The organism is Psychrobacillus sp. FSL H8-0510 (genome assembly GCF_038008345.1).
In the GTDB taxonomy this organism is placed as follows: Bacteria; Bacillota; Bacilli; order Bacillales_A; family Planococcaceae; genus Psychrobacillus; species Psychrobacillus psychrotolerans.
On sequence record NZ_JBBOYZ010000001.1, the window covers coordinates 1,095,756 to 1,153,426 of the forward strand.

Genomic DNA, 57,671 nt, shown 5'->3' on the forward strand with positions numbered 1-57,671 from the left:
CTTCACTAAGTTATTTAAAGAAATATCCTATTGATATTATTAAAATAGATCAATCTTTTATCAAAGATATGGAATTAGACGATAAAAATGCAGCTATTGCTAGAACTATTATCCAACTTGCGCACAACTTAGGGATGGAAGTAATTGCTGAGGGAGTGGAAAAGGATCGACAAGTAGAAATTCTCAAAGCGGCAAATTGCCAAAAAGCTCAGGGCTATTTGTTCAGTAAACCTGTCTCAATTGAACATATCAATGAATCTTATATGCAACGCACAAAGCCGTAAATTCGTTTAGAGAATTTACGGCTTTTTTTTATTATCTATGATAATATAATGAGTGAATGTTCATTCAATTTAAAAGGGGTGTTTATATTGTTAAAAGAGAAGACGATAATAGTTACTGGTGGTTCAAACGGGATGGGAAAATACATGGCGATGAAATTTGTTTCAGAAGGAGCAAATGTAGTCATAACTGGCCGAGATTTAGAAAAGTTGAAGAGCGCTAAAAAGGAAATAGAAGCATATGGTAGTAATATAGCGTACTTCCAAATGGATGTTCGTGAGCCTGAGCATGTAGAAGCAATGATTCAATTTGCAGATCAAACATTTGGCCATATTGATGGTTTAGTTAATAATGCAGCGGGTAATTTTATAGTAGAAGCTGAAAAACTTTCCCCTAATGGTTGGAAAGCAGTAATCGATATCGTACTTAATGGTTCTTTCTATTGTTCAAGTGCTATTGGAAACTATTGGATTAGCAAGGGGAGTAAAGGTTCTATTTTAAATATGCTTGCTACATATGCATGGGGGGCAGGAGCAGGAGTTGTCCATTCAGCTGCTGCAAAAGCTGGGGTAATGTCGTTAACAAGAACTTTAGCGGTTGAATGGGGAAGTAAATATGGTATCCGTGTAAATGGTATAGCCCCAGGACCTATCGAACGTACTGGTGGAGCCGGAAAACTATGGGAATCTGAAGAAGCTGCGAAACGAACACTTCAATCAGTACCACTGGGCCGACTTGGAAAACCAGAGGAGATTGCAGAACTCGCAACATTTATATTATCCGACAAGGCTTCATATATGAATGGAGAGATTGTTACGTTAGATGGCGGGCAATGGTTGAATCCTAATCCTTTCTAACATAAAAGTAAGCGATTACATGGTTTTTTTATTCCTTTAATATGCTATGATAGTTACATAGGGTGTTTTCTTATGATGAAAGCAAACAAAGGAGTAGGATGCAATGATAACTGTGAGCAGCAAAGACTTTTTACAAATTCCTATTTTGGAATTCATTATTTCTGCAGAGAAGGTTGCACATGTACAATTAGGAAATAACGCAGAACATGCTTTACTTGTACTTACTAAAACTGGATATTCTTCGATTCCAGTATTAGATGTAAAATATAGACTTCAGGGGTTAATAAGCTCTCAACAAATTACGGATGAAATTTTAGGATTAGAACATATTGAATATGAACGTTTACCAGATTTAAAAGTTGACGATATTATGAAAAAAGACATCGCGGTTATTCATGTAGATGAAAAATTTCAAAAAGGGTTGGATTTATTAGTAGATAACCCGTATATTTGTGTCGTAGATGATGAGAAGACCTTTTTGGGGATTTTAACAAGAAGAGTTATTTTAAAGCAAATGAAAAAGTATCTTTATCAAGCACAATAAAATTTTAAACAGTTAGAAGGGAAGGCCAATCCTAGTTGGCCTTCTTTTTTTAGGAAAGTATACATTTGAACATAGAGTTTATGACCATATGAGAATAAATACTAAGGATTTTTGTTCAGGTGGAGCGATGATCAATAACCGTCGCTACAATATCTCATTTGTCTCACTCATCCCGCCGAAGTGGTGCCCTTGGATTTATAGTACTGTACCGGGAGCTTCTATCCGTTTTTTTTTTCTTATAAGCGTATAAAGCTTAAAATAATCCTATCCGAAAAGAGGTAAGCAAATGGTAACAGATTTTTTAATAATTCGTACATTAGCTGAGGAACAAAATATGAGAAAAGCAGCGGAAAGACTGTTTTTGTCTCAACCGGCATTGTCTCTTAGGCTGCAAACAATTGAAAAAGAGTGGAATACTAAGCTTTTTTTGAGATCACAAAAAGGTCTAACGGTTACGCCAGAGGGGGAACTTGTCATTGAGTTTGCTAACCAGATGCTTCAACAAAGAGAAGAAGTATTTGAAGCAATTCAATCCTTATCATCGAAAGTACATGGGACACTGAAAATTGCATGTGCTTCGATCGTTGGACAAAATTGGCTGCCAAAAGTATTAAAAGACTTTGTACAAACTTATCCAGAAGCGAAAATCTCATTATTGACCGGATGGAGCTCAGAAATTGTGAAATCCATTTATGATGGCGAGGCGCAGATTGGCATAGTGCGTGGCCAATCTGACTGGAAGGGAAATAAGATTCATTTATTTAGAGATACTTTATATTTGGTGGACAAGGAGATGACGTCGATAGAGGAAGTGTTGACGACGGATAAGCCCTTTATTCAATTTAAAAGTGATTCTAACTACTACCAGGAAATTCAACAATGGTGGCAAAAACATTTTACGGTTAATCCGAAAAGGCAAATTATTGTCGATCAAATTGAAACTTGTAAGCAAATGGCGCTAAATGGAATAGGTTATGCAATTCTACCGTCGATCACTTTAACGGGTCATGAAGATGTGAACAAAATACCATTAACGAATAATGAAGAGCAATTTGAATTGACAAGAGATACATGGTTAATCGGCTATGATGCGGCTTTCAATTTACCCCAGGTTAATGCTTTTGTCGAAATTGTAAAAAAACATGCAAATAACTTTCAATAATGGAACCTAACGATACCATTAACGTACTAATACATATATAGACAAGGGGGGAAAAAGATGTATATTAAAAAGTTTGTGGTGGTTATTTCAGCATTAATATTTTATTTAATATTTACGCCATCATTAGAAGCTTTAGCTGCACCTGAACCTGAACTAAATGTAAAAGTAACAACTGGGTTTAATGGAAAAGCAAAATATGGGGAAGGATTGCCTATAACTCTAACCGTAGAAAACAAGGGAGATGCATTTTCAGGTGACATCGTCCTAGATTTAGCGGAATCCTATCGTTTAGGAAATGCCCAGTCTATTCCTTTTGAAATTGGCGCAGGGGAAACAAAAACTATCCAAATTGCAGTAAGTGGGCTATCGGAAGACTATATGTATTCTGGAAATAGTGTTCAGTTGATTCACTTTTTTGAAGGAGGATGGGAAAAAGGGAAATCTATTGCCTACAAAGGAAATAAGACGGTGAAACCAAATTTTTCAGACCCTGCAACTACTTTCTATTTAACATTGACGGAAAGTGCAGATCGCTTAAAGGTTCTCACTCAACTGAAACAACCAAATCAGGTGAACAACGAAATTATCCATGTAGCCCAGCAGAGTAACTTTACGTTACCTGATGAAGGGGTTGCTTGGGAAATGGCAGATTATATTATTATCGATGAGTTTGTAATTGCTGATTTAACGGAACAACAACAGCAAGCATTTATCGATTATGTATCGTCAGGCGGAATAATAGTAATTGGAGCCTCTGATAATGTAATAGGTGAGCTTGGAAATCTAGCTGACTATTTACCATTAAACTTACATACGACAACACAAAGTATTACTCCTCAGAATCTAAGTGCATTAACAGGGGGCTTGTTGACTAATGATTTAAAGTTATATGATGCGACTTTAAACAATGGGTCTACCCCACTAGTCCAACTCGATGGGATGATACTAGCTGGCAAGAAACAATTGGGAAGCGGAACAATCATCCAAACCACTTTTTCACTAGGGGATGCACCATTGGCTGATGATCCCGTTTATAATGACTTAATGTCTACTATATTGCAGTCAGTTCAAGTGAAAAATACACAAAGTATGTATGGTTATAATATGAAAGACGAGCTTGTATACAATCTAGGGGAAACGAATTCGTTATTTAGTTCCTTTAAGGTATCTACACCACTAATGATTGGAATTGTCGTATTTTATATGATCATAATAGTTCCACTGTTATATATTATTTTGAAAAGAAAAGATAAGCGCGAGTATGCTTGGGGTATCATTCCTCTCACTGCAATAATTGCATCCCTGGCTATTTTTGGATACGGCGCCAAGGATCGAATAGCAAGGCCGCAAGTTCAGCAATCATCGTTTCTTCAAGTAAATGAAGATAAGAGCCTACAAGGATATTATGCTGAATCTATATTGAGTAACAAAGGTGGAGATTTCACTTTTGAAGCGCCAAATACTACTACGATGGTTGCAAAAAGAGGTACTAACTCATTAACAGGTCAAACTGCAAATGTGCATGAAAATGCTATTATGGAAAAACATGCAGCCAAGAGTGAACTGATCTTCCGTGATGTTGGTTATTGGTCTGTATCTTCCTTATTTGGGGAGACCCAATTGCAAGACGTAGGTAACTTTAATGTAGATTTAACAGTAGATTCTAGTAAAATACATGGTACAGTTCAAAGTAATTTTCCTTTTGGCTTAAAGGATGTTTCTATTTGGTCGGGTAGTAAGCTATATAAGTTAGGTGACATGGCTGCTGGAGAAAAAATAGAGATAAATAAGGATTTGGGTACCGTTATGTTAATGCCCATTTCTAACCCATACGCTAGTGCAAGCTATGGAACATATAATGCAAATCAAATGGATCTAATAACACAACGTAAGCAAGCACTTTATTCATCAAGTCTTATGTTAAATAATTCAAATTCAACACCTGCTATAACTGGTTTTGCAGAAGATAATATTCTTCCAGTTGAGTTGAAGGATAAAATAGTGGAGCTTTCTGCCTTGCATTTAGTTATTCAACCTTTCACAGCTACTACTATTTTCTCTGGTGAATTTACACTCCCAGCTAATACGTTCTCAGTAGTTGTAAATACCGAGCAATTCGGTAAATACATGGAACCAGTCCAAGGCAATAACTTCGAGTGGTATTTAGATGATGGAGAATATAATGTGCACTGGAAAGTTCCAGACACACTTCCTTTAGATAAGGTGAATTGGACGCAGTTACAGATAGCGAATACAGATCGAAATTCTCATACTATTGAAATTTGGAACTTAGAAACAAAATCTTTTGAAGAGATTACAGAAAGTCGATTTACTTTAAATGAAAATATTAATACGTATATCGATCAATCAGGAGTAATCCAATACAAATTAATTAAAAAATCAGTACAAGGCGATCCATATACACGACTTCCAGAAGTGCGTATGAAGGGGGAAGTGAAGCAATGATAGAAATTAAAGGATTAACTAAAAAATACGGCTCATTTTTTGCACTTAATGATCTAAATTTAACGCTACAAGAAGGCACTGTATTTGGTTTCGTAGGTGCAAACGGAGCAGGAAAATCGACCACTTTTTCTATACTGGCTACATTACTGCAACCAACCTCTGGTGACGCCATTGTAAATGGCAAAAGTGTAAGGACAGATGCAAGTGAAGTACGTAAACAAATTGGTTATATGCCTGACTTTTTTGGAGTGTATGATCAGTTGAAAGCAAATGAATATTTAGATTTTTATGGCGCTAGTTATGGGATTTCTGAAGCGGAAAGAAAAGTATTAATTCCACAGTTGCTCGAACTAGTGAACTTGACTCATAAGCGTTATGAATATGTGGACTTACTTTCACGAGGGATGAAACAACGCTTATGCCTTGCACGAGCATTGATACATGATCCAAAGGTTCTTATATTGGATGAACCAGCTTCTGGACTTGATCCAAGAGCGCGGGTAGAGATGAGAGATATTTTAAAGCAGCTAAAAGGAATGGGGAAAACGATTCTTATATCCTCCCATATATTACCGGAGTTAGCGGAAATGTGTGATGAAATAGGTGTAATAGATGGGGGAAGACTGATCGCGCATGGCTCCGTTGCAGATATCCAAGCTCAGCTTGCAGGAGAAAGACATATTACGGTGAAAGTAAAAGGATTATTAGAAAATGTTGCTACTTTTTTTGAAGAGGATCCTTTTGTCTCTTCTGTGGAATTACACACGGATAAAAATTCAGTGACCTTCAATTATCGAGGGACTGATGACGATCAAATCGATTTACTTAAAAAGGCAATGGACCATTCGATTAGAATTATTTCCTTCGCCGAGACAGAAACGGATCTTGAGGATGTCTTTATGGAAATAACGAAAGGAGCGAAATAAATGAAGCAGGTGTTTTCTAACCCGGTATTGGTAAAGGAAATAAAGTTGCGCTTTCGTTCCCCAAAAAGTTTTGTAGGAATTCTATTTTATTTAATTGCTATGTGTATTTTTGTCTTTGGATTTATCTTACTAACAACTCAATTTACAGGAACTGGATATTTCCGTCCAGAAGAAAGCTTTTTTATGTTTGCAATGCTTACTTATATACAATTAGGTTTAATACTTTTCATCACTCCAGGCTTAACGGCAGGTGCTATTAGCTCAGAGCGGGAGAAACAAACATTGAATATATTATTAACGACCGCACAAACTTCTTTCCAAATTATTTCGGGCAAATTAACGTCATCTATTGCCTTTTTATTACTATTATTAATAGCCGGATTACCTATTTATAGTATGGTTTTCTTATTCGGTGGGGTATCACCAGGTCAATTAGGAATTATATTCTTGTTTTTCTTTTTAACGATGCTTGCTATTGGAAGTATTGGAATTATGTACTCGACCATCATTCGTAAGACGATTGTTTCTATGATTGCAACATATGGGACAATGATTTTCTTAAGTGCGGTGACGGGTTTTATTTACTTAGTAATTACAGGAATGAACAGCATGGTAGCTGGTTCGATAGCATCTTCCCCGTTCGGGCATTTCTTTGCGAGTATAAATCCGGTGGTCCTCGTCTTAACACTTATATCACCAGGGTCAGATACATTTATAACAGATTCAACGAAGGTCGATTTCCCTATTTGGGCAGGCTACGCCATCTTCTATATTTGTATTACAGTAATATCAATTTTCATATCGGTGAAAAAATTACGAGTAAATATGAAACGGACAAAATAAGGAGGACAAATGGATGACTACTCCGAAAAAACTGATCAGATACGTCCAAAGGGCAAGAAATAGTCTAGCTATGGAGCATTATGTCAGAATGCTCCAAGCGGCCCTCTTTTATGGTTTTAGTGCCACTGCGCTTATCCTATTGGTATCTCGTTTATTTGTCTTTCCATATTATTTAAGAACTTCCATCATTGTTGGAAGTTCTGTTTTTATAGGCACATATCTTTATGCTTTTTGGAAAAGACCCTCAAGTGGAGAAGCAGTACAAAAGTTGGACGCATATTTTGTTGATAATTTACTTGTAAGTGCTTTAAGTTTTCTAGAGGGGAAATCTCTTCTTGCTAAAGGATTAATAGACAAAGCAGAAACAAACAGTGAGAGTGCTTTCCTTCTTTTTAAGAAGCGCGACAAAAAATACTTTAAGCCCAAATGGATTATAGGGCTTGTTTTGGCTTTTGCAGCAGTTCTCAGTTTGTATGTATTCCCAGCTGCAACGCAATTAGAAGCTAAGGATTTGGAACAAGAGAAAGAGATTGTAAAGGAACTAAAGAAAGAAGTAAGTAAGCTTGAGAAAAAGGAATTGTCAAAGCCAGTAAAAAAAGAATTGAATGATCTTAAAGAAAAACTTAAAGATTTAGATATAGCAGAAGAAACTTTGCGTGAAGTGGTGAAAAAGCAAAAAGAATTAGCACTAAAAGAACAGAAGCTAGAAGAAAAGAAAAAGGTAGCCGAACAAGAAGGGACGTCTGAATCCTCTTTAAGTACCGAGGAGCAAAAAGAACTCGCTTCGTTAGAGGATATTAATAATGCACTAGCTAAAAGTGCATCAAATTCTCGAACTATACTAAGTAAGATGGGGAAATCTTTACCATACAGTGCTGGGATAGCTCAAAATAATAGTTCACAATCTTCAAGCAATAAAAATGGGCAGCAGGGACAAAATCCACCTAATTCTGGCGCAGGACAAAGTCAAAGTCAAAGTCAAAGTCAAGGCCAAGGCCAGGGCCAGGGACAGGGACAGGGACAAGGCCAGGGACAGGGACAAGGCCAGGGACAGGGACAGGGACAGGGACAAGGACAAGGACAAGGACAAGGACAAGGACAGGGACAGGGACAAGGACAAGGACAAGGACAAGGCCAAGGACAGGGTCAAGGCCAAGGAACAGGGTCAGGCGCAGGTTTAGGTTCAGGAAGTAGAGATTTACTGTCTATACCTACAAGGATTGGTGGAAACGGGAAAACTTCAGTCGATTCAGGTGGACTTGGAGACGGAAATTCTGCTAGTGAACAACCAGCGGATACTGCTATAACTCGCGGCTCATCAAGACCATATAAAGAGGTAGTTAATGATTATTCGGAGTCTTATATAAAAAGTTCCGAGCGCATGCAATTACCAGCTGACTTACAAAGAATCGTCCAAGATTACTTTTCATCAGTTGAAAAAAGAGAATAACGGAGGGGAAACATGACTTATACAACAGAAGACTATATGGATATGAGTAAGCGTTTAGATGATGTTCGAACGGAAATAGGTCAATTTATAGTTGGTCAAAAGGAGGCTGTTGAATTCTCCCTTTATTGTGTGTTGGCTGATGGGCATGCCCTCCTCGAGGGATTACCCGGATTGGGTAAAACAATGCTCATACGGACAGTTTCGGAAGTGTTAGATTTATCCTTTTCACGTATTCAATTCACGCCTGATTTAATGCCATCTGATATAACTGGTACTAGTATGATTGAAAGATTAGAAAATGGTAAACAACAATTTACCTTTCAAAAGGGACCAATCTTTAGCCAAATGGTGTTAGCTGATGAGATAAATCGCGCCACACCTAAAACACAAAGTGCACTGTTAGAGGCTATGGGAGAAAAAACAGTTACCGTGCTCGGTGACACTAAACAAATGGACCGACCTTTCTTCGTCCTTGCAACGCAAAATCCAATTGAAATGGAAGGTACCTACCCTTTACCAGAAGCTCAAATGGACCGGTTTTTATGTAAAATATTAGTAGCATATCCTTCTAAAGCCGAGTTAATGGAAATAACAAAACGCACGACAGGTGGATTAACGATTCAACTGAATAAAGTAATGAACGCAGAAGAAATAGTGCGTGCACAGCAAATGGTAAAGGAAGTCCTTATAGCAGATGATATGTTGGAATATGCAGTAGATATTATTGCCGCAACGCATCCTGAGGAAGCAAGCATCCCTGAAATAGCCCAATATGTTCAATATGGAAGTGGTCCTCGTGGATTACAAAGTCTCATAAAGTTAGCCAAAGCGAGAGCATTGGTTGCTGGGAGATATCATGTATCGATAGCGGATATTAAAACAGTGGCTAAACCGGTATTGAGACATCGTTTATTACTCAATTATGAAGGGGAAGCGGAAGGTAAAACGGCAGATGCACTAATCGATCTTATCTTACAAACAGTAAAACAAGGACAAGTTGTATGAGTAGTGAACAATTAGTACCAAAGGATTGGGCAGGTAAGCTAAGTAGATTATCCATCTCAACTAAATCGAAACTCAGAGGCCAACATAAAGGCTCCCACCGATCTCAGCGTTTTGGTGCATCTCTAGATTTTTCGGATTTTCGCGAATACTCGCCAGGTGATGATGTACGGCAAATAGATTGGAATGTTTATGCACGTACAGACAAGTATTTTATTAAACGTTTTTTAGACGAACAAGAAATGCGAGTGCATATCTTACTTGATACGACTAAGTCTATGGGAGATTCACTGAAATGGAACTTTGCTAAGCAATTAGCTGCTTCTTTAGGAATTCTTGTATTACAGAGAGATGATCGATTATCTTTTTCAGCTGTTAATGAAGACAAAAAGCCGCCCTTTAGAAGAAAGGGTGCAACCTACCGAAAAGCGTTCGTTCAAACTATTTCTGACATAGACGAACCAGCAATGACTTCCACTTTTACAGATAATGCACTTCCTTTTTTACCGAAAGATAGTACTGTATTGTTTGTGATTACAGATTGCTTAGAAAGTATTGAGTCATGGGAACGATTTCTACAGAAATTGCCAAAATTCGCTGGTGATATTCGAATATTACAAGTAGTTACTGATGAGGAGCTCGCTCCATCATACGGTGGGGATGTTCAATTAGAAGATATTGAAACGTTGGAACAAGTAAATGTCTCTATTTCCTCCAGAGTACTTGAATCATTTCATCGAGAAAGAAAAGAGCATCAACAACGATTAGAACTACTTTGTCATAAGTTTGGTATTAAAATACTGCAGGTAAATGCACATGAAGGAATATCACATACAATGTTTCAACAATTATTAAGAGCAAATTGGGTGCAATGAGGTGAATAGGTTTGGGTATTAATCAGTTAATATATTCTTGGACAGCCATTTTCCCAATTGCTGTGCTTTTATATTATTTTTTTCGAAAAAAATATGTAAAAAAATCTGTTTCCTCTACACTGTTTTGGCAGGAGACAATGAAAGAAACAAAGGCATCCCCATATTTACAACATTTGCAGCGGAATGCTTTGTTTTATTTACAAATGCTCGCCATGCTTTTGCTTGTTCTAGCATTACTTCAACCTTATTGGAAAACAAAATCGATTGCTGGGGAACAGATTGTGTTTGTCGTAGATACTTCTGCAACGATGAAAGTAAATGTAAATAACGCTACTTCTCTTTTTGAACAGCATAGAAGTAAAATGCTTGAGTTAGTCGAGGAATTATCGGGTAAGCCCTTAACATTAATCACAACGGGAAATGAGCCAGTTGTCCTATTGAGGCAAGAAAAGAATACAGAGCAAATGATTAAAGAGATAAATAAACTAGAGATAAGCTATGAAGCAGAAAATATGTCAAAGTCTCTTGATTTTACCCAATCCTTTTTTCAGGATAAAGCAACCTCTGTGTATATTTTTACAGATGATTTAGAAAGGCAATCTCTTCCGTTGCAACATGAAAATGTAAGCTGGAATGTGGAAGCTTTAACAACTGAGGTTACCAATGCATCTATTAAAAGATTTGGTGCAACAGAAACAGCAAATGGAATTTCTACACTAGTTCAAATTGAAAATCAGTCAGAAAAAGAGAGTACAACAGAGCTGACGATATCCAATGAAGAGAAAATATTAGTAACGGAAGTTGTCAATTTACCGCCAAAAGAAACGATTACATTATCTTTTGATGAACTAGTCAATTCAAGTTATTTAAAAGCAAATATAGACATCCAAGATTCTTACCTTTTAGATAATGAAAATATTATATTCATGCAGGATCAATTGTCTAATGTTTTCATAGATAGCACCATACATTCGCTAGTTCGAACTGCTTTTCAGTCATTAGACATTAAAGTGAGTAGTGTTCCTCCAGAGCAAGTTGGTTTGTTGAAGGATGAAGGTATGATGGTCACCAATCAGTTTGGCGTAAATATAGAGGATGAAAGGCCAATCTTATATATAGGCAGGAACGATGCTATACCAAAGGAAGTAAATGGAAACGTTCAGACAACTGAATCTCCATTATTTGCTTTTGCTGATTTAAGGGACATATATGTGAGTTCAGTGTATCCGCCTATAGAGGGCTATACTACTATTGCTTCTGTAGGGGATGATCCATTCATCCAAACCTCACCATCTGGAAATATTATTATCCTTGCAGATATTCAAATGACAGATTGGCCACTGAGTCCTACGTTTCCACTATTTATGTGGAGTGTTAAGGAGCAACTTTCATCAGGAAGTGATTATTTAGGAACATTCACTCCTAACGAGAGAAAGCCTTTATCTCTTGGTGCTTTGGACGAGTGGGAAATTTATACGATGAATGATGAATATGAGTATGCTATTGAAAATGGTGGGAAGTTTGTAGCACCAAATAAACCAGGCTTATATGTTCTACGTTCGAAAGATGCTGAGAAGAATCTTTCTGTCATATTGCCTCAAGAGGAAAAAGTAATTGAAAAAGGTACTTCATATAAAGTGAATGGACAACAGATGAATGCTGAGGAAGACTATCAAGCCAATTCCTTTGTTCCATTTATATTAATATTACTAATTTTACTATTTGTAATAGAGTGGGAGGTGCAAAGAAGACGTGGATTTACGAGTTGACCAACCACTTTGGCTTTTACTATTAATTCCTATTGGTTTTTATTTTCTTTGGACTTGGCGAAAAGATAAGAAAATCTTTAAGCGAGAGGGGAAAGTAGTCTTTAGTATACGGATACTGGCTATTCTGTGCTTAATATTAGGAATTACTAATCCCTATCTTTTGTTACCTATCAAAGAAGAGCAGGTTCTGTTTTTGGTAGATCGCTCTGCTTCTCTACAAGGAACTGACAAACAAATAACGGAGTGGGTAGATGAAAGTTTAAAATCTAAAAAAATGAGCCATTTAGTAGGTGTTTATACATTTGCAGAGAATTTTCAAACGGAAGTAGCGCTAACAACGGGAGAAGTGAATTTACCAGTTTTCACTCCTATGTCAGATCCAAGTAATACAGATTTAGCGAAAGCCCTGCAGCTTTCAACAGGTATTATTGAGCCAAACAAAGCTACAAGAATTGTCCTCTTTACAGATGGGATAGAAACAATTGGATCTGTTAGTGATGAAATTGTGAAAATCGCAGGAGGGAATGTCACGATAGATGTTGTTCAAATGGCTCGTCTGTCATCTGAAGATGTCGCTATAACTTCCTTTGAGACGCCGCCTGTGGCTTTTGAAGGAGAACAGCAACAATTAAATGTTACCCTTGATGCCACAAGTGAAGCAGTGGCCGAGTTACTTCTATATCAAAATGATCAGCTACTCACGCGCGAACAAATAAATGTAGAAACTGGCACTAATACGTATACATTTAGAAATGCATCTAAGGGCGAAGGATTACTTAAATATGAAGTACAAGTTGTGCTGGCTGAGGATGGACTAATAGAGAATAACAAGTTGACAAGTGTCACAAATGTAGAGAGTTCTCCACGACTTCTAATAGTTACGCATGACGGTAATTCTTCTAATATTGCCACAGTCATTGATCAACAAGCGATTACAACGGATGTTATAGATGCAGGTGTCCTGCCTTTTGATTTATCAAATTATTTATCATATGATGCGATTATATTTGATAATGTACCTGGTCATGTCGTCGGTGAACAGAAGATGATGGTTATTGAACAGGCTGTGAAAAACTTTGGTGTGGGTTTTATGATGGTCGGAGGGAAAAACAGCTTTGGCTTAGGAGGCTATTTTAAGAGTCCTATTGAGCGATTATTACCAGTGGAGATGGAGATAAAAGGAAAGCAACAACTGCCTTCATTGGGGTTAATCATCGTTATGGATAGGTCAGGTAGTATGAGTGGAACAAAATTAGAATATGCGAAGGAAGCAGCAGCGCGTTCTGTAGAAATGCTTCGAGAAGGAGATACACTCGGATTTATCGCTTTTGATGATCGACCATGGGAAATTATTGAGACTGCTCCATTGAATGACCAAGAAACAGCTGTAGAAAGCATACTATCTGTAGGGACAGGCGGAGGAACAGAAATTTATACGAGCTTAGCGCTAGCATACGAAAATTTATCACCTCTTAAACTTCAGCGAAAACATATTATCTTGTTGACAGATGGTCAGTCAGCTACCAACAATGACTATCAAACGTTGATAGAAGGTGGTAAAGAGGGATTAATAACAGTCTCCACTGTTGCAGTTGGGCAAGATGCGGATAGATCTTTACTAGAAAGTTTAGCAGAAATGGGAGGGGGCACGTTCTACGATGTCCAGGATGAATCTACTATTCCTGCTATAATGTCCACCGAGACAGCAAAGATCTCAAGAACCTATATTGAAGATAATCCGTTCTATCCCACTATTTTTGGAGATGCTGCATGGACAAGTTTGTTTGCAGAAGGAGTTCCTCAAATGAATGCCTATATTGCCACAACACCTAAACAAACAGCTTCCGTTGTTGTTGAAAGTGAAAAAGAGGATCCGGTATTAGCTGAATGGATGTATGGACTCGGTCGCACAATTGCTTTTACATCGGATTCCACTGGTGAATGGAGTGGTGACCTAGCGAGATGGGCTAATTGGGGAGATTTTTGGAATACAGCAGTCTCCAGGTTACTACCAGCATATAGTGAGGTGCCTTTTTCTATTCAAAAGTCCTCGGATGAATCCTTTACTGTTACAGATCCGTCAGGAAAGTCATCATTTTTGGACGTAGCAGTTGTCAATGAAAAAGGCGAAGAGGTTTCTGTTACATCTGAAGCAATTGCACCAGGTAAAGCAAGGGTAACAATAGATAGTGAACCAGGATTAGTGTTTTTCCGAATTTCCAATGAACAAGATGCTGTTTACCAGGCAGGTATTTCCGTTCCTTATAGCGAGGAATACAAAATACAAAAGCCGAATACAGCAATTCTGGAGATGATTACAAGTAGAACAAATGGAAAGATGCTAACCGAACCATCTGAAGCTTTCCGAGAAATGGAACTCTCTAGTTCAGAGAAACAATCTATTCAACAGTCTCTTCTATTGTTAGCTATCTTCTTGTTCTTTATCGATATTACAATAAGAAGATTTGGTTTCCACCTATTGCTTTCTCCGTTCAAAAGATTTGGTAAAAAAGCGGAGCCAGTAAATACGACTACAACCTACGTGGGGAAACTAGTTAGAGAAAAGAAAAAGAGATAAGGCATAAATTTACCAAAAAAGGATGCTTGATGGTTGTGACAGAAGTCATAACCATCAAGCATCCTTAAAATTTCACTCGGAAATCATACAGCAAAAACGTCTTAATCAAATTTCACTTCCGAGAAAGAGTATTGATAAGTTAATTCGAAATTAAATTATCGGGTTTTTTCTTTTAATCCATATAAGTGTGATAGCCCACGAAGCTAGTAGTATGATAGATCCTACAATGAACGGATAGCTTATATTAATATCAAAAAACATCCCTGCTAGCGCTGGTCCAATCATACTTCCTAAACTCATATAAGCATTATTCATACCAGCAGCAAATCCTTGCTCATTACCTGCCATTTTAGAAATTACTGTATTTACTGCTGGTCGGATGAGTGTAGTTGCAGTAGAGAAGATAGATGCGACAAGTAATACAAGTGCAAAGCCGTCTACTACAAAGAATAGTAGAAAAGCTATTGCAGCAACAACCAAATTGACTAAGATAACATTTAATTCGCCAAAACGTTTAAATAGTTTCTCCACTACTAACGTTTGCACGATGACACCTATAAACCCACCAACTGTTAAGACAACAGCAATATCCTGTGGAGTATAGTTATACTTATGATCTACATATAATGAGAACGTCGTTTGGAAGTTTGCTATTCCAAAAGTGAAAACAAAAATTATGATTAACATCATGAAGTAAGGTGTCTTCACTGAATTTTTCATCTGTGTGATGATGTTTTCGCGCTTTTTAGGCTCCGACGGTATTTCGGAAACAGTATTTTTAATATCGGGTAGAATGATTAAAGATATTATTCCTGCAATCAAAGCTGCTAAAGATGCCATGTAAAATGGGAACGATAAGCTTACACTTGCTAAAAATCCTCCAAGCGCTGGTCCAATCATAAAGCCTAGTGACATAGAAGCTCCTAAGAATCCCATTCCTTTCCCACGCTCTTCTAATGTAGTAATATCTGCAACAAATGCCATAGTGGCTGGTATTAAAAAGGCTCCCCCAATACCACTTATAAATCGTGCAGCATACAACATCCATTCATATGTAGCTAACCCAAACCATAATTGAGATGCCGAAAAAATGACCAATCCTACAATAATTAGTTTTTTTCGTCCTAGTTTATCAGATAGGTCACCTGCAAGTGGGGAAAATAGAAACTGACCTAATGCAAAGGAAGCTATAATAAATCCGAGAGCCTGACCTGCAACACCAAAGGTTTCTAGGTATTGAGGCATTACTGGAATTACTAATCCTATCCCCGACATAGCAATAAACATATTGAACATTAAAATATATAATGCCGAACTATTTGTTTTCTTCGCCATAATACTCCTGCTTTCTGTAATTACTTTTATGCGTCTATAGATTCTACCATATTCCTAAAAGAATAAAAACTTTCGAGTAACGAATTATATAATATTTAACATAAAAAAAACCGAGAAAAAAGACGCCCAATCCTCTAAAAAATATGCCGTTGATTTTCGCTGCGAGCGGACGCTTTCCGTGGGCACGGCTTCAGCCGATTCCCTCGCTCCGCTCCCCCCGCGGAAAGCGGCCACTGAAATAGAAACCAGTAGTATTATTCATACATTCTCTCTTCCATTCATTAAAATAGTGTATATGGTAATTTATTATATAATTTCTACGCAATAAAAAGAGCCGTCACTATGACGACTCTCCCATTTAGTTAGCGCTCATTTTAAATTCTAAGAATAGCTCGTTATATTTACCAAGCATTTCAAGACCTAGATTTTTATATACTTCTAGATTTTCTCTAGCTTCTTCTAGAGGATAGAATCGCTCATCAGAAGTTACTTCTTCATCCATTAACTCAATTGCTGCGGTATTAGGGATGGAATATCCAACATAATCTGCATTTTGTGCGGCAACTTCTGCATCTAACATAAAGTTGATAAACTCATGAGCACCTTCCACATTTGCAGCAGTTTTAGGTATAACCATATTATCGAACCAAAGATTCGATCCCTCTTCAGGGACTGAATAATCTAATCCTTCGTTTTCCCACATCATATCAGCTGCTTGCCCAGAGAAAGTAATAGCTACGGAAGCTTCTTCATTTATCATTAGCTGAGTTACTTCATCTCCGATAATTGCTTTTACATTTGGAGTCAATTCCTTCAGTTTCGCCGTAGCTTCCAGCAATTCTTTTTCATCCGTAGAGTTAAGGGAATAACCGAGACTATTTAATCCCATCCCAATAATTTCACGTGCACCATCTACTAGTAACACTTCACCTTCTAAAGATGGGTCCCAAAGTGATTCCCAGCTATCAAAGGTCTGTCCGTCTAGAAGAGAAGGATTGAACACAACTCCAACTGTTCCCCAGAAATAAGGAATGGAGTATTTATTTTTAGGGTCAAATGCTAAGTCTAAAAAGTATGGATCAATATTGCTTAGATTCGGAATTTTAGAATGGTCAATTTCTTGCAATAGATCATTTTCTTTCATCTTTTCAATTGCGTACTCTGAAGGTACCGCAATATCATAAGAAGTTCCGCCTTGTTCTATTTTTGTCATCATTGCTTCATTGGAGTCAAATGTTTCGTACACAACACGATAACCTGATTCTTCTTCAAATTGAGAGATCAAATCGGGATCGATATATTCACCCCAGTTAAAGATAGTTAATGTATCACTACTGGCATTGCCAGAGCTTTGGTTTAAATATTTATTGACACCAAACAAAATGATACAAACGACAACAATGGCTATAGCTGCTCTTGTTATTTCTTTCATTTCCGAACCCCCATTCCAACAGGGTTTTTCCCGCGTTGGCTAACAAAATAATACCCAACCACGAGGACTAGTGTCACTATAAATATGATTCCCGATAATGCATTAATCGTTAACGTAATACCAGTTCTTGCCATCGAGTAAATTTCAACTGAAAGTGTGCTAAAGCCATTTCCTGTAACAAAGAAAGTAACTGCGAAATCATCAAGAGAATATGTTAAGGCCATAAAAAATCCTGCGAAGATTCCAGGTTTAACAAAAGGGATAATTACGCGTGTCAGAATATCACGTTTGGATGCGCCAAGATCTGCTGCTGCATCAATGAGCGTACTATTCATGTCTTGTAGCTTCGGTAATACCATTAATACAACAATGGGTATACTAAATGCAATATGAGAAATTAATACGGATGCAAATCCAAGTTTTACCCCAATAGCTGTAAATAGTATTAGGAACGATGCACCAATAACAACATCGGGACTTACTATTAATACATTATTTAAAGAAAGGATAGATCTGCGCAGTGATTTGTTTCGCATAAATACAATGCCGATTGAACCAAATACACCAACTATTGTTGCTATTAATGCAGAAAGTAAAGCAACAATTACTGTATTGAGAAGTATCATGATCAAACGAGTATCTGAAAAGACAGCAGAATAATGTTCCCAAGTAAATGATTCAAAATTATTCATATTTCCACCACTATTAAACGAGTAAAAAATCAGATATAAGATAGGCGTATATAAAACGATAAATACAAGGGCTAAGTAAAACTTCGCTGACTTACTTGTTTTTTCCATTTGCATAAGCCCCCTTATCACGTTGACCAGTAATGATCATTATAATTACCATAAAGATGATTAAGAAAACGGCGATTGTAGAACCCATTCCCCAGTTTTGGGTAACTAAGAATTGCTGCTCAATAGCTGTACCCAAAGTAATAACTTTGTTCCCCGCGATTAATCGAGTAATCATGAATAGCGAAAGGGAAGGGATAAATACAGCTTGAATTCCAGCTTTTACCCCATTAATAGTTAATGGTAGAATCACCTTTGAAAATGTCGTCCAGCTAGATGCACCTAAATCTCGACTAGCATCCATTAAGGAAGGATTTAACTTATCCAATGAATTAAAAATAGGTAAAATCATAAATGGGATAAATATATAGACTGATACAAAAACGAAACTAAAATCTGTAAATAAAATTTGTGTTTCTTCCAACCCAAATACATTTAGAAATGCATTTACAGGCCCATATAAACCAAAAATCCCGATAAAAGCATAAGTTTTCAATAATAAATTTATCCAAGAGGGAATGATGATTAACAGCAACCAAAGCTGTTTATGTCGTGTTTTTGTTAGCAAATATGCTGTTGGATATGCAATAAGTAAAGTAAAAAAAGTTATAAGAAATGCATACCAAAACGAACTCAAGGTTAACTTTAAGTAAACTGAAGTAAAAAAGTTTTGATAATTATCTAAAGTGAAGTTTCCACTTAAATCGAAAAAGGAATAATATGCAATTAAAGCAATGGGAGCAACAACAAATAATACAATCCACACATAATAAGGTATTAAATAAAATGCTTTGGTAGTTTTAGTTTGCATATGCGTCTTCTCCATAAGACTCGAGACGTTTGTCAAATTCTTCTTCTGTTTCATTTAAACGCATAACGTGAATAGCCTCCGGGTCGAAATCTAAACCAATAGAAGCACCAACGTCTGCTTTTTTCGTAGAATGTACTAGCCATTCATTTCCCTCATCATCGTAAGTAGAAAGTTCATAGTGAACTCCTCTAAATAATTGTGTATCTACTTTTACCTTCATTTTCCCTTTGTCAACAGCTGTTATTTCTAAATCTTCTGGACGAATGACGATATCTACTTTTTCGTTTGGATTTAGTCCTTGATCCACACATTCAAATTCTTTGTCACCAATTTTTACACGGAAATCAGCGACCATTGTACCAGAAACAATATTTGACTCTCCGATAAAGTCAGCTACATAGCGATTAATCGGCTCATCATATATATCCATTGGAGTACCACTTTGTTCAATTTCGCCTTCATTTAACACGAAAATTTCATCAGACATTGCCAATGCTTCTTCTTGGTCATGTGTTACGAATATAAAAGTTTTGCCAAGTCTTTGTTGAAGCTCACGTAACTCATATTGCATTTCAGAACGTAATTTTAAATCTAATGCAGAAAGGGGCTCGTCCAATAGAATGATTTCAGGATCATTTACAATGGCACGTGCAATTGCTACACGTTGTCTTTGTCCGCCTGACATTTCAGCAATTTCTCTTTTTTCATAACCTACTAAGTTAACAAATTTCAAAGCTTCTATTACTTTTTGTTCTATTACTTTTTTGCCAAGCTTTTTAATGCGAAGACCGAATGCTACATTTTCAAATACATTTAAATGGGGAAATAACGCATAATCTTGAAATACTGTATTTACCTGTCTTTCATTGGCGGGGACATTATTAATGAGTTTGCCGTTAAAGTAAATACTTCCACTTGTAGGTTGCATAAAACCAGCGATTAAACGTAAAATTGTTGTTTTCCCACAACCAGATGGACCTAGTAAAGTATAAAATTTCCCTCGCTCTAACTCTAAGTTGATATTTTTTAATACGGTCGTTTCTGCATCATATGATTTTGTCACATTTTCAAAACGAATAATAGTATTGTCAGACATAATATACCTCCATTGTTATTTAAGTATCTTACAAATAAGAATTGTTTACGACATAGATTACCTTTGAAATTTCTTCCGCTGCATTTTGTAGCAGATGATTATCAGAAGCATCAAAATAAAGTGATTCACCAGCTGTAGCTATATAGTTTTGTTTACCTATAGTGAGTGTCACTTTCCCTTGTAGCACGTATATGAAAGTCTCGGAAAGAGAAGGTTCGAATTGTTTAAATTGTCCCCCAATATCCAATGAAATTAATACTGGCTCCATTTCATTTTCATTGGATTCTGAAATTAGCCAATGAAGCTTGTACTTTTTTTCATCATCCAAGTAAATAGTTTGTTCTTCTTTCGGGTAATACACTTTCGTGCGAGAATGATCATCGTCATCAAAAAAATCTTTTGGCTTGGAACCTAGGACGTTTAAGATTGAAAACAATGTTTCGATAGAAGGAGAGTTTATATCTCTTTCCAATTGAGATATAAAACCTTTGCTTAAATCGGTTCTTTCACCTAATTCTTCTTGTGTCAGACCTTTTTTTAAGCGCAACTGTTTAATTTTTTTCCCAATTTGCATATTTTTAGGCTCCTTCGGAAATAAACTAGTATTTTTCAGACAAAGTTTATTTTAACACAACTTAAAGTTTACTTTAACAATTTATTTGAGGAATATCAAAATTTTTTTCTTTAACAGAACAAACGCTATTTTTGAAGAATGCATATACTAATGAATGCTGAAAGAAAGAAGGGATATAGGCAGTGAAGTTACGTACTAAATTACCGTCATTTCCAATGGATCCGAGATGGATAAATGGACAGATAAACAATGACAGACTAATAGGGGAAAAGCCCGTCCTAGTTTACTTTTGGTCAGTGAGCTGTTCATTATGTGGAGGAGCATATAATAACATTAGGTTGTGGAAAGAAAAATATAAGGAGAACTTTCATGTAGTAGGCATTCATATGCCAAGATCTAGAGATGACTTATTCGAGAAGCCTATTCTAGATGCAATTCAACGTGGAAGGATGAAGGATTCTATTTATTTGGATCATGAACTAATCGTGACTAATCAATTTCAAAATCGAGTCGTTCCATCTTTTTATTTGTTTGATAAGAAAGGATTATTAAGGCATATGCAAGCAGGAGAAAAAGGAATGATGATGTTAGAAAAAAGGCTGCTTATGCTTATAAATGAAAACATAAAATAATGATTAAATTCTCTATCAATTAAAGGATTGGATATGTTAAACTTATCGCATTAGATATGTAGGAGGCATTTAGGATGCACAAAGAATTTGTTGTAGTCGGTTTAGGTAGATTCGGTGGTAGTATTGTCAGAGAGCTGATTGATCAAGGAGCAGATGTTATGGCAATTGATATAGCATCTGAACGTGTAGATGAGTTTGCGACCATTGCCACTCAGGCGGTAGTTGCTGATACAACAGACGAAGCTGTGCTGAAATCATTGGGTATTCGAAATTTTGAACATGTTATTGTTGCTATTGGAGACGATATACAATCTAGTATTTTGACTACCTTAATGCTAAAAGAGATTGGCGTTAAGAAAATTACAGTCAAAGCACAAAATGATTACCATGAAAAGGTGTTAAGAAAAATTGGGGCAGATCAGGTAGTACATCCTGAAAGAGATATGGGTATTAGAATTGCTAACAATATTCTTTCCAACAATGTATTAGACTATCTTGAACTTTCTGATGAACATTCTATTATGGAAATAAGAGTCAATGAGAAAATAGCAAGTAAATCACTTATTGATTTAGATATCCGTGCAAAATATGGCATTAATATTGTGGCGATTAAACGAGGGAATAATATTATAGTTTCTCCACAGGCCGATGAAAATTTAATACTTAATGATGTGTTAATTATTATTGGAGCGGACGTAGATATTATACGTTTTGAAAAGAAAGTATTATCTTAAAAAAAGTATAAGTTATATAAAAGAGACTGTTTGTGACTCATGTCATAAACAGTCTCTTTATGTATTAGTGAACTAATATATAACCCAAAGAAATCATTCTCAAGTGTAAACCGAACACATAATTACTATTTCTCGTGAAATAATAGGTTTACGAGGAGGTGTGAAATGTCCAAAAAACCGGTTAGTACCAATAAGGAAGATGGTCACTTAGCATGGTGGCAACTATCTCTTATCGGAGTAGGATGTATTATTGGCACAGGATTTTTTTTAGCTTCTAGCATAGCCATCCAAATGACTGGTCCTTCGGTTATATTGGCTTTCACTATGGCAGCTTGTGCTACCTATATTGTGTTTGAGGCACTTGCTAAAATGTCAGCGAATGATCCACAAAAAGGATCATTTCGAACTTATGCCAAAAAAGCTTATGGACGTTGGGCGGGATTTAGTAGTGGGTGGGTTTACTGGTGTTCTGAAATATTGATCATTGGTAGTCAATTGACAGCGATATCTCTGTTAACTAAACTTTGGTTTCCAAAAGTAGCTCTATGGATATTTGCATTAATTTATGCAATTTGCGGATTGTTAGTGTTATTCATAGGAGCAAAGGCATTTGGAAAACTAGAAAGTGTATTCGCAGTGATGAAGATTGCTGCTATTTTTATGTTCATCATAATTGCAGTTTTGGCATTAACTGGAGTAATAGATGGCAACCCTAAAGATAATATTCCAAGTACATTAGAAGGTTTCTTTCCGAAAGGAATTTTAGGTTTTTGGAGTGCTCTTCTATTTGCATTTTATGCACATGGTGGAATTGAAGTAATGGGTGTCATGGCTATTCATCTGAAAAAGAAAGAAGATGCACCAAAATCGGGTAAGGTCATGTTAGGATTACTTGGTATAATCTATGTCACGTCTCTTATCTTGGCGTTATTATTAATGCCATATACTAAATTTAAGGATGACAAGAGCCCATTTGTTACAGCATTATCCGGTTTTAATCTGGATTTTTTTCCTCATGTTTTTACAGCGGCTATTATTATTGCGGGTTTTTCAACTATGTCAGCATCCCTATTCTCAGTTACGACAATTCTTACTACCTTATCTGAAGAGGGGGATGCACCAGCCATATTTAGTAAGCAAACAAAAAAGAAGTTTAAGATGCCTTTACCAGCAATAGCTCTAACTTCTGTAGGTCTTATTCTTTCTATAGTTACTTCCTTGTTGCTACCAGATAAAGTTTATCAGTATATAACTACTGCAGCCGCATTGATGTTGCTTTATAATTGGCTGTTTATCTTAGCTATGTATCACAGGCTAGTGGACACAACGAAAGCTGATAAGGTAAAAAGAGTAATCGGTATTATTCTTGTTTCGGCAGCTGTCAGTGGGGCGCTTTTTCATTCAACTAGTCGACCAGGTTTCTTCATCAGCGTCATATTCCTATCAATTATCGCGATCATCGTATTATTTTTACGCAAAAAGTGGAAAAAAGAAGAAGTTTAAAAAAGTAATTGATAAGCTTGAATGCCAAAATAAATTCCGAAACCAAGCATGGACAAAGAGGAAATGATAGAAATGATAACTAAAAATTTATTGGAAAGAAATTTCCGTGCACCACTAGATAGGAAAGCCATAAAAGTATCCCATAATATAATACCCCCAATAATTGCAAAGCTATATAAAATTAGTTGACTATCCGTAATTTTTTGAGAGGCTTCAGCTAGTACTGAACCAAATATTCCTAACCAGAAAAGAATGGTTAAAGGGTTTAGCAAAGACAAAAGAAATCCTGAAGATAATGACTGTCTAAATCTAATTCTTTTTTCTTTATGGAAATTTAACTTAATCTTATGGAGCGTTAGTAGACTTTCTATCCCGGTGTAAGTTAGCACAAAGCATCCAAAGGACCATAGAAATATTTTGATATATGGAGAATCCACAAATTGTCCCACTCCAAAATAGACTAACACCATATATAAGATATCAGCCAACAAAGCACCAAAGCCAAAAATCCATGCATGAAAGAATCCGTTCTTTATACCTGTATTTAATTGTGCCGCATTGACAGGTCCCACGGGTGCCGCTAAGGAAATACCTAAAAAAATATAAGTGAATATTGAGTTCATACTAGATGCCTCCATTGAAATGATATCCATGTATGATATTCAAAAGAGGGGACACGTACAACTAAGTTTTAGGGAAAAAAATAACCTCAGAATTTTAAATTCTGAGGTTATTACTTATACTTCCATAATAATCGGAAGAATCATTGGACGACGTTTCGTCTTTTCATATAAATAAGGACTTAGAACGTCTATAATTTCATTTTTTAGTTCAGACCATTCAGTCTCTTTACTTTGAATAGTGTATCGTAAATGTTTGTTCAACATTTGTTGTGCCTCATTTATCATTGTTCCTGATTCACGCATATAAACGAAACCACGAGAGATAATATCAGGACCTGATACAATTTTTTTCTTCTCCATATCAGCACTTACTACAACAATAACTAAGCCTTCCTCTGATAAGACACGACGATCACGAAGAACAATATTCCCAATATCTCCAATTCCACTTCCGTCAATATAAATATCGCCAGAAGGAATTCGGCCAGCAACATGTGCTTCATCCGCACTCAAGGCAAGTACTTCTCCGTTTTCCATAATAAAGGTATTATCCGGATCTACATCGCAATCTACTGCTAATTCAGTATGAATCTTCAGCATTCGATACTCTCCGTGAATAGGCATGAAGAACTTAGGCTTCATAAGACGAAGCATAAGCTTATTCTCTTCTTGTGAACCATGCCCGGAAGTGTGAATATTGTTTAATGAACCGTGGATTACTTCTGCTCCTGCACGGAATAGTAAGTTAATCGTACGATTGACACTTGCTCTATTTCCAGGGATAGGTGAAGAAGAAAATACTACTGTATCTCCAGGTTGAATTTGAATTTGTCGATGTGTACCGTTAGCGATACGAGATAATGCTGCCATCGGTTCCCCTTGACTACCTGTACAAAGTATAAGTACTTCGTTCGCTGGTAATCGGTTCAATGCGCTTACATCCACAAACGTTTCTTTTGGAGCTGTAATATAACCAAGTTCACGACCGATTGTCATAGCATTATCCATGCTTCGACCAAAGACAGCAATTTTACGTCCGTGAAGAACAGCTGCGTCGGTTACTTGTTGAAGTCTATGAATATTAGATGCAAAAGTAGCAAAGATAATACGACCATCTACCTTACGGAAAATAGAATCCATGCTTTCTCCGACTTTACGCTCTGACATTGTAAAATTAGGGATTTCTGCATTTGTACTATCTGATAGTAAGCATAGCACTCCATCTTTTCCGATTTCAGCCATTTTTGTTAAGTTTGCTGGTTCACCTACAGGTGTGAAATCAAATTTAAAGTCACCCGTATGCACAATATTGCCGGGTGGTGTTTTTACCACTATCCCAAATGCATCTGGAATACTATGTGTTGTACGATAGAAACTTACAGAAGTTTTTCTAAACTTGATAACATCTTCTTCTTGAATAACGATCATTTTTGTTTGGCGTAGTAAGCCATGCTCTTCTAATTTATTTCTTAATAAACCAAGGGCAAGCTTTCCTCCGTAAACGGGTACATTAATTTGTTTTAAAAGATAGGGAATACCACCGATATGATCTTCGTGACCGTGAGTGATAAAGAGTCCTTTAATCTTGTCCACATTTTTTACTAAATAAGTGTAATCAGGAATTACATAATCAATGCCGAGTAAATCATCCTCTGGGAATTTAATACCAGCATCGATTAATATTATTTCATCTTGGAATTGAACGCCATATGTGTTTTTGCCGATTTCGCCTAGTCCGCCGAGGGCGAAAACCGCAGTTTGGTCATTTTTTACAAATTTCATATATTAAATCTTCTCTACTTTGTAATTCTCGCCGGCTTGTTCGTACTCTAAATGATTACCTTCAAGCAACTGAATTAATTCGATATTATATTTGCGGTCTATTAATAGCGCACGAACTTCGCGCTCAGTTTCAGCCTCTACATATAAACATTGTGTGTTTTCGCGAACTGGTACTTCTAGTACATTCTCTTGATAATAAACTTTAAAAATCATTTTATACTCTCCTTTTTCACGTTCAAAATAAATCAATTCTCTTTATATTATCATGACACTTATTTAAAATAAAGAAAAGCCCTCCATTTTAGAGGGCAAAAGTATTTTACCTGCGTTACGAGTAGTGTAATATCCCGATTTTAAGCCTTGTCCTAAAACTTTGGCGTTAGCGGGAGATTAAATTTACGTAAGCGGTCAAATGTTAAAACTATCAATCCTGTAGTGAAAAACTGAGGATTGAAGCCTACTTTAAGCAATCGTTTTGTTTCTAAGCATTCCACCGAGCCGTCTCAACCATTTCCTTTTCAGGCGTTTCAACATGGCTATTCACTCCTTATAGAGTATTATATACGCAAGAGTGAAATGTGTAAAGGATTATGACTGAAAAGTCAAATAATTCGCATTTTAGAATGGAGGATTTTTATGAAAAACAAAATTTTATTTTTTGATATTGATGGAACGATTTTAGACCATGATAAAAATATTCCCGATGGAGTAGAAGAGTCACTTCAAAAGGCCAGAGATAATGGACATGAAATTGTCATATCGACTGGACGCTCTCCTTTTACTGCTCAAGCTGTTTTAGATCGATTGAAAATAGATTCGTTTGTTTGTTATAATGGCCAAATTGTTCAGTTCAGAGGAGAAGTATTACATAAAGGGATTGTTGAGAGGGAAGAGTTGGCCCGACTAACGGAGTTTGCGAACAAAAGAAAGCAACCAGTTGTGTATATGGACAGTGATGAAATGGTTTCTAGCTTTCCTGATCACCAAGATGTATTCGATAGTATATCTACACTGAAAATAAATTTCCCGCGTTATGCAGAGGATTTCTATTTGACGAATGATATTCATCAAGCGCTTATCTTTTGCAGTTTAGAGGAACAAAAGAAATATGAACAAGCTTTTCCAAATTTAAAATTTGTCCGCTGGCACCGTGTTTCCTGTGATGTTCTTCCTAAAGGGATTTCAAAGGCTAAAGGGATGGATCTTTTGTTAAAACATATTGGAAGAGGACCCGAAGATGCGATAGCTTTCGGTGATGGCCTAAATGATATAGAAATGCTTCAGTTCGCTGGTACAAGTGTCGCAATGGGGAACTGTGTCGAAGAGTTAAGGGAACATGCTACCTTTGTTACGGATCATGTATCAGAGAGTGGGCTTTCCAACGCAATGAAAAAATTAAGGTTAATTTAAGGAGTTTACTAGATGTCCAAAAAGTTTGTCCTCATATATGGTGATGCATTTGTCGATTATATTGCAGAAGATCAAAGCAATAGTCGATTCACAAAGTTTTTAGGTGGTGCGACCGTTAATGTTGCTGCAGGAGTAACACGACTCGGAGCAGCATCTTCGTTCATAACTGTAACCGGAGAAAATGAAACATCTGAATTTGTTAGAAATGAATTAGCTGAAGAGGGAGTAGATCTATCCTTTTCGCAAATAGTTCCCGAAAAAGAGGTTAGCGGTGTATATATACATCTCTTGGAGAACAATGAACGTCATTTTGAACGTTATGTTGATGTTACCCCTGACATCCAAGTAGACTTTTCCGCTATTAAGAACGAGATAATTCATGAAACATCTGTTTTTCATTTTTGTTCTGGAACCCTATTTCATCCTATAGCTCTTGGGACAACTAGAAAAATTGTAGAGAATATGAAAAAATCAAATGTACTTATTTCTTTTGATGCTAACATTAGACCATTACGTTGGAGTAGTGAAGAGAGTTGTAGAGAAACCATCTCTTCCTTTTTTAACATGGTTGATATATTGAAGTTAACAGAGGAAGAATTATTCTTTTTAACGGAAACGACATCTATAGAAGATGGTATCAAATCTATGCAGCAATATAATATCGAGGCTTTACTTATTACTATTGGTGCAGAGGGGACTTATGCGGTGCTTCACGGGGAAGTAGTACATGTTCCGGTAGAAAAAGTAATACCAGTTGATACGACTGGTGCTGGAGATGCTTTTGTCGCAGGCATTCTTTCAAAGATATACTTGGAGGGGCATCCTTCCACAAAAGAGGACTGGATACGTTACATCGCATTTAGTAATAGGTTAGGTGGGATCTGTGCCACTAAACCTGGTGCATTATCTGCTATGCCAAGATTGAAAGACTTACAATAATAGAGAGTGCAAAATGGTGGTTATAGTTGGTGCAATTACAAATAAAAAGTCTCGAATAGCCATCATATCACTACTACAAACGACAAATTAGAAACTTGAATACGATAACTAAAACGCCGGTTCTACATACGTAGGACCGGCGTTTTGTGTAAAAGTTTAAACTCGTTCATAAGGTACCGAATCTGGAATCGGAGCATATGGATTTTCTTTGTTGATGTGATCATAAAACATGATGCCATTTAAATGATCGAGTTCATGTTGGAAAGCAATAGCTGCTAATCCTTTTAAGCGTTTTTTAAATGGAGTTCCATCTGGGTAAAAACCTGTCGCTGTAATACGTGCATATCTTGGCACATATCCTTCGATTACTTCATCTACAGATAAGCAACCTTCTCCAGCAGAAATATACGTTCTTTCTACGGAGTGACTAATTATTTTGGGGTTAACTGCTACGAAGCTTACTTCTAGATCGTTTTCATCTTCTAAGTGAAGTGCGAACATTCTTTTGTTAGCATTTACCTGTGGAGCAGCAATTCCAATTCCTGGTCGTATTTTATATTTTTCAACCATTTCATCGTCTTGGCTGTTAATAACATATTCCAGTAAATCATTGGCAAGAATTATATCTTCTTGTGATAATGGGAAGATAAGATCTTCTGTTTTTGTACGTAAAGATGGATGACCATCTCTGACAATATCATTCATTAAAATCATTTTTAATCGTCCTTTCAATGTTCATATATCTATTATAGCGAAATTTGTCTGTATACTAAACAAAAAACAGCCTATTCGTCAGTTGAATTTAATAGTTAATACAATTATAGTTGAATGGGTATAGGAGGTTACATGATGAAAATAAATAAATTTGTACTCATTTTAAGTAGTATATTACTACTTGCCGGCTGTAACTTTGGGGAGTCGACAGAAGAAAAGTTATCTAACATCTTAACGGAAATTTACGATCAAGAAGCCGATTATAGAGATGTACAAAAAGAACTAGCAGAAACAGAATCCAAAGAACAGGCAAACTTTCAGAAAATGATGGAACTGACTAAAGATCAAAAGGAAGAACTTACTACAATGGTAGAAGATACGGCAACTCTATTAGAAACTAGATTAACTTTAGTAGAAAAGGAAGCTGCATCGATAAACGCTACTACTGAGGATATTAAAAAAATTAATACACTTATTTCAGAAACCAAGGAAGCTTCGGAGAAAGAAACTTTAAAAAAAATGGAGACTTCATTGGAAGAACGTATTACAGCATATGAAGAAGTAACGACTAACTATAATGAGTTAGCTGATCTGCAACAAAATTTATATAATATGTTAATAGATGAATCTGCAGATATAACTGTCATTCAAGCACAGGTTCAAGATGTAAACATGCACAATGAAGTAGTGAAAAAATCCGTTGAAAAGTTTAATGAAGCAACAGCAAGGGTAAATGAAGTGAAGGAAGAAGTCTTAACTTCGTTACAGAAAGATGGAAAATAAAAAAGCAGCTCTAGACAGAGCTGCTTTTTTATATAAATATAGCAATCTGATATAGTACAGACATAATTTAGTAGTAGTACAGTTTATATAAGTTCTAATATTCCGACAATTAAATACATGGGTTTCATATGATTGACCCTGGATTTATTCTTGAGTATACTAAAAAGGAAATGTTGTTGTACTACTATAATTAAATAATAATTTTAATACAGAAGAAAAGGAGAGATGTAATAATGGCTGCAAACAAACCAGCGCAGTTAGACCCTATGAAAACGCTTCATGAAATCGAAGAAAAGTTTGAAATGTTTCAGATTTTAAATGAAGAAGGGGAAATTGTAAACGAAAAAGCAAATCCTAACTTATCTGACGAGGAACTAGTAGAGTTGATGAGTCGTATGGTTTATACACGTATTTTAGATCAACGCTCTATCTCTTTAAATAGACAAGGACGTTTAGGCTTCTATGCTCCAACAGCGGGTCAAGAAGCTTCTCAACTAGCTTCTCAATATGCTTTAGAAAAAGATGATTTTATCTTACCTGGATATCGTGATGTACCTCAAATAGTTTGGCATGGCTTACCTTTATGGCAAGCGTTTCTATTCTCACGTGGGCATTTTATGGGGAACCAAATTCCTGAAGGTGTAAATGTTTTCCCACCACAAATAATTATTGGTGCTCAATTTATCCAAGCGGCTGGTGTTGCACTTGGTATGCAAAAACGTGGTAAAAAAGCAATCGCCATTACTTATACGGGTGACGGTGGATCATCACAAGGGGACTTCTATGAAGGTATTAACTTTGCTGGAGCATTCCGTGTTCCTGCAGTGTTTATCGTTCAGAACAACCAATTTGCGATTTCTACCCCTCGCGAACTACAAACATCTGCTAAAACAATTGCACAAAAAGGAATTGCAGCTGGTATTCCTAGTGTTCTAGTTGATGGCATGGATCCACTTGCTGTTTATGCTGCTACGAAAGATGCTAGAGAACGTGCCATTAAAGGTGACGGACCTAGTCTTATTGAAACAGTATGTTATCGTTACGGTCCTCATACGATGGCTGGCGATGATCCGACTCGTTACCGTACTTCAGAAACTGATTCTGAATGGGAAAAGAAAGATCCATTAGTTCGTTTCCGTAAATACCTGGAAACAAAAGGTATCTGGAGTGAAGAAAAAGAAGCAGAAGTAATTGAAAAAGCAAAAGAAGAAATTAAAGAAGCTGTTAAGAAAGCAGATGCAGCACCAAAACAAAAAGTAACGGACCTTATCAATATTATGTATGAAGAAAATCCATATAACTTAGATGAGCAATTAGCTTACTACACTGAGAAGGAGTCGAAGTAACCGATGGCACAAATGACGATGATTCAAGCAATTACGGATGCACTCCGTACTGAGCTTAAAAATGATGAAAACGTTCTAGTCTTCGGTGAAGACGTAGGCGTTAACGGCGGAGTTTTCCGTGCAACTGAAGGATTACAAAAAGAATTCGGAGAAGATCGTGTATTTGATACACCACTTGCTGAGTCAGGTATTGGTGGTCTTGCCGTAGGTCTTTCCCTACAAGGGTTCCGTCCTGTTCCAGAAATTCAATTCTTTGGATTTGTTTTTGAAGTAATGGATTCTATAGCTGGTCAGCTAGCTCGTATGCGTTTCCGTACAGGGGGAGCATTTAATGCACCTGTTACAATCCGTTCTCCATTCGGTGGAGGAGTTCATACACCAGAAATGCATGCTGATAGTTTAGAGCTTCTTATGACTTCAACACCAGGTGTAAAAGTGGTTATTCCTTCTACTCCATACGATGCAAAAGGACTATTAATCTCTGCAATTCGTGATAATGATCCAGTAATTTTCCTTGAGCACATGAAATTATATCGTTCATTCCGTGGAGAAGTACCGGAAGAAGAATATACAATTCCTCTTGGAAAAGCTGATGTTAAACGTGAGGGTACAGATTTAACAATTATTGCTTACGGTGCAATGGTACACGAAAGTTTGAAGGCAGCGGAAGAACTTGAAAAAGAAGGGCACTCTGTAGAAGTAATCGATTTACGTACAGTTCAACCTTTGGATATCGAAACAATTATTGCTTCTGTAGAAAAAACGAATCGTGCAATGGTTGTTCAAGAAGCACAAAAACAAGCAGGGATTGCGGCAAACATTGTAGCAGAAATTACAGAGCGTGCTATTTTAAGTTTAGAAGCTCCAGTATTACGAGTAACTGCTCCAGACACTGTTTTCCCATTCTCTCAAGCAGAAACGGTTTGGTTACCGAATGCTACGGATATAGTAAATACAGCTAAAAAAGTTTTAACATTCTAATTTAAAATCTGCTATAGAAAGGGTGAATACATTGTCATTTGAATTTCGATTACCAGATATCGGTGAGGGTATACATGAAGGTGAAATTGTTAAGTGGTTTGTAAAAGCGGGCGATGAGGTACAAGAGGACGATATTTTATGCGAAGTGCAAAATGATAAAGCGGTTGTAGAAATTCCATCTCCTGTAAAAGGGAAAGTTACAGAAGTTCTTGTAAGTGAAGGAACAGTAGCTATCGTTGGAGATGTGCTTATTAAGCTTGATGCTCCTGGTTATGAAGACCTTAAATTTAAAGGCGATCATAGTGATGAGGAAAAAGCAGAAGAAAAAACAGAAGCGCAAGTTCAAGCAACTGCTGAAGATGGCCAATCAGTAGACAAAGAAAAAGTTGAAACTCCAGCAAAAAATGTTGAAGCTTCAGCGGAGAAAGTGACGACAACACCTAAAGAACAACCAAAAGGTGATACACGCGTTATTGCTATGCCTTCAGTTCGCAAGTTTGCACGTGAAAACGATGTAAGTATTTCGGATGTAACGGGTTCAGGTAAAAATGGCCGCGTTTTAAAAGAAGACATTGAAACTTTCTTATCCGGAGATCAGCCTACTGCAGTGGAAGAAAAAGCTGAAACAACTACTAATGCAGAAGCTGAACAACCAACTAAAACTTCAGCACCAGTTACATTTGAAGGTGAATTCCCTGAAACTAGAGAAAAACTTTCACCGATGCGTAAAGCAATCGCTAAAGCAATGGTACATTCTAAACATACAGCTCCACATGTAACGTTAATGGATGAAGTAGATGTTACTGAACTTGTTGCACATCGTAAGAAATTTAAAGAAATTGCTGCTGAAAAAAATATCAAGTTAACATATTTACCTTATGTAGTTAAGGCTTTAGTAAGTACTTTAAGAGAATTCCCTGCGTTAAACACATCTTATGATGATGAAACAAACGAGGTAATCCAAAAACATTACTTCAATATAGGTATTGCAGCTGATACGGATAAAGGTCTATTAGTTCCGGTTATCAAAAATGCTGATCGTAAGTCGGTTTTTGCAATTTCAGATGAAATTAATGCACTAGCTGGAAAAGCGCGTGATGGTAAACTTGCTGCTGCCGAAATGAAAGGTGCATCTTGTTCTATTACAAATATCGGGTCCGCGGGTGGACAATGGTTCACACCAGTTATCAACCATCCAGAAGTCGCTATTTTAGGAATTGGTCGAATTTCAGAGAAACCAGTAATAAAAAATAGTGAAATTGTGGCTGCACCTGTGTTAGCATTATCATTGAGCTTTGATCACCGAATGATCGATGGTGCGACTGCTCAACATGCGTTGAATCACATGAAGCGTTTGCTTAGCAGTCCAGAATTATTATTAATGGAGGCGTAAAAAATGGTAGTAGGAGATTTCCCAATCGAAACAGATACACTTGTAATAGGTTCAGGCCCTGGTGGATATGTTGCAGCAATTCGTGCAGCGCAAACAGGACAAAAAGTCGTAGTTGTGGAAAAAGAACATATCGGAGGAGTTTGCTTAAACGTAGGATGTATTCCTTCTAAAGCATTAATCTCTGTTGGTCACCGTTTTGAACAAGCAAAACATGCTGATGATATGGGAATTACAGCTACAGATGTAAAAATCGATTTTTCTAAATCACAAGCTTTTAAAGACAGTGTAGTAAAAAAACTGACTAGCGGTGTTTCTGGATTATTAAAAGGAAACAATGTCGAAGTAGTTATGGGCGAAGCTTATTTTGTTGATGCTAATACTGTACGTGTAATGGATGAAAAATCTGCGCAAACATATACATTTAAAAATGCAATTATTGCAACAGGATCTCGTCCTGTAGAAATTCCAACTTTTAAATACTCTAAACGTGTTTTAAACTCTACTAGTGCATTAAGTTTACCTGAAATTCCAGAAAACTTAGTTGTAATTGGTGGAGGATATATCGGTACAGAACTAGGTTCAGCATTTGCTAACTTGGGTTCAAAAGTTACGATTGTTGAAGGTGGCGATGATATTCTTGCTGGCTTCGAAAAACAAATGACAACAATTGTTAAAAAAGGCTTGAAGAAAAAAGGCGTGGAAATAGCTGTTAAAGCATCTGCAAAAGGTGTGGAAGAGTCAGATACTGGCGTAGTAGTAACTTATGAAGTTGGCGGAGAAGAGAAAAAAGTTGAAGCTGATTACGTTCTAGTTACTGTAGGTCGTCGTCCAAATACGGATGAAATGGGTCTGGAGGAAATTGGCATTAAATTCGCTGAACGTGGATTATTAGAGGTTGACAAACAATGTCGTACAAGCATTTCTAATATTTACGCTATTGGTGATATTGTTGCTGGTCCTCAGCTTGCACATAAAGCATCATACGAAGGAAAAGTAGCTGCAGAAGCAATCGCTGGGCAAACATCTGTTGTAGATTACCTAGCAATTCCTGCTGTTTGCTTTACAGATCCTGAAATGGCTACAGTGGGTCTTAATGAAGCACAAGCGAAAGAGCAAGGATATGACGTTGCTGCAGGGAAATTCCCATTTGGAGCAAATGGTCGTGCACTAGCTTTAAACGCTACAGATGGTTTCGTAAAACTAGTTTCACGTAAAGAAGATGGTTTATTACTTGGAGCTCAAATCGTAGGTCAAGGTGCTTCAGATATGATTGCTGAACTTGGTTTAGCAATTGAAGCGGGAATGACTGTTGAAGATATTGCAATGACTATTCATGCTCACCCAACTTTAGGTGAAATTGCGATGGAAGCTGCAGAAGTAGTTATGGGTCATCCAATTCATATTCTATCTAAATAACTTCTAACTTAAGTTTAACAATAGACTTGTTCGCTTTTGCGGCAGGTCTATTGTTTTTATTGTGGAAAGAAATTCTTCTGTTAAAGTTAATATGACTTTCTATATTTGAATAGTAATGAAGGGAATTGGGGAAATCCGTCGAATGAATAAAAAAGGGGTGATACATATGCTTGAAAACTCAAAAGGTATTGTAAGAAGAAAAGTAATAGTAAATATGAATGAAGTGCTTGAAAATCATAGAGATGATCATCTTCATATTTTGTATAAGTACCGTGGATTAGAAAATTACACTTCACAGTTATTGAATTATATTGAAGACGGTATCGCAGCAGGTGATTACGTGGTTCTTATAGAGAACTCTCGTCTTTACCCTGTTATTCAAAAAGAATTAAACGCACGTTTAACGAAAGAACAATTAGAGTTAATTCATTATGTAAATAGTATGGATTTCTATTGGTCAAGTGGAAGTTATCATCCTCCCTCAATCGCAGAGTATTTTAGTAAAACAATACAGTCTTATGTGGAAAATAAACTTTCTTTTCGCGCATGGGCACATGTCGAGTGGGCTAGCATGGAAGAGCCGCTACATCTTATAAAAGATCTTGAGGAAATAGTAGATGAAGCGGTAAATTCACTTTCCTTTCCCTTAATCTGTGCATATGAAGGAGAGAAAATGCCAGATTTTCTCAAAAATAGTTTGATGGAAACACATCCTTATGTTCTACTGGATGACGACTTCATAATCTCGGAACAATATCAGTCTTCGAAAACACTCTAAGGAAATCCTCTTTAGTGTGTTTTCTTTTTAACTACTATCAATCTAGTTTGCCTGTTAAAATATAGAGGAAGGGACTGGGTGATCATATTGAAACATACAACTTGGATGATATCAGCAGTAATGTTACTTGGACTTTCTGCATGTAGTGACGGTGATGAAAAGCCTAAAACAGTAAAAGAAAGTAATGAGACTACTACAGTATCTCAAGAACCTGTAGTAGAAGAAGTGGAAGAGGTTGTAGAAGAAGAAGTGGTGATCCAAGAAACTGAATCACTATACGAGCTAAATGAGGCAAATTGGACATTCAAACCAATTAAAGATGCCAATCCCAAAGCAGTTTTGCTTACAATCGATGATGCTCCTGAAAAATACGCAGTAGAAATGGCAAAAACGTTGAAAGAGTTAAATGCACCGGCTATATTTTTCGTAAATGGTCATTTTCTAGACACAGATGATGAAAAGAATAACTTAAAAGCAATTTACGATATGGGATTCTCTATTGGAAATCATACGCAAACACATGTAAATTTAAAAGAGAGCTCTGAGGAGCAGCAAAAAGAAGAAATTATAAAAGTAAATGAGACAGTAGAAGCTGTAATTGGCGAAAAACCGAAGTTCTTCCGAGCGCCTTTTGGGGTTAATACAGATTTTAGTAAGAGCCTTGTTAAGCAAGAGGGTATGCTTTTAATGAACTGGACATATGGATATGATTGGGAAAAACAATATCGGGATGCTGCTAGTTTGACGGATATTATGGTGAACACTGAATATTTGACAGACGGGGCTAATTTGTTAATGCATGATCGGGAATGGACTGCACAGGCATTACGAGGTATTGTTGAGGGTCTTCGTGCAAATGGATACGATTTAATTGATCCAAAAACAATTAAAGGAATGCAATAATCTAAAGACCTTTGGATAATCCAAAGGTCTTCCTTTATGAATAAGAAAGTAGCTATTCTCTATTATTCTAAAATCACTTACCTGTTCTAAGACTTCCAGGAGGGCGAAGTACAGACAAACGTCCTTTGGTTACTGGGGAAGCTTGTCCAAATCATATCGGGAACGCATTAAACAGGTTTTGTACTTAAAGGTCCTGCGTATTTTTGTCTGGTTATATTAATAGACAGTGTATCTAAATCGGCGTAGAATTATTCCCTATATATCTATCAGTTTCTTGGAGGTGGAAGCTTTAAAAGAAATTCTTTTAAAGCAAAAAAATGGTTAAAGTTATCCGAATTGTATTTCAAGTAGTTATTTTATATCTTTTCTCGTTTATCGGGTCATGGATCGTTCAAAGTCTCTCTCTTCAATTTCCAGGGAGTATTGTCGGGTTGTTATTACTCTTTGTTTGCTTATATTTCAGAATAATACCGGTAGAACTTATAAAAGATGGGGCTGGATTTTTATTGGCTTTTCTAGCGTTATTTTTTATACCAGCGACTGTTGGAATTATGGATTATCCAGAACTCTTATCATGGGCTGGTTTAGGAATGGTATTAGCTATTGTACTTAGTACTGTAATTACTATTATTTTCACAGGAAGGTTCTGTCAGTACCTTGAGCGGAAGCTATTAGAAAAGGAGCTGATTGAATGATTGCATCCATGATGATAGTAGGAACTATTGTGCTTTTTTATATTATGTCTATCGTCTATAAACGATTTACATACCCGTTATTGTTACCTATTCTTTCTACAACTGTACTAATTGTTCTTATTTTAATAATTAGTAAAACACCTTATGATTCCTATATGTCTGGTGGTAAGTGGATAAATGAATTATTAGGGCCAGCTGTTGTTAGTATGGCCTATCCATTATATATTCATAAAGAGAAAATCTATAAATACAAGTTCCCGATTATCTTAAGTGTATTAAGTGCTCTTTTTTCAGGGATAATCAGTATTATGATATTATCTAAGTTATTGTCATTTGAAGAACATATTCTATTATCATTATTACCGAAATCCATCACTTCACCTGTTGCTATTCCGATAAGTGAAACAATAGGCGGTATACCAACTTTAACAGCTGTCTTCGTTATTCTTGCAGGTTTAGTGGGGGCTATTCTGGGACCCACTATTTTTAAAGTTTGTCGTATTGATAAGGCGATAAGTCGAGGGATTTCCATGGGAAGTGCTTCTCATGGTATTGGTGTATCTAAACTAGGAGAATACGGTGAGGAAACGTTAACAATGGGCTCTGTTTCAATGACTTTGAGTGCTATATTCGGGTCTTTCATTTTCCCGTTAATTGCTCTATTAATCTAGTTCTAAATTTAAGACTTCATTACAGTATGTGCATAATATAACGTATAAAAAAAGGAACTCATCGCCACGAGTTCCTTTTTTGTCAATATATAGCTTGATGTTCTTTAATGACATGAATCATTTCAAGTGTATCGTCCTCAGGACCTTGTACAGGCAATCCTGCTTCCATATTCATCGCTATATAATCGATATTACCCTGTGTAATTATTTCCCCGGGAATAAAGATTGGAATACCAGGCGGATATACCATTACAAACTCTGCAGAAATACGTCCACTTGCCTCTTTCAGAGGTACAGACTCTGTAGCCGCATAGAAAGCATCTCTTGGAGACATGGCAAGCCCAGGTATTTCAGGCAAAGTAACAAAAGGTTCTAATACCACTGCATCGGATTCATGTGCTGCAACCATTCTCGAAAGAGCATTAACAAGTAAATTAACCTCTTTCTTTGTATCTCCGAGTGTAATAAGGCATAAAATATTATACAGGTCAGAAAGCTCTACTTCTATATTTGCTTTTTCTCTCAGCCAAATTTCCGCATCATAGCCTGTCATGCCTAAGTCTTTCACACTTATTAAAAGTTTAGTAGGATCAAAGTCAAATGTTGCAGACGTTTTTAAAATTTCATCTCCAACACAACGGATATGTGGAATAGCGTTAATACGTTTACGTGTATCTTTTGCAAGGCGAATGGCATCACCTATTAAGTCTTCCCCATGAATGGCTAACTGACGTCTAGCAGTGTCTAAAGATGCTAGTAATGGATAAGAAGTAGAAGTTGTCGTTAGCATAGACAAGATAGATTGTACACGCTTAGTAGAAACTAACCCTTTTCTTACATTCAATATAGAACTTTGCGTCATGGAGCCGCCTAATTTATGCACAGAGGTTGCAGCCATGTCCGCACCAGCTTGCATTGCAGAAATAGGAAGAGAATCGTGAAAATGTATATGAACTCCGTGTGCTTCGTCTACCACAACTGGAATTCCCTTTTCGTGAGATAGCTCTACAATTCTTTTAAGATCTGCTGCCAATCCAAAATAGGTAGGATTAATAACTAGTAGTCCTTTTGCATCTGGATGTGCCTCTAATGCTTTTTCCACTGACTCTACGGAAATACCATGAGAGATACCTAATTCTTTATCTACTTCAGGATGGATAAAAACAGGGATCGCACCTGCAAAAACAATAGCGGACATAATCGATTTATGTACATTTCGCGGAATAAGGATTTTATCTCCAGGTCCACAAATAGTAAGTATCATGGTCATAATAGCACCACTTGTCCCTTGAACGGAGAAAAAAGTTTCATCCGCACCAAATGCTTCTGCCGCTAAATGTTGTGCTTGTTTAATGACACCTTTAGGAGAATGTAAATCATCTAATGGTGCAATATTGATCAAATCTATTGAAAGTACATTATCTCCAACGAACTCTCGAAATGCAGGGTCCATCCCTTTTCCTTTTTTATGCCCAGGAATATGAAACTGGATTGGATGACGATTACGATGCTTAAGTAATGCATCGAATAATGGAGTTTCTAATTGTGACAACGCGCCAACCACCTTAAGATAAATTTTTTTAAAACAAAAGAAATTATAGCATCTCATGTTCATTAATACTATTAAAATAATTGTCATTTGTATCATCAGAACAATTTTATTACACTATTCATATAAGGGGGGATTAGGAATGACTTTTCAAACAAAGGTTACTGATTTATTAGGTACTAACTTTCCGATTATTCAAGGGGGACTGGCATATTTAGCATACTCGGAGTTATGTGCGGCTGTATCAAATGCGGGAGGCTTAGGACAGGTAACTGCTATGAGTTTGAAGACGCCAGATGAGCTACGTAAAGAAATACATAAAGTAAGAATGTTAACGGAGAAACCTTTTGGTGTGAATTTCGCAATTGGACAGACTGGGAGACCTTATGAACATATGCTCCAAGTTGCTATTGATGAAGAAGTTCCAGTGATATCAATGACTGGTGGAAATCCAGCTCCTATTTTAGAAAAACTAGCAAATACATCTATTAAAAAATTAGTGTTAGTTGCAGCTAAGCGACAGGCTCAAAAGGCAGAACAACTTGGGGCGGACGCAGTAATGGTTGTTGGACAGGAGGGAGGGGGGCATTTAGGTAGAGATGATGTCGGATCTATCGTGCTAATTCCTCAAGTGGTTGACGCTGTATCCATTCCAGTAATCGCTTCTGGTGGTATTGCAGATGGTCGAGGATGGATGGCTGCTCACGCACTTGGAGCAGAAGGGATTGAAATGGGGACAAGGTTCATCGCCACAAAAGAATGTATACATGCCTCCATGGCTTATCAAAATACATTAATAAAGAGCGGAGAAATGGATACAGTAGTTATCAAAAGGTCTATTGGTGCTCCGGCAAGAGCTTTAAAAAATAGTTGGACTGATGAAATTTTAAGTATTGAAAAAGAGAATCCAACATATGATGCTCTTAAGGACTACATTAGCGGTAAGGCTAATAAGCAATTTATATATGAAGGCGATGAACGAAATGGATTTGGATGGGCTGGGCAGTCAGTCGGGTTAATCGAAGATATACCCTCCGTACAGGAGCTATTCACTCGAATGGAAATGCAAGCAATGAACATACGAAATAAGTGGAAATAATAGGAGGCAATATTATATGGAATACACATATCCTTTCTCTTTGGATTGGTCCACAGAAGAAATAGTAGATGTAGTGCAATTTTTTGAAGCGATAGAAAAAGCATATGAAAATGGGATCAAACGAGAGGAACTATTAAAGAGATATCGTAGGTTTAAAGAAATAGTACCTTCTATTGCAGAAGAGAAAACATATTTTCGTGAATTTGAAAAAGAAAGTGGATATATAAGTTTTCCTATTATTAAAAAGATGAAAGAACAATCGGAGAATATTATCATTAAAGGATAAAAACACCTCCTATACTCAAATGTATAGGAGGAAAGTTTTTTACTTCATTTGGACCATCGTTTTATAAATTGGTAGTAAATGATCAAAAGTTTCTTCTGCAAATTTCAAAAATTCTTCCTCTGTAAATTGAACTGCTTCGTCTTTACTAATATGGCGGCCTACTAAAAATTCTGCTTTTTTTACATCTTTTAACCGTACCAACAGTTGTTCAAGACCTTCTTTCTTTTCTTTTTTTAACAAGGAGGCATCTGGCTTCATATGATCACCAGAAATGATAAAGTCCGAAGGCAAGTTGTTAAACAAACTTTTTTTCTTTAATAATCGTTCAGCAATGTTCACTTTATCGGGTGCTTCATAAATAACCGCCAAGATAATAAAAGCATGACTTCCCCATAACCCTATTTGGAAGTGAGGGAGTGCCTTGTAGCCTCTTTTATAAGGTGCAAATGCTACCCAACTATCTTTTGGAGGATTCACTGACCGTCTAGCATGCTTTGCTACATGAGCGTAATACTCTTGTCCGAGTAATGTAGAAAAATAATGACTATAATGATTTCCTAACTCTTCGAACTTAGGTCTAACTTTTTCGATCAATCCAGCCATTCTGTTTTCAAGTCCATCTATTTGAAAGACATCAAAATCTTCCTTTGTCCAAAATGTTTTGCTCATATGTAAACTCCTTTCAACTTCTATGTTTATTTTATAGGAAAATTGGGTAAAAATCTTGTAAGTAGTATTTTTCAGTAGACATTATTTATATAACCGCATACTTTATTATAAAGAATCTTCTGAATATTACGATACAAAAAAAGAAGGGGTGGTAGTGATGAGACAGGTAGTGCATATTATTCGTAAAGAAGACTTGGAAAAAGAAAAAATACAAACATTAAAAATGGAGTTAGACTATGAACTTGCAACGTTATTTGATGCAATGACGACTAACAATGAAAAAGAGATAAATGGATCTAAAACCCGCCTAGCTGAGATTCACCAGCTTTTGGAGGAACTCAATGCTCTCGATTAATGTTCCAATTATAGGAGTACCTTAAAAAAACACCTGCTAATGATAAGACAGCCGGTGTTTTTTTCTTTATACTAATAACATAAGCGTTAAAAAGGGGTGGGACAATTGGATTTACACAAGCTAGATACATACGCGAAGTCTTTAATAAAGGAAGCGGCATATAACATTAAAACTTCCTTATCTTCTGAACTCATTATTGAATCGAAATCCGAAGCCAATGACTTGGTTACTAATATCGATAAAGAAACAGAGCAATTTTTTATTAGGCATATAAAAGCAGATTTTGCTGAACATCGAATATTTGGTGAAGAAGGATTCGGTGATGACATAAAAGATTTAAACGGCTATGTATGGTTACTTGATCCGATAGACGGTACAACAAACTTCATACACCAAAAACAAAATTTTGCTATCTCATTAGGAATATTTAAAGATGGAGTAGGAATTCTTGGGTATATATATAATGTGATGGAGGATTCATTACTTAGTGGGTCCTTAAATGGTGGTGCCTATCTGGATGATTTGCGGTTGCCGAAGTTAAGTTCTGCTTCAGTGGAGGAGGCAGTCGTGGGAGTAAATGCAAGATGGGTAGTGCCAAATAGATATGTACATTATGAAGGGATGGTGAAATTACTTCAAACTGTTAGAGGTACTCGGTCACTTGGTTCCGCAGCAATCGAAATATCATATGTAGTAACAGGAAGGCTAGATGCCTATATGTCCATGCGATTATCGCCTTGGGATATAGCCGGTGGATTGGTTATTGCAAAAGAGGTCGGAGCAATTGCTACGAATTTAGCATTTGAACATCTAGATTTACTAGATGCTGATAGCTTTATCGTTTCTAAACCAGGATTACATGAAGAATTATTAAAGGATTATATTCAACTAAAATAAAATCCAGCAGTATGAATCCTGCTGGATGGTAACTCGTATTTAAAGTAAACCTTCATCACGCATTTTTTTCTTTGTTTTGAAACCAAATCCCATAATAACAAATAATAAGATAAGAAATATAAAAACAAGTGGAATATTTCGCAATGCAATGGCGATTCCTATAAGTGCCATTGATAAAATTGCACCTAGAGAATATAGAACAAAAATCCATTTAATACTACTCAAATTGATTACCTCCAAAATAAATGATAAAAAATAATGTTACTTTAGTTTCACTTGTGATATAATAACACAGTTATGGACTCGAAAAAAGAATATGGAGTGGAAATATGACAAATATACGTCAAGATTTAAGAAACATTGCAATTATAGCACACGTTGACCATGGAAAAACGACATTAGTCGACCAATTATTGAAACAATCAGGAACTTTTCGTTCAAATGAACATGTTGATGAAAGAGCCATGGACTCGAATGATATAGAACGTGAACGCGGAATTACCATTTTAGCAAAAAACACAGCAGTCGATTACAATGGCACACGTATTAATATTCTTGATACGCCTGGACATGCTGACTTCGGTGGCGAAGTAGAACGTATTTTGAAAATGGTAGATGGTGTTTTACTAGTAGTAGATGCATATGAAGGTTGTATGCCTCAAACCCGTTTCGTATTGAAAAAAGCGTTAGAACAAAAATTAACGCCAATCGTAGTAGTAAACAAAGTAGATAAAGATTCAGCTCGTCCATTAGAAGTAGTAGATGAAGTTCTAGAATTATTTATTGAATTAGGTGCGGATGAAGATCAATTAGAATTCCCAGTTATTTACGCTTCAGGTGTAAACGGAACTTCTTCTTTAGATGAAGATCCTGCTAAACAAGAAGAAAACATGAAATCACTTTTCGAAATGATTATCTCTGCTATTCCAGCACCAATTGACAACTCCGATGAGCCATTACAATTCCAAGTAGCCTTACTTGATTATAATGACTATGTTGGCCGTATTGGTATTGGTCGTGTATTCCGCGGAACAATTGAAGTAGGTCAACAAATTTCATTGATGAAACTTGATGGTACTGTTAAAAATTACCGTGTAACTAAATTATTTGGTTTCTTCGGTTTAAAACGCGATGAAATCCAATCAGCTAAAGCTGGGGATCTAATTGCTGTTTCTGGTATGGAAGACATCAACGTAGGGGAAACAGTTTGTCCTACAACTCATCAAGAAGCATTAGTTCCATTACGTATTGATGAGCCTACATTACAAATGACTTTCTTAACAAACAACTCACCTTTCGTAGGTCGTGAAGGTAAATGGATTACTTCAAGTAAAATTGAAGAGCGTCTTCGTTCTCAATTAGAAACTGATGTATCTTTACGTGTTGAAGATACTGATTCTCCAGATGCTTGGACTGTTTCAGGTCGCGGAGAGCTTCATTTGTCGATCTTAATCGAAAATATGCGTCGTGAAGGCTTTGAATTACAAGTTTCAAAACCACAAGTAATCATCCGTGAAATTGACGGGAAAAAATGTGAACCAATCGAACGCGTTCAAATTGATGTACCAGAAGATAGTGTAGGTTCAATTATTGAATCTATGGGTACTCGTAAAGGCGAAATGATTGATATGGTCAACAATGGTAGTGGACAAGTTCGTTTAATCTTTATGGTTCCTGCTCGTGGGCTAATTGGTTATTCAACTGAATTCATGTCAATTACTAAAGGTTACGGTATCATCAATCATACATTCGATAGCTACCAACCAGTAGTTTCTGGTCGTGTTGGCGGACGTCATCAAGGTGTACTTGTTTCTATGGAAACTGGTAAATCAACAACTTACGGTATGATGGGTATTGAAGACCGTGGTACTTTATTCGTTGAACCAGGTACTGATATATATGAAGGTATGATAGTAGGAGAAAATACTCGTGATGCTGATATCACTGTAAATATTACAAAAGCAAAACAAAAAACAAATATCCGTTCTGCAAACAAAGACCAAACGAACGTAATTAAAAGACCTCGTATTTTAACGCTTGAAGAAGCAATTGAGTTCTTAGGGGACGATGAGTATTTAGAAATAACTCCTCAGTCAATCCGTTTACGTAAAAAAGTTCTTGAGAAGAGCGAGCGCGAACGTGTAACGAAAAAAATGAAAAATGCAGAACTTTAATAGCAACTGAAAGGGTGAATAACCTTGGAGGAAAAGCAATTCGTATTTGGTAGAATGTCTAGTATATCAAGATATATTTATGAGGTTATGCCAACTTACGATATAGCTGGTTATGTACTATTTCTTTTAATCTTCTTTCTGTCTGTGCTTGTGTACAAGCTTGGATTTGCAAAGAAATTGCGTTTTAGCCAAAATATCGTCATTTATGCATTTTTGTTATTAGGTTGTCTAATGTTGACGTTCCTTGCGTTTTTCCTTCCCGTAGTGGAGGGATTAATCGTGGCGGCATTAATCCTAATAATTTATAAAATACGTTTACGACTTGAAAAAAGACAAAGCCCGACTACTTAAATGTAGTCGAGCTTTTTCTTTTGAGGATAAACATTGATAAAGGAAATTCACTGTGAATACAGGTTTTCTGATGCATGTAAGAATGAAAAATACTGCTGATTTCCGTTTCAGGTGGACGCTTTCCGCGGGCGTTGCCTCAGCCTCCTCGCTTCGCGGTGGGGTCTTCGCCTAACGCTTTTCCCGCTGGAGACGCTACCTAGCACTCCAATCAATATAATGAGTAGTAGTCAACTGTAAGATTAAGCATAGCTTATCGTTTAGATGATAATAGTAGTCAAAGTTAATATAGTGATATTACCTAAAAGTTAGGGATACTATTCTGTATTGAAGGATAAAGAAGGAAGATTTCCTTTCTCACTAGTGAAAATGCAGTGAAATAGTAGATGTTTACTAATTAAAGAAGCGGAGCCTGCGAACGAAATTGCATCTTCGTGAGCTTGCTCTATCAATTGGAAAGTAACTTATCTCTAGTTATCCAAAAACGTACTTAACTGTTTCTAAGAGCTGTAGGAGTGGGACGGATAGATAAACTCCATAAGATTACCGAAAAAAGGGATGCTGGTTGGTTGTGACGAACAGTCACAACCAACCAGCATCCCTAAAAAATTCTCTCGATAATCATATAGAAAACGTATATCCAAAGCCCTTCGAAAACGATAGAAACTGGTATTGACCTAAAGCTAATTTACGATGTTTAATGTTTAAAATTCATTTTCAATCAGTCGTGAACTCTTATAAAAAATGAACTTTCCGCTTGCTAGACGGCGGTTTGTTCTTTCTTCAATGCGATCATGGCACTCAGGGCACATGTACGTGTGAATTGGGCGGTTTCTGAGTTTTTTCGCAAGTGGTAAATCATCTGGAAGCTCATCTATTCGATCGCAAATCGCGCATTGTACTTTCATCTAAACATCTCCTATTCTACACGGAATGCTGTGACAAATTTGATTGGAGCATTAATATTTGTTCCATCTTTTTTTAATATATGAACAGGACCATCCTCACGTAGTGGTTTACCTTTATGACTAAATTTCAATAATAGCTTATCTAAGTCTTCTAAAGAGAATATATATTCTTCCTCAGTAGTTTCAATCACAACTTTTGTAGCATTTGGCAAAGGTTCAGAATTTAGGATAAATGGCTTCATATCAATTCCGAAAGTACTTGTCAGTGCTTTTGTCCGTTCATATTTTTTCTCTGTTTGAAGAGTTGGTGGGTTTGTAGAGCCCTCGATAATCTCTCGTGACCAATGAGCAGATGTAACTTTTGTATACTCTTCTAGTTCATCTTTATATTCATACTTCCCAGAAAAAAACTCATCCAGATCGATTTTACGATCATCAAAAATCCAAACAGTAGGGTCTAATGTAATATTAAATTTAACTGCACCTTTAACTGGTATAATAAGTTCCAACAGAATTGCCTCCTCTAAACTATCTAATCTTCATAAGTATACCTTTAAATTAAAAAGTTCTAAAGAATATTTAACTATTTAGCTAACTTCAATAAGAGAATGCTTGCAATTTTCCTCTTCAAAAGATACACTTTAGGGAGCTAAATAATTAGAAATAATAAAAATGGGGGCGTCCTCATGGATACTAATATACAAATTTCGTATCAAGAAAAAGCTTTAGAGCTTTTGAAAAAAGATGCAGAAAAAATCGCGCAGCTTATAAAAGTGCAGATGGATAATTTAATGATGCCTCAATGCCCTCTATACGAAGAGGTTTTAGACACGCAAATGTTTGGATTATCTCGTGAAATAGATTTTGCGGTAAAACTTGGACTTTTAGAAAAGAGTGAAGGAAAAGAGATTGTTGCCTCACTTGAAAAAGAAATGTCTGTTTTACATGAGATCCATACAGAAAAATAATAAAACTCAAACAAACTATCTGTTTGAGTTTTTTTTCTATCCAAAGAAATAGAGGTATGATTATATGACTACATATTTAAAACGTTACGCTAAAAACTTTGACTACCCATTATTTTTTGTATACTTAGCTTTGTGCCTTTTCGGTTTGGTAATGATTTATAGCGCCAGTATGGGGTGGGCCGTACTCAATTATGGGTGGGAGCCAGATTACTTCTTTAATAAGCAAAAAACTAACTTATTACTTTGTATTCCGGTTTTATTTATAACAGCTTTTTTTCCATATAAACATTATAAAAACAAAACAGTAATGAAACTCATGCTTCTTGTGATGTTTACACTTTTATTTTCCGTCCACTTTATCGGTGTGGGTGGAGAGAGTGGTTCGCAAAGTTGGATAGATATAGGTTTTAATGTACAACCATCCGAAATTGCTAAACTAGTAATAATTTTATATTTCGCAGGTATATTTGCAAAAAAATCAGAAAATGGTACATTAAATAAATTAAACGAATCTGTTGGACCACCATTAATCGTGTTATTTTTTGTTTTCGTTTCAATCATGATGGAGACGGATGTTGGAAATACAATGATTATTAGTTTCGTTGCTATTTCAGTAATTGCAGCAAGTGGAATTAAATTTAAATCATTTTCCAAAATAATCGGATTAATTGGTATAGTTATAGTAGCGGGATTGTTTGCCATCTATATGCTAAAAGATGCGTTGTTGACAGAACGTCGTAGAGGGAGGTTAGAAGCGTTTTTCAATCCTTTTGATTACGAGCAAGGATTTGGATATCAAATTGTAAATGGTTATATTGCTATTGGATCAGGTGGTTTAACTGGTTTAGGCTTAGGGAATTCCAATCAGAAATATGGATATTTACCAGAACCACATACTGATTTTATCATGGCTATCATAGCAGAAGAACTTGGACTAATCGGAGTATTAATTGTTTTATGTGGATTGTTTTTTATTGTTTTTAAAGCTATTAGTATTGCTTTATCTACAAAAGATCCACAAGCTCGCATGATCGCTGCGGGTATTGGTAGTATTATAGGGTTTCAAACCTTTATAAATTTAGGTGGAATGCTTGGAATTATTCCGCTAACTGGGGTACCACTTCCGTTTATAAGTTACGGGGGTACTTCCGTAATTATTTTATCGGCAGCACTTGGGATATTGATGAACGTATCTATGTTCGTGAAGCATGAAAAAAATAGACAATAAGGGGCGAATTGAATGAATAAGATTAAAAAGATTGTAGTTGCAAACAGGGGAGAAATTGCAATCCGTATTTTTCGAGCATGTACGGAGTTAAACCTTCGAACAGTCGCTATATATTCAAGAGAAGATACCGGCTCGTTCCATCGATTTAAATCCGATGAGTCTTATCTTGTTGGTGAAGGTAAGAAGCCTATTGATGCATACTTAGATATTGAAGATATTATTCGAATTGCTAAAGAAAGTAAGGCTGATGCCATTCATCCGGGGTATGGTTTCCTTTCTGAAAATGTGGATTTTGCGAAGAGATGTGAAGAAGAAGGAATTATTTTCATCGGTCCAACATCCAAGCATTTAGATATGTTTGGTGATAAAGTAAAAGCCCGTGAACAAGCAACATTAGCGGGTATACCTGTTATACCGGGTAGCGATGGTCCTTTAGATACTGTAGAAGAGGTTAAGGCATTTGGGGAAGCCCATGGCTATCCATTAATGATTAAAGCTTCTTTAGGTGGCGGTGGACGCGGGATGCGCGTTGTTCAAACGGAAGATGAGCTTGAAAGTGCATTTGAACGTGCTAAATCAGAAGCGAAAGCGGCTTTTGGTTCAGATGAAGTATATGTAGAACGCTGTATTTTCGAACCTAAACATATTGAAGTTCAAATTCTAGGGGATACTCAAGGTAATTTAATCCATTTATATGAACGTGATTGTTCTATTCAAAGAAGACATCAAAAGGTCGTAGAAATAGCACCTTCAAATTCCTTGAATTCAGAATTGCGTGATAAAATATGTGATGCAGCTGTCCAATTAATGAATAATGTATCTTACATAAATGCAGGAACAGTAGAGTTTTTAGTGACAGATAATGAATTCTTTTTTATCGAAGTAAACCCACGCATTCAAGTGGAACATACAATTACAGAAATGATTACTGGGGTGGATATTGTCCATGCACAGATTAAAATCGCAGATGGTATTGCTCTTAATAGTGAAGAGATGGGGATTCCAAAGCAAGAAGATATCCCATTATTCGGATTCGCTATTCAGTCAAGAGTAACAACGGAGGACCCTTTAAATAACTTCATGCCTGATACAGGAAAGTTAATGGTATATCGTTCGGGTGGAGGGTTTGGTGTACGCTTAGACGCAGGAAATGGTTTCCAAGGGGCTATCATCACCCCGTACTACGATTCTCTGTTAGTTAAAGTTAGTACTTGGGGTATGTCCTTCAAGGAAGCTGCTGCTAAAATGGACAGAAATTTACAGGAGTTCCGAATCCGGGGGATTAAAACGAATATCCCATTTTTAGAAAATGTCGTAAAACATCCGAGCTTCATTTCTGGACAATTTAATACGAGTTTCATTGATTCTACACCTGAGTTGTTTTTATTCCCTAATCGCAAAGACCGTGGTACTAAATTGTTAAATTATATAGGGAACGTTACTGTTAATGGTTTCCCAGGTATCGAGAAAAAGTCCAAGCCTATCTTTGGAGAGGCTAGAACACCTAGTTTTGATCTGAGCACTGCTCCACCTAAAGGCACAAAACAAATTTTAGATGAACAAGGTGCCGATGGAGTGATTAAATGGGTGAAGGAGCAACAGGGCGTTCTATTAACGGATACAACTTTCCGAGATGCACATCAATCATTATTAGCAACACGCGTTCGCTCTCATGACATGTTCGGTATTGCGAAAGAATCAGCGCAAGGAATGCATAATTTGTTTTCATATGAAATGTGGGGAGGAGCAACTTTTGACGTTGCTTACCGCTTCTTAAAAGAAAATCCATGGGATCGTTTGATAAAAATGAGAGAAATGATTCCAAATGTCTTATTCCAAATGTTATTCCGTGGAGCCAATGCAGTAGGATACAAAAACTACCCAGATAACGTTATAAAGGAATTTATACAAAAATCTGCAGAAGCGGGCATTGACGTGTTCCGAATCTTTGACAGCTTAAACTGGATAAAAGGGATGGAAGTTGCGATAGATGCAACTAGACAATCAGGGAAGATAGCAGAAGCTGCGTTATGTTACACAGGAGACATTTTAGATGACTCTAGAGACAAATATACGGTGCAGTATTATAAAGACATGGCAAAAGAATTAGAAAGCGCTGGAGCGCATATTCTAGCGATTAAAGATATGGCTGGATTATTAAAACCTGAAGCAGCTTATCGGTTAGTAAGCGAGTTAAAGAGCACGGTTGACATTCCTATACATCTTCATACACATGATACAAGCGGTAACGGAGTATTTACTTATGCAAAAGCAATTGAAGCTGGTGTAGATATAGTCGACACGGCATTAGGGGCTATGGCAGGTCTAACCTCTCAACCGAGTGCAAGTAGCCTAAGTTATGCGTTAAAAGGATCGAACAGTGAAGTTATAGGAAATATCGATGCTTTTGAGAAAATTTCTTATTACTGGGAAGATGTCCGCAAGTATTATCAAGACTTTGAAAGCGGTATGATGAGTCCCCATACGGAAGTTTATGTTCATGAGATGCCAGGTGGCCAATATAGTAATCTTCAACAACAAGCGAAAGCAGTAGGGCTTGGCGATCGCTGGGAAGAAGTAAAAGAGATGTATTCTCGCGTAAACATGTTATTTGGTGATGTGGTAAAAGTTACTCCTTCTTCTAAGGTAGTAGGGGATATGGCTCTATTCATGGTACAAAATAACTTAGACGAAGTTTCTGTCATTACGAGAGGTAAAACCATCGATTTCCCAGATTCCGTTATAGAGTTTTTTGAAGGATATATTGGGCAACCTTATGGGGGATTCCCAAAAGAGTTACAGAAAGTAATTTTAAAAGATCGTGAACCAATTACAGTGCGTCCGGGTGAATTGTTGGAGCCGGTTGATTTCGAAGCGATTAAAGAAATGCTATTCCATAAATTAGATCGCCCTGTTACTAGCCAAGAAGTTCTTGCTTATACGCTATATCCAAAGGTTTTTGAAGAATATAGTGTAACAGATAAAAACTTTGGGGATGTTTCCGTACTAGATACGCCGACGTTTTTATACGGATTGAGATTAGGAGAAGAAATTGAAGTAGAAATCGAAGTTGGAAAAACGTTAATCATCAAGTTGGTGTCTATAAGTGAGCCGACTCATGATGGTAACCGTATTATTTACTTCGAACTAAATGGTCAACCACGAGAAATTTCTATTCAAGATATGAATGTAGAAGTGAGTCATTTATCAAAACCTAAGGCGGATTTAACGAATGATGGTCATATTGGAGCAACTATGCCGGGTACTGTTCTGAAGGTTGCCATTTCTACAGGAAGCAAAGTAAAAAGAGGTCAACATCTTCTTATTACAGAAGCGATGAAAATGGAAACTACAGTGCAAGCACCATTTAATGGAGTTGTAAAAGAGATTCATGTTGTTGCTGGAGAAGCAATTGCAACAGGTGATTTATTGATTGTCATGGATAAAGAATAATTAAAAGGCTGTTAGACATTTCTGTCTAACAGCCTTTATTCTTTTTAGTTATTCAATTTACTTCTGGATAACAATAGAATCATATAACAGAGTAAACCGAATAGTAAGGAGATAAATAAAGAATGTAGTAAAGCTAAGTAAAGATTAAGTTTAGTTAATACAACTAACATACCGGTAACTACTTGGCACGAAACTAATATTAAAGAGATGGTCCATCCCCAGTAAATTGCGCGTTGCTGTTTATAATTTCGCATTACATGAATCGCAATAATGAGTATCCATATAAATATTAATCCTGCAGCAGCTCGATGTCCCATTTGGACCCACTCGTATAAATTAGTAGGAAGAGCAAACTGGTCATTATTGCATAAGGGCCAATCGTTACATATGAGACTAGATTCTGTATGTCGTACTAATGCGCCGGTGTAAATAACAATATAAGAATAAAGTGTTACACCAATTGTATGGAATTTTAATGTTTTGCCGATTCTAATCTTATCTGTATCAAACTTGCGATCAATCTCAAAAATTAATAAGGTCAGTAATAACACCGAAGCAAAAGAGATTAGAGAGATTCCAAAATGAAGAGCCAGTATAAAGTCACCTTGTCCCCATTTTACCTGGGCAGCACCAATTAATGCTTGCGCTACTAAGAAAAAAACTGCCATTGCTGATAAAAATTTTGTTTCTCGGACATGTCCAAGTGCTTTCCATGCCCAAACTGCAAGTGCTACGATTAATATACCAACAGCACCTGTAACTAGACGATGAGAGAATTCAATTAATACTTCAGCTGTTATAACATCAGGTATAAGTTGTCCATTACAGCCAGGCCAGTGTCTACCGCAACCCATACCACTATCGGTCTTAGTAACTAATGCTCCTCCTAATAGAATGAGCAGCATACCTACTGTAGAAGCAACAGCTAACCATTTTAAAATTTTATGAATGTGCATTACGCCACCTACTTTGTGTATCTTGCTCGTCTTGAAAAGACGGTATCTGCTTTTTGATGATATCGAATCGCGATGGAAAATACAATGTATAACTTTCAAACTAATATACCTAGTTATAGTTATTCACAAAATGTTCATAAATTCGTACTCTAACTTTCACAAATAAAATCTAGAAATGATTTACTATTGATATGTTCTGAGTATAAAAAAACTATCTAAACTATATTTATGCGAAAATTATCATTAACTGTAGAAATTAAGAAAGATTTTCGTTATAGTAAAAGGTAGCGGAATATGCTTACAACTTTGAAAGGAGGGGCAGCATGTCAAATGGTCATTCTATTACCGCGACTAATGAGAGGGAATCTGAACAAATCAATAATACTTTTTATCAAGATTTTCTATCGCTCATTAAAATAGGTATAGTTAACTCTAACTTATTTACAACATTTACTGGTATGTGGCTAGCATTTCAATTTACGGATCGAAACTTTCTTAGAGAGTTAGACATATTATTTTATACGCTAATTGGATCAGGCATGATTATCGCAGGTTCTGCAGCTATGAATAATTTTATCGATCGTGATATAGATCCTGTCATGAAGAGCAAAAAAGGTAGACCTACAGTTACTGGACGTTTTAGTCCAACATCAGTGTTAATAACTTCATTTTCACTAATGATTGTAGGTGAAATATTGTTGTTTATGGCCTCTACTTCAGCTGGAGTTTGGGGACTAGCAGGAATCGTCAGTTACGTTGTGTTATACTCGATGTGGTCTAAACGAAAACATGTGAGTAATACTATAGTTGGCAGTATATCTGGTGCAATACCGCCGGTGATTGGATGGGCAGCTGTTGAACCTAGCTTAGGTTTTGGAGCATTAGCTTTATTTTTAATTATGTTTGCATGGCAACCTCCACACTTTTATGCGCTTGCGATGAAGCGCACGGAAGAATATCGTGCTGCTAATATTCCCATGCTGCCTGTAGTAAAAGGTTTCAAACGTACAAAAGTGTCAATTCTTTTATGGATTCTATTATTATTCCCATTACCATTTTTATTGATGGATTTAGGTGTACTATTTGTTGTGTTGGCAACAGCACTTAACTTGGGGTGGTTATACTTCTCTATAAAAGGTTTCCGTGTGAAAGATGATATCAAGTGGGCGACAGGGATGTTTATATATTCCTTAAACTATATGACGATATTATTCGTAGCTATAATTATTTTTTCTATCTTTATCTAATTGCTGGAATTCTTTCTTTAGTCAACAAGAATTCATATAAACAGAACCACAGTCCAAAGAAACATGAAAACAACTATGAAAGAGGGGTTTGATTTAGCTATGATGAGAGGGCTTAAAAAATGGCGACTTTTTTCACTGTTAGCAGCTCTAACGATTTTCTTATCGGGTTGTGGCGAAGAATACTTATCAACGCTTACACCTGCAGGACAAGTCGGAAGAGATCAATTTAATTTGTTATTACTATCATCTGCTATTATGGCTTTAGTTATTATTGTAGTAGTAATTATTTATGTTGTTGCACTAGTGAAATTCCGTCGTAAAAAAGTTGGGGAAGATGTTATTCCTAAACAAGTAGAAGGAAGTCATACGCTTGAAATAGTATGGACAGTTATTCCAATATTACTGTTAATCGTTTTGGCTATTCCAACTGTTTACTATACGTATAAACATGCTGATGTAGCTGCAATGGATCAAGTAGACGAAGAAGGTAACAAAACAAATGTAACAGTAAATGTTACTGCTAAACTTTATTGGTGGGAATTTGAGTATCCAGACCTTGGAATAGTTACATCTCAAGAGTTAGTAGTACCAACTGATCAAAAAGTATTTTTCAATTTAAAAGCTGCTGATGTGAAGCACTCCTTCTGGATTCCTACAGCAGGTGGTAAAATGGATACAAACGTAGAAAACGTTAACCAGTTCTATTTAGAATTTGATGACGCATCTGCAAGTTTAGAACAAGGTGTGTTCTATGGTAAATGTGCGGAACTTTGTGGACCGTCACATGCTCTAATGGATTTCAAAGTTAAAACATTGGAATCAGACGATTTCAATGCTTGGGTTGAATCTATGAAAACTACACAAAATGTTGCAACAGATGATCTTGCAACAGAAGGTGAAGAAATCTTTAATACTAGCTGTATAGCTTGTCATGCTACTTCAGGAGCAGGCACTACAGGTGGAGTGGGACCAAACTTAGCTACTTTTGGTGACCGTAATCGTGTTGCTGGATTTATGGCTCATGATGAAGAAAACTTAAAAAAATGGATTAATAATCCGCAAGAGTACAAACCGGGTAACTTAATGCCTCAGCCAGAAGCTATTAACGATGGCGAAAAGTTTAGTGAAGCTCAATTAGATGCTCTTGCAGCATACCTAATGGGACTATCTGTAGAAAAATAAGTTCCACAGATAAATTATGAGGGAGGTTAAAGTTGTGAGTTCTATCGCAAAGAAAAAAGGCTTTGGCGCAACTTTATGGGACTATTTAACAACAGTAGACCATAAAAAAATTGCAGTCATGTACCTTGCTGCCGGCGGTTTGTTCTTCGTAATCGGTGGTATTGAGGCAATGCTTATTCGTATTCAATTAGCACAACCAGATAATGATTTTGTTAGTGCTGGACTGTTCAATGAAATTATTACAATGCACGGAACAACGATGATTTTCCTAGCGGCCATGCCGATATTATTTGGATTTATGAACGCCGTTATGCCACTTCAAATTGGTGCACGTGACGTAGCGTTTCCATTTCTAAATTCACTTGGATTTTGGTTATTCTTGTTCGGTGGTATTTTCCTTAACCTATCTTGGTTTATGGGAGGAGCACCTGATGCGGGATGGACTTCTTACGCATCATTATCGCTAGCGTCTCCTGGTCATGGTATTGACTTTTATGCACTTGGACTTCAAATAGCCGGTGCTGGTACTTATATAGGAGGTATTAACTTCCTTGTAACGATCATTAATATGCGTGCACCAGGTATGACATACATGCGTATGCCATTGTTTACTTGGACTACATTTGTAGCTAGTGCATTGATATTATTCGCATTCCCACCACTTACTATTGGTTTATTTTTCTTAATCTTAGACCGCATGTTCGGTGGTAACTTCTTTGATCATACAATGGGTGGTAATACGATTATTTGGGAGCATTTATTCTGGATTTTCGGGCATCCTGAAGTATACATCTTAATATTACCTGCGTTTGGTATATTCTCAGAAATATTTGCTTTATTCTCACGTAAACGTTTATTCGGTTACTCTTCTATGGTTTTTGCAACTGTATTAATCGGTTTCTTAGGCTTCATGGTTTGGGCTCACCATATGTTTACGGTTGGTTTAGGACCAACAGCCAATGCTATTTTCGCAGTTGCTACTATGGCAATCGCTGTTCCTACTGGTATGAAAATATTTAACTGGTTGCTTACGATTTGGGGAGGAAGTATTAAAGTTACAACTCCAATGCTTTATGCGTTAGGATTCATTCCTTCATTCGTAGCAGGTGGGGTAACTGGTATTATGCAAGCAGCAGCTCCGCTTGATTATCAATTACATGATTCATACTTTATCGTTGCTCATTTCCACTATGTAATCGTAGGTGGGGTAGTGTTAGCAATTTTAGCAGCAGTACACTTATATTGGCCTTTAATGTTCAACCAAATGTTAAGTGAAAAACTAGGTAAATGGACGTTCTGGTTCTTCTTTATTGGATTCCATTTAACTTTCTTCATACAGCATTTCTTAGGACTAATGGGTATGCCACGTCGCGTATTTACGTTCGGAGCAGATCAAGGTTGGGATTTATTCAACTTAATCAGTTCAATTGGAGCTGCATTCATGGCAGTGGGAGTTATTATTCTAGTAGTGAACATTATCATAACAGTTGTTAAGAATGTACCTGCTGGCAATGATCCATGGGAAGACGGCCGTACTTTAGAGTGGGCTATTCCTCAACCAGTTCCGTTTTATAACTTTAAACAAACTCCACTTGTTCGTGGATTAGATACATTCTGGATTGAAAAACAAGAAGGTAATAAAGAAGGTATGACATATGCAGAACCACTTTCTGATATCCATATGCCTAACAATTCAATCATTCCAATTGTTATGACTTTCGGTTTGTTTATCGCTGCATTTGGAGCATTATATAACGGTGAAAAAGATTGGGCTATTCCTGTTATAGTATTAGGTTTAGCAATTACACTTGGTTCTATGGCTGTTCGTTCTATAAAAGATGATCATGGATTCCATATTCACAAAGAAGATTTAATGAATGATAAAGGGGGTAAATAATAATGGACTTTAATAAAAAGTACACCCCACAAACTTGGCCAGATCATCCTGAGCAAGTTACTTTAGAAGGTAAGAATAAGTTTTTAGGTTTTTGGTTATTCCTTGGTGGAGAAACTGTACTATTTGCAAGTTTGTTTGCTACGTATTTAGCGCTTAAAAACAAAGGCCCAAGTGGGATGGAATTCTCTACTAACACACTATTCGAATTACCATTAGTATTTATTATGACGATGATTCTATTAACTTCATCGCTAACTAGTGTGTATGCAATGTATCATATGAAAAACCATAATTTTAGAGGTATGCAAACTTGGTTGGCTATCACAGTTCTGTTGGGATTAGCATTCTTAGGT

Annotated in this window: 55 protein-coding genes (2 of these 55 cut by a window edge); 39 read left to right on the forward strand and 16 right to left on the reverse strand. The window is 36.6% G+C overall.

The genetic code is table 11. The annotated features are described in order from the left end of the window. From MHI40_RS05240 to MHI40_RS05295, 12 genes are all read left to right on the forward strand, one after another. Positions 1-284: the end of a sensor domain-containing protein gene (locus tag MHI40_RS05240; protein ID WP_340761820.1), read on the forward strand. It extends 1,756 nt beyond the left edge of the window; only the last 284 of its 2,040 coding nucleotides appear in the window; its start codon lies beyond the left edge, outside the window; the stop codon is at positions 282-284. An 87-nt stretch (positions 285-371) separates the two neighbouring features. Next, the gene (fadH, locus tag MHI40_RS05245) at positions 372-1,139 is read left to right on the forward strand and encodes a 2,4-dienoyl-CoA reductase (protein WP_093535484.1); all 768 of its coding nucleotides are present in this window, start codon (positions 372-374) and stop codon (positions 1,137-1,139) included. 103 nt (positions 1,140-1,242) lie between these two features. Beyond that, entirely contained in the window at positions 1,243-1,683 is a 441-nt protein-coding gene (gene cbpB, locus MHI40_RS05250) for a cyclic-di-AMP-binding protein CbpB (protein WP_093535482.1), read from the forward strand. A 286-nt stretch (positions 1,684-1,969) separates the two neighbouring features. After that, entirely contained in the window at positions 1,970-2,845 is an 876-nt protein-coding gene (locus MHI40_RS05255) for a LysR family transcriptional regulator (protein WP_093535480.1), read from the forward strand. A gap of 57 nt (positions 2,846-2,902) precedes the next feature. Beyond that, entirely contained in the window at positions 2,903-5,311 is a 2,409-nt protein-coding gene (locus MHI40_RS05260; protein WP_340761822.1) for a hypothetical protein, read from the forward strand. Next, positions 5,308-6,237, forward strand: a complete 930-nt coding sequence (locus tag MHI40_RS05265) for an ABC transporter ATP-binding protein (protein WP_093535476.1) — start codon at positions 5,308-5,310, stop codon at positions 6,235-6,237. The genes MHI40_RS05260 and MHI40_RS05265 overlap by 4 nt, the downstream gene beginning before the upstream one ends. Next, a complete protein-coding gene (locus tag MHI40_RS05270) occupies positions 6,238-7,080 on the forward strand; it encodes an ABC transporter permease (protein ID WP_340761823.1) in 843 nt (280 codons plus the stop codon). A 13-nt stretch (positions 7,081-7,093) separates the two neighbouring features. Further along, positions 7,094-8,530 (forward strand): hypothetical protein, encoded by a 1,437-nt coding sequence (locus MHI40_RS05275; protein ID WP_340761824.1) that lies wholly within the window; start codon positions 7,094-7,096, stop codon positions 8,528-8,530. A 12-nt stretch (positions 8,531-8,542) separates the two neighbouring features. Next, the gene (locus MHI40_RS05280) at positions 8,543-9,535 is read left to right on the forward strand and encodes an AAA family ATPase (RefSeq protein WP_340761825.1); all 993 of its coding nucleotides are present in this window, start codon (positions 8,543-8,545) and stop codon (positions 9,533-9,535) included. Continuing rightward, on the forward strand, positions 9,532-10,407 hold the full coding sequence (locus MHI40_RS05285; protein WP_093535470.1) for a DUF58 domain-containing protein: 876 nt from the start codon (positions 9,532-9,534) through the stop codon (positions 10,405-10,407). Before MHI40_RS05280 ends, MHI40_RS05285 begins: the two co-directional genes overlap by 4 nt. Positions 10,408-10,418: 11 nt before the next feature. Next, a complete protein-coding gene (locus MHI40_RS05290) occupies positions 10,419-12,176 on the forward strand; it encodes a vWA domain-containing protein (RefSeq protein WP_340761826.1) in 1,758 nt (585 codons plus the stop codon). After that, on the forward strand, positions 12,160-14,754 hold the full coding sequence (locus tag MHI40_RS05295; RefSeq protein ID WP_340761827.1) for a VWA domain-containing protein: 2,595 nt from the start codon (positions 12,160-12,162) through the stop codon (positions 14,752-14,754). Before MHI40_RS05290 ends, MHI40_RS05295 begins: the two co-directional genes overlap by 17 nt. 150 nt (positions 14,755-14,904) lie before the next feature. Here the strand turns inward: MHI40_RS05295 and MHI40_RS05300 are convergent, their stop codons facing one another. The 6 genes from MHI40_RS05300 to MHI40_RS05325 form a co-directional block, all read right to left on the reverse strand. Then, the gene (locus MHI40_RS05300; RefSeq protein WP_340761828.1) at positions 14,905-16,089 is read right to left on the reverse strand and encodes an MFS transporter; all 1,185 of its coding nucleotides are present in this window, start codon (positions 16,087-16,089) and stop codon (positions 14,905-14,907) included. 358 nt (positions 16,090-16,447) lie between these two features. After that, positions 16,448-17,521 (reverse strand): ABC transporter substrate-binding protein, encoded by a 1,074-nt coding sequence (locus MHI40_RS05305; protein WP_093535462.1) that lies wholly within the window; start codon positions 17,519-17,521, stop codon positions 16,448-16,450. Next, complete coding sequence (locus MHI40_RS05310; RefSeq protein WP_093535460.1) at positions 17,518-18,321, reverse strand: ABC transporter permease; 804 nt, start codon at positions 18,319-18,321, stop codon at positions 17,518-17,520. Before MHI40_RS05310 ends, MHI40_RS05305 begins: the two co-directional genes overlap by 4 nt. After that, positions 18,305-19,129: an ABC transporter permease gene (locus MHI40_RS05315; RefSeq protein ID WP_093535458.1), complete on the reverse strand. Its 825-nt coding sequence runs from the start codon at positions 19,127-19,129 to the stop codon at positions 18,305-18,307. The genes MHI40_RS05310 and MHI40_RS05315 overlap by 17 nt, the downstream gene beginning before the upstream one ends. After that, entirely contained in the window at positions 19,119-20,225 is a 1,107-nt protein-coding gene (locus MHI40_RS05320) for an ABC transporter ATP-binding protein (protein WP_093535456.1), read from the reverse strand. The genes MHI40_RS05315 and MHI40_RS05320 overlap by 11 nt, the downstream gene beginning before the upstream one ends. Positions 20,226-20,253: 28 nt before the next feature. Then, positions 20,254-20,799 (reverse strand): helix-turn-helix domain-containing protein, encoded by a 546-nt coding sequence (locus tag MHI40_RS05325; protein ID WP_093535454.1) that lies wholly within the window; start codon positions 20,797-20,799, stop codon positions 20,254-20,256. A 182-nt stretch (positions 20,800-20,981) separates the two neighbouring features. On the opposite strand from MHI40_RS05325, the gene MHI40_RS05330 reads away from it, so the two are divergent. The 3 genes from MHI40_RS05330 to MHI40_RS05340 all read left to right on the forward strand — a co-directional run bounded on the left by MHI40_RS05330 (position 20,982) and on the right by MHI40_RS05340 (position 23,668). Further along, positions 20,982-21,431 carry a TlpA family protein disulfide reductase gene (locus MHI40_RS05330; RefSeq protein WP_340761829.1) on the forward strand — a complete coding sequence of 150 codons (450 nt, stop codon included), beginning with the start codon at positions 20,982-20,984 and terminating at the stop codon, positions 21,429-21,431. Positions 21,432-21,505: 74 nt separating this feature from the next. After that, positions 21,506-22,165, forward strand: a complete 660-nt coding sequence (locus tag MHI40_RS05335) for a potassium channel family protein (protein ID WP_093535450.1) — start codon at positions 21,506-21,508, stop codon at positions 22,163-22,165. A gap of 165 nt (positions 22,166-22,330) precedes the next feature. Beyond that, positions 22,331-23,668: an amino acid permease gene (locus MHI40_RS05340; protein WP_340761830.1), complete on the forward strand. Its 1,338-nt coding sequence runs from the start codon at positions 22,331-22,333 to the stop codon at positions 23,666-23,668. On the opposite strand, the gene MHI40_RS05345 is transcribed toward MHI40_RS05340, so the two are convergent. The 3 genes from MHI40_RS05345 to MHI40_RS05355 form a co-directional block, all read right to left on the reverse strand. Then, on the reverse strand, positions 23,665-24,291 hold the full coding sequence (locus MHI40_RS05345) for a LysE family transporter (protein ID WP_340761831.1): 627 nt from the start codon (positions 24,289-24,291) through the stop codon (positions 23,665-23,667). The two genes, MHI40_RS05340 and MHI40_RS05345, sit on opposite strands and share 4 nt — an antisense overlap. Before the next feature lie 114 nt (positions 24,292-24,405). Further along, positions 24,406-26,073 carry a ribonuclease J1 gene (rnjA, locus tag MHI40_RS05350; RefSeq protein WP_093535444.1) on the reverse strand — a complete coding sequence of 556 codons (1,668 nt, stop codon included), beginning with the start codon at positions 26,071-26,073 and terminating at the stop codon, positions 24,406-24,408. A 3-nt stretch (positions 26,074-26,076) separates the two neighbouring features. Further along, entirely contained in the window at positions 26,077-26,286 is a 210-nt protein-coding gene (locus MHI40_RS05355) for a DNA-dependent RNA polymerase subunit epsilon (protein WP_093535442.1), read from the reverse strand. Positions 26,287-26,709: 423 nt separating this feature from the next. Here MHI40_RS05355 and MHI40_RS05360 point away from each other — a divergent pair, with 423 nt between their 5' ends. Both MHI40_RS05360 and MHI40_RS05365 read left to right on the forward strand, forming a co-directional pair. Beyond that, entirely contained in the window at positions 26,710-27,483 is a 774-nt protein-coding gene (locus MHI40_RS05360; RefSeq protein ID WP_340761832.1) for a Cof-type HAD-IIB family hydrolase, read from the forward strand. A 12-nt stretch (positions 27,484-27,495) separates the two neighbouring features. Then, the gene (locus tag MHI40_RS05365) at positions 27,496-28,422 is read left to right on the forward strand and encodes a carbohydrate kinase family protein (protein ID WP_340761833.1); all 927 of its coding nucleotides are present in this window, start codon (positions 27,496-27,498) and stop codon (positions 28,420-28,422) included. A gap of 156 nt (positions 28,423-28,578) precedes the next feature. Here the strand turns inward: MHI40_RS05365 and def are convergent, their stop codons facing one another. Next, the gene (def, locus tag MHI40_RS05370) at positions 28,579-29,136 is read right to left on the reverse strand and encodes a peptide deformylase (protein WP_093535436.1); all 558 of its coding nucleotides are present in this window, start codon (positions 29,134-29,136) and stop codon (positions 28,579-28,581) included. A gap of 135 nt (positions 29,137-29,271) precedes the next feature. Between def and MHI40_RS05375 the strand changes: the two genes are divergently transcribed. From MHI40_RS05375 to MHI40_RS05415, 9 genes are all read left to right on the forward strand, one after another. After that, entirely contained in the window at positions 29,272-29,919 is a 648-nt protein-coding gene (locus MHI40_RS05375) for a YkyA family protein (RefSeq protein WP_175496186.1), read from the forward strand. Positions 29,920-30,152: 233 nt separating this feature from the next. Beyond that, the gene (pdhA, locus tag MHI40_RS05380) at positions 30,153-31,265 is read left to right on the forward strand and encodes a pyruvate dehydrogenase (acetyl-transferring) E1 component subunit alpha (RefSeq protein ID WP_340761834.1); all 1,113 of its coding nucleotides are present in this window, start codon (positions 30,153-30,155) and stop codon (positions 31,263-31,265) included. A 3-nt stretch (positions 31,266-31,268) separates the two neighbouring features. Beyond that, positions 31,269-32,246, forward strand: coding sequence for an alpha-ketoacid dehydrogenase subunit beta (locus tag MHI40_RS05385; protein ID WP_093535430.1), 978 nt, complete (start codon positions 31,269-31,271; stop codon positions 32,244-32,246). A 31-nt stretch (positions 32,247-32,277) separates the two neighbouring features. Beyond that, the gene (locus MHI40_RS05390) at positions 32,278-33,639 is read left to right on the forward strand and encodes a dihydrolipoamide acetyltransferase family protein (RefSeq protein WP_340761835.1); all 1,362 of its coding nucleotides are present in this window, start codon (positions 32,278-32,280) and stop codon (positions 33,637-33,639) included. Between the two features lie 3 nt (positions 33,640-33,642). Further along, positions 33,643-35,055, forward strand: a complete 1,413-nt coding sequence (gene lpdA / locus MHI40_RS05395; protein WP_093535426.1) for a dihydrolipoyl dehydrogenase — start codon at positions 33,643-33,645, stop codon at positions 35,053-35,055. 142 nt (positions 35,056-35,197) lie between these two features. Beyond that, entirely contained in the window at positions 35,198-35,833 is a 636-nt protein-coding gene (locus MHI40_RS05400; RefSeq protein WP_340761836.1) for an MEDS domain-containing protein, read from the forward strand. A gap of 87 nt (positions 35,834-35,920) precedes the next feature. Continuing rightward, on the forward strand, positions 35,921-36,736 hold the full coding sequence (locus MHI40_RS05405; protein ID WP_340764394.1) for a polysaccharide deacetylase family protein: 816 nt from the start codon (positions 35,921-35,923) through the stop codon (positions 36,734-36,736). 317 nt (positions 36,737-37,053) lie between these two features. Next, positions 37,054-37,431: a CidA/LrgA family protein gene (locus MHI40_RS05410; RefSeq protein WP_340761837.1), complete on the forward strand. Its 378-nt coding sequence runs from the start codon at positions 37,054-37,056 to the stop codon at positions 37,429-37,431. Next, positions 37,428-38,102: an LrgB family protein gene (locus tag MHI40_RS05415; protein WP_340761838.1), complete on the forward strand. Its 675-nt coding sequence runs from the start codon at positions 37,428-37,430 to the stop codon at positions 38,100-38,102. The genes MHI40_RS05410 and MHI40_RS05415 overlap by 4 nt, the downstream gene beginning before the upstream one ends. Positions 38,103-38,184: 82 nt before the next feature. Here the strand turns inward: MHI40_RS05415 and MHI40_RS05420 are convergent, their stop codons facing one another. After that, positions 38,185-39,654, reverse strand: coding sequence for an aminotransferase class I/II-fold pyridoxal phosphate-dependent enzyme (locus tag MHI40_RS05420; protein WP_093535418.1), 1,470 nt, complete (start codon positions 39,652-39,654; stop codon positions 38,185-38,187). Between the two features lie 139 nt (positions 39,655-39,793). Between MHI40_RS05420 and MHI40_RS05425 the strand changes: the two genes are divergently transcribed. Both MHI40_RS05425 and MHI40_RS05430 read left to right on the forward strand, forming a co-directional pair. Continuing rightward, positions 39,794-40,750 carry an NAD(P)H-dependent flavin oxidoreductase gene (locus MHI40_RS05425; protein WP_340761839.1) on the forward strand — a complete coding sequence of 319 codons (957 nt, stop codon included), beginning with the start codon at positions 39,794-39,796 and terminating at the stop codon, positions 40,748-40,750. A gap of 16 nt (positions 40,751-40,766) precedes the next feature. Next, positions 40,767-41,036: a UPF0223 family protein gene (locus MHI40_RS05430; protein ID WP_093535414.1), complete on the forward strand. Its 270-nt coding sequence runs from the start codon at positions 40,767-40,769 to the stop codon at positions 41,034-41,036. A 39-nt stretch (positions 41,037-41,075) separates the two neighbouring features. On the opposite strand, the gene MHI40_RS05435 is transcribed toward MHI40_RS05430, so the two are convergent. Next, on the reverse strand, positions 41,076-41,705 hold the full coding sequence (locus MHI40_RS05435) for a YktB family protein (protein ID WP_340761840.1): 630 nt from the start codon (positions 41,703-41,705) through the stop codon (positions 41,076-41,078). Between the two features lie 157 nt (positions 41,706-41,862). Between MHI40_RS05435 and MHI40_RS05440 the strand changes: the two genes are divergently transcribed. Next, positions 41,863-42,060, forward strand: a complete 198-nt coding sequence (locus MHI40_RS05440; protein ID WP_093535410.1) for a hypothetical protein — start codon at positions 41,863-41,865, stop codon at positions 42,058-42,060. Positions 42,061-42,165: 105 nt separating this feature from the next. Next, a complete protein-coding gene (locus MHI40_RS05445) occupies positions 42,166-42,957 on the forward strand; it encodes an inositol monophosphatase family protein (RefSeq protein ID WP_093535408.1) in 792 nt (263 codons plus the stop codon). A gap of 39 nt (positions 42,958-42,996) precedes the next feature. On the opposite strand, the gene MHI40_RS05450 is transcribed toward MHI40_RS05445, so the two are convergent. Then, on the reverse strand, positions 42,997-43,182 hold the full coding sequence (locus MHI40_RS05450; RefSeq protein WP_340761841.1) for a YlaF family protein: 186 nt from the start codon (positions 43,180-43,182) through the stop codon (positions 42,997-42,999). A gap of 104 nt (positions 43,183-43,286) precedes the next feature. Between MHI40_RS05450 and typA the strand changes: the two genes are divergently transcribed. Then, positions 43,287-45,131, forward strand: coding sequence for a translational GTPase TypA (gene typA / locus MHI40_RS05455; protein ID WP_093535404.1), 1,845 nt, complete (start codon positions 43,287-43,289; stop codon positions 45,129-45,131). A 24-nt stretch (positions 45,132-45,155) separates the two neighbouring features. Then, a complete protein-coding gene (locus MHI40_RS05460) occupies positions 45,156-45,482 on the forward strand; it encodes a YlaH-like family protein (RefSeq protein ID WP_245762629.1) in 327 nt (108 codons plus the stop codon). Positions 45,483-46,183: 701 nt separating this feature from the next. Here MHI40_RS05460 and MHI40_RS05465 read toward each other — a convergent pair. After that, positions 46,184-46,387 carry a YlaI family protein gene (locus MHI40_RS05465; protein ID WP_093535402.1) on the reverse strand — a complete coding sequence of 68 codons (204 nt, stop codon included), beginning with the start codon at positions 46,385-46,387 and terminating at the stop codon, positions 46,184-46,186. An 11-nt stretch (positions 46,388-46,398) separates the two neighbouring features. Further along, positions 46,399-46,896 (reverse strand): peptidyl-prolyl cis-trans isomerase, encoded by a 498-nt coding sequence (locus tag MHI40_RS05470; protein ID WP_340761842.1) that lies wholly within the window; start codon positions 46,894-46,896, stop codon positions 46,399-46,401. 177 nt (positions 46,897-47,073) lie between these two features. Here MHI40_RS05470 and MHI40_RS05475 point away from each other — a divergent pair, with 177 nt between their 5' ends. The 3 genes from MHI40_RS05475 to pyc all read left to right on the forward strand — a co-directional run bounded on the left by MHI40_RS05475 (position 47,074) and on the right by pyc (position 52,036). Continuing rightward, positions 47,074-47,355, forward strand: a complete 282-nt coding sequence (locus MHI40_RS05475; protein ID WP_093535398.1) for a YlaN family protein — start codon at positions 47,074-47,076, stop codon at positions 47,353-47,355. 64 nt (positions 47,356-47,419) lie between these two features. After that, on the forward strand, positions 47,420-48,583 hold the full coding sequence (locus tag MHI40_RS05480) for an FtsW/RodA/SpoVE family cell cycle protein (protein ID WP_340761843.1): 1,164 nt from the start codon (positions 47,420-47,422) through the stop codon (positions 48,581-48,583). A 12-nt stretch (positions 48,584-48,595) separates the two neighbouring features. Further along, positions 48,596-52,036 (forward strand): pyruvate carboxylase, encoded by a 3,441-nt coding sequence (gene pyc, locus MHI40_RS05485; protein ID WP_340761845.1) that lies wholly within the window; start codon positions 48,596-48,598, stop codon positions 52,034-52,036. A gap of 44 nt (positions 52,037-52,080) precedes the next feature. On the opposite strand, the gene MHI40_RS05490 is transcribed toward pyc, so the two are convergent. Then, the gene (locus MHI40_RS05490; protein WP_340761846.1) at positions 52,081-52,992 is read right to left on the reverse strand and encodes a COX15/CtaA family protein; all 912 of its coding nucleotides are present in this window, start codon (positions 52,990-52,992) and stop codon (positions 52,081-52,083) included. Positions 52,993-53,315: 323 nt separating this feature from the next. On the opposite strand from MHI40_RS05490, the gene cyoE reads away from it, so the two are divergent. From cyoE to MHI40_RS05510, 4 genes are all read left to right on the forward strand, one after another. Further along, on the forward strand, positions 53,316-54,239 hold the full coding sequence (cyoE, locus tag MHI40_RS05495; protein WP_340761847.1) for a heme o synthase: 924 nt from the start codon (positions 53,316-53,318) through the stop codon (positions 54,237-54,239). A gap of 99 nt (positions 54,240-54,338) precedes the next feature. Then, positions 54,339-55,421, forward strand: a complete 1,083-nt coding sequence (coxB, locus tag MHI40_RS05500; RefSeq protein ID WP_093535388.1) for a cytochrome c oxidase subunit II — start codon at positions 54,339-54,341, stop codon at positions 55,419-55,421. Positions 55,422-55,455: 34 nt separating this feature from the next. Beyond that, complete coding sequence (locus MHI40_RS05505; protein WP_093535386.1) at positions 55,456-57,318, forward strand: cytochrome c oxidase subunit I; 1,863 nt, start codon at positions 55,456-55,458, stop codon at positions 57,316-57,318. Between the two features lie 2 nt (positions 57,319-57,320). After that, a protein-coding gene (locus MHI40_RS05510; protein ID WP_340761848.1) for a cytochrome (ubi)quinol oxidase subunit III crosses the window boundary here: on the forward strand, positions 57,321-57,671 show its 5' portion. Its footprint extends 276 nt past the window's final position; the window shows 351 of its 627 coding nt (coding positions 1-351); its start codon is at positions 57,321-57,323; the stop codon falls past the right edge of the window.

Coding starts and splice junctions, on each gene's coding strand:
- MHI40_RS05285 (WP_093535470.1), top strand. CDS start 9,532: ATGAGTAGTGAACAATTAGTACCAAAGGATTGGGCAGGTAAGCTAAGT.
- MHI40_RS05360 (WP_340761832.1), top strand. CDS start 26,710: ATGAAAAACAAAATTTTATTTTTTGATATTGATGGAACGATTTTAGAC.
- MHI40_RS05375 (WP_175496186.1), top strand. CDS start 29,272: ATGAAAATAAATAAATTTGTACTCATTTTAAGTAGTATATTACTACTT.
- MHI40_RS05315 (WP_093535458.1), bottom strand. CDS start 19,129: ATGCAAACTAAAACTACCAAAGCATTTTATTTAATACCTTATTATGTG.
- MHI40_RS05425 (WP_340761839.1), top strand. CDS start 39,794: ATGACTTTTCAAACAAAGGTTACTGATTTATTAGGTACTAACTTTCCG.
- MHI40_RS05265 (WP_093535476.1), top strand. CDS start 5,308: ATGATAGAAATTAAAGGATTAACTAAAAAATACGGCTCATTTTTTGCA.
- MHI40_RS05270 (WP_340761823.1), top strand. CDS start 6,238: ATGAAGCAGGTGTTTTCTAACCCGGTATTGGTAAAGGAAATAAAGTTG.
- MHI40_RS05260 (WP_340761822.1), top strand. CDS start 2,903: ATGTATATTAAAAAGTTTGTGGTGGTTATTTCAGCATTAATATTTTAT.
- MHI40_RS05435 (WP_340761840.1), bottom strand. CDS start 41,705: ATGAGCAAAACATTTTGGACAAAGGAAGATTTTGATGTCTTTCAAATA.
- MHI40_RS05280 (WP_340761825.1), top strand. CDS start 8,543: ATGACTTATACAACAGAAGACTATATGGATATGAGTAAGCGTTTAGAT.
- MHI40_RS05325 (WP_093535454.1), bottom strand. CDS start 20,799: ATGCAAATTGGGAAAAAAATTAAACAGTTGCGCTTAAAAAAAGGTCTG.
- MHI40_RS05465 (WP_093535402.1), bottom strand. CDS start 46,387: ATGAAAGTACAATGCGCGATTTGCGATCGAATAGATGAGCTTCCAGAT.
- rnjA (WP_093535444.1), bottom strand. CDS start 26,073: ATGAAATTTGTAAAAAATGACCAAACTGCGGTTTTCGCCCTCGGCGGA.
- MHI40_RS05475 (WP_093535398.1), top strand. CDS start 47,074: ATGGATACTAATATACAAATTTCGTATCAAGAAAAAGCTTTAGAGCTT.
- MHI40_RS05410 (WP_340761837.1), top strand. CDS start 37,054: ATGGTTAAAGTTATCCGAATTGTATTTCAAGTAGTTATTTTATATCTT.
- MHI40_RS05415 (WP_340761838.1), top strand. CDS start 37,428: ATGATTGCATCCATGATGATAGTAGGAACTATTGTGCTTTTTTATATT.
- MHI40_RS05275 (WP_340761824.1), top strand. CDS start 7,094: ATGACTACTCCGAAAAAACTGATCAGATACGTCCAAAGGGCAAGAAAT.
- MHI40_RS05385 (WP_093535430.1), top strand. CDS start 31,269: ATGGCACAAATGACGATGATTCAAGCAATTACGGATGCACTCCGTACT.
- MHI40_RS05255 (WP_093535480.1), top strand. CDS start 1,970: ATGGTAACAGATTTTTTAATAATTCGTACATTAGCTGAGGAACAAAAT.
- MHI40_RS05480 (WP_340761843.1), top strand. CDS start 47,420: ATGACTACATATTTAAAACGTTACGCTAAAAACTTTGACTACCCATTA.
- cbpB (WP_093535482.1), top strand. CDS start 1,243: ATGATAACTGTGAGCAGCAAAGACTTTTTACAAATTCCTATTTTGGAA.
- MHI40_RS05335 (WP_093535450.1), top strand. CDS start 21,506: ATGCACAAAGAATTTGTTGTAGTCGGTTTAGGTAGATTCGGTGGTAGT.
- MHI40_RS05345 (WP_340761831.1), bottom strand. CDS start 24,291: ATGAACTCAATATTCACTTATATTTTTTTAGGTATTTCCTTAGCGGCA.
- lpdA (WP_093535426.1), top strand. CDS start 33,643: ATGGTAGTAGGAGATTTCCCAATCGAAACAGATACACTTGTAATAGGT.
- MHI40_RS05365 (WP_340761833.1), top strand. CDS start 27,496: ATGTCCAAAAAGTTTGTCCTCATATATGGTGATGCATTTGTCGATTAT.
- MHI40_RS05320 (WP_093535456.1), bottom strand. CDS start 20,225: ATGTCTGACAATACTATTATTCGTTTTGAAAATGTGACAAAATCATAT.
- MHI40_RS05490 (WP_340761846.1), bottom strand. CDS start 52,992: ATGCACATTCATAAAATTTTAAAATGGTTAGCTGTTGCTTCTACAGTA.
- MHI40_RS05430 (WP_093535414.1), top strand. CDS start 40,767: ATGGAATACACATATCCTTTCTCTTTGGATTGGTCCACAGAAGAAATA.
- MHI40_RS05440 (WP_093535410.1), top strand. CDS start 41,863: ATGAGACAGGTAGTGCATATTATTCGTAAAGAAGACTTGGAAAAAGAA.
- cyoE (WP_340761847.1), top strand. CDS start 53,316: ATGTCAAATGGTCATTCTATTACCGCGACTAATGAGAGGGAATCTGAA.
- pyc (WP_340761845.1), top strand. CDS start 48,596: ATGAATAAGATTAAAAAGATTGTAGTTGCAAACAGGGGAGAAATTGCA.
- MHI40_RS05355 (WP_093535442.1), bottom strand. CDS start 26,286: ATGATTTTTAAAGTTTATTATCAAGAGAATGTACTAGAAGTACCAGTT.
- typA (WP_093535404.1), top strand. CDS start 43,287: ATGACAAATATACGTCAAGATTTAAGAAACATTGCAATTATAGCACAC.
- MHI40_RS05310 (WP_093535460.1), bottom strand. CDS start 18,321: ATGGAAAAAACAAGTAAGTCAGCGAAGTTTTACTTAGCCCTTGTATTT.
- def (WP_093535436.1), bottom strand. CDS start 29,136: ATGATTTTAATGAATGATATTGTCAGAGATGGTCATCCATCTTTACGT.
- MHI40_RS05305 (WP_093535462.1), bottom strand. CDS start 17,521: ATGAAAGAAATAACAAGAGCAGCTATAGCCATTGTTGTCGTTTGTATC.
- MHI40_RS05340 (WP_340761830.1), top strand. CDS start 22,331: ATGTCCAAAAAACCGGTTAGTACCAATAAGGAAGATGGTCACTTAGCA.
- MHI40_RS05300 (WP_340761828.1), bottom strand. CDS start 16,089: ATGGCGAAGAAAACAAATAGTTCGGCATTATATATTTTAATGTTCAAT.
- pdhA (WP_340761834.1), top strand. CDS start 30,153: ATGGCTGCAAACAAACCAGCGCAGTTAGACCCTATGAAAACGCTTCAT.
- MHI40_RS05400 (WP_340761836.1), top strand. CDS start 35,198: ATGAATAAAAAAGGGGTGATACATATGCTTGAAAACTCAAAAGGTATT.
- coxB (WP_093535388.1), top strand. CDS start 54,339: ATGATGAGAGGGCTTAAAAAATGGCGACTTTTTTCACTGTTAGCAGCT.